Source organism: Streptomyces sp. NBC_01454 (genome assembly GCF_036227565.1).
Classification (GTDB): domain Bacteria; phylum Actinomycetota; class Actinomycetes; order Streptomycetales; family Streptomycetaceae; genus Streptomyces.
This window is the reverse complement of record NZ_CP109460.1, coordinates 570412-625250: the sequence shown is the minus strand read 5'-3', so window position 1 is coordinate 625250 and position 54839 is coordinate 570412. Positions and strand designations below refer to the sequence as shown.

Genomic DNA, 54839 nt, shown 5'->3' with positions numbered 1-54839 from the left:
TGGCTGCGGGACCGGGACGCCATCAGCGAGGTGCAAAGGACGACCGATACCGTCCCGCGCCACGAGGTCGCCCGGTCGATCTCGGACCATCTGTCGCTGCCGGTGATCCCCAAGGGACCACGATCGGTCGACTGCGCGAGCGATCTGCGCGCCGTCAAGGGGGCGCGGACCCGGTGCACGGCCCACTACCTGCGCGGGACCGACCGCGATATGACCGTGCGCGTCGTCCGGGTCCGCGGTGGCGAGATCACGTACGTGCACGACGCCCCGCATCGCTGAGCCCGGCCGGCCCGTCCACCGTTGCGTTCGCCAAGCCGCGTCGCAGCACGTCAACGGATCGTCAGGATGCGGACGACGGGCTGCCGCCGATCCCGGCGCAAGAGTCCAATGGCCCCAAAGAGGGCCTTTGTTGAATCTCCTTCAGATGAGGAACTGTTCAGATCGCAGTTGGACGATCGCCGTTGTTGTGATGCTAAGATCATCGCACTTGCCAACGGGCTAGTCACCTGCTAAGGCAAGAAAGTAATTCCGCGCATTGGCCTTTGAAAACTGCCACCCCGGGAGCACTATGCCATTAGCCGGCCCTTTGATGGCTTTCTGGCAGGCGACTGCGCGCGGCCGTTCACGTATATCGGGAACCGCGAATGAGCAGATACGTCGCAGCCAGGCAAACGACACCTGGTGGCTCCGTCGTCCGAAGAGAGTCTTATGACGCAATACTTCCAGGATCCAGCGCTCTGGGGATTGATCGCTGGCACACCTGTAGCCGCGACCGCGATTATTCGCGGTCGAAAGAAAATATCGGAGCTTCGAGCAGAAAAGGCTGAACTCAAGCAGCACTACGCCAATCTGGAAGACCGCTACACGGAGGCGGTGGAGGAGGCCAAGGACCGGGCGGAAGAGGCCACCAAGACCACTTTGAAGTCCGCCATGCGGACCCTCCAGGGTCTGGCGAGCGAGCAGCAGCTGGCGATTTCCAAGCTGCAGGAGACCTATGGCGAGCACAAGATCCTTCAGGATCTGCTCGACATCGACCACATGAACTCGCAGTTCGCGCGGCGGGCCCAGTCCATCGCCGTCCTCTGCGACGGCTGGCTCGGCCGGCGACGGCACAACGCCTCGCTCTACGATGTGGTCCGCAGTGCGAAGGGGCGTATTCGCCACTTCACGCGCGTCGAAATCCGGTCGCAGAGCAACTTCGCCATCGTGAGCCGTGCGGTGGAACCGGTCGCGCTGGTTCTTGCCGAACTGCTGGACAACGCCACCAGTTACTCGGCGCCGGAAACGATGATCGAGATCAATATCCGTCCGGTACCCAAGGGCGTCTGCATCGTCGTCGATGATGCCGGTGTCGGTATGAACGAGGAGGAGAAGGCGCGCGCCGCTCAGCTGCTGTCGAGCGAGAATTCCGCCAGCGTCTCCAGTCTCGGTAACCCGCCGCAGTTCGGCTTCACGGTCATGGGTGTGCTCGCCGCCCGCTACGGATTCAGCGTCTCGGTGGATTCCACCTCTCCCTACGGTGGCGTGCGCGCGGTCGTCCTGCTCCCCGACGATCTACTGACGTCCCTGCACGAGCCCGAGGAGAGCCCTGCCGTGGCCGCGTCCGCTCCGTTGCCGCCCGAGAACCCTCCTGGTCATCCGGCTTCCGGCGGTGCCGCCGCGGCTCCCCGGCCCCCCTCCTACCAGCCTCCGGGACCCGTGCCCATGGGGCAGCCGCCGGCTCCCGCAGCGCCGGTCAACGAGACGACCGCCGGCGGGCTGCCGAAGCGTCGCCGTCGTGGTGCGATTTCCATCGTGCCGACCGAGAACGAGACTACGGAAACCCCGGCCCGCGACAGCGCAAAGGCCGCGTCCGTCATGGGCGCATTCCAGCGCGGCACCCAGTCCGGCCGTCGTTCCACCAATGCAAGCGATGAAGGGCATGAGGTTCAGTGAACTACGATCTGTCGTGGATGCTTGACAGTGCTCTGGAACTGCCCGAAGCGCAGCATGCCATTCTCGTTTCCGCCGACGGTCTGCTCATGGCCCGCTCGAAGGACGTCGGCCGGGATCACGCCGATACCGTCGCCGCGGCAATGAGCGGAATGCAGTCGCTGAGCCGTACGGTTGCCGACTTCTGCCATGGCGGGACGGCCGCCAACCGGCCGCAATGGCGGCAGACGCTGGTGGAATTCGACCATGGCTGGGTCTTTCTCATCTCGGCCGGTGAAGGTGCGTATCTCGCCGTTTCGGCGTCGCCCGATGTCGACATGGCGGAGATCACCTTCCGTATGCAACAGCTTGTCGGGCAGCTCGGTAAGGCTTTGACCAGCCCGCCTCGCGAGAGGGCAGATATTCAGTCATGACACATGACGACGAGCCGGAGCTGGAACACGAAGCAGCGGAATTAGTGCGGCCGTACGTCATCACCAACGGCCGCGATCTTCTTGACGGCAGTGAGTTCTCGCTGATCACCCTGGTCACCGTGCATGCGGACCCCCCTCGGACGAAACCGCTCGATCCGGAGAAGCTCCGCCTGCTGGAGCTGTGTTCGGGAGGCTTTCTCTCGATCGCCGAGATCGCCGGGCATACCCGGCTCCCGGTGGGCGTCGTCAAGATTCTGGTGTCCGATCTCGCGCGGGAGGGTCATCTCTACTCCCGCGCGCCTATACCTAGCGCTCAGCTTGTCGACCGGAAAATCCTTGAGGAGGTGCTGAATGGACTCCAGGCTCGCTTTGGATGACGGCGTGTACCTGCGCAATTCAGTGCAGACCGCGGCGAAGATCCTGGTGGTCGGTCATTTCGCAGTGGGAAAGACGACATTCATCGGCACCATGTCCGAGATTCCTCCGCTGCGGACCGAAGAGGTAATGACCCAGGCGGGCGCCGGAATTGACGATCCGAAGGGTGCGCCGGACAAGACCACGACCACGGTCGCCATGGATTTCGGCCGGCTCACCCTCAGCGAGAGGCTGGTCCTCTATCTGTTCGGAACGCCCGGGCAGCAGCGGTTCGTTCAGGTGTGGGAAGACATGACGCGGGGGGCGCTGGGTGCGCTGGTCCTGGTCGACCCACAGCGACTCGACGAGTCTTTCCCTGTCATGGACCTGGTGGAACACTACGGAATCCCGTACGCCATCGCCGTGAACCGGTTCGACGGGACCCCCTCCCATTCGCTCGACGAGATCCGGGAGGCACTGGACCTTCTCCCGGAGACGCCCGTCGTCCACTGTGACGCACGGGACCAGCGTTCCTCGGCCGATTCCCTGATCGCACTCGTGCGATATCTACAGTCCCGCGTCAACTAGGAGCTCAGCCATGCAATCTCACTCGGAATTCCAGACTCCGCCGCCAGGCTGCCCCGCGCACGCCGGCGGCGAAAGGGTGCCCCTGCACGGGCCGGAATTCGCCGCCGCAGCGGACGCGTTCTACGAGACGATGCGGCAGTACGGCCCCAGCGCGCCCGTCGAGCTGGCTCCCGGTGTGGAGGCCGAACTCGTCACGGACTACGCCACAGCGCTCCACGTCCTGCAGAACCCGGACACCTTCGCCCGGGACTCCCGCCGGTGGCGCGCACTGAACGAGGGGCGTGTGCCGCTGGACAGCCCCGTGCTGCCCATGATGATGTACCGGCCGAATTGCATGTTCTCCGACGGCGCCGAGCACCTGCGGCTGCGCCAGGCGGTGACGGAGAGCCTCGCGCGCCTGGACATGCACCGGGTGAGCCGGCATGTCGACCGCGTCGCGGCGTACCTCATCGACCAGTTCGGCCTCCGGGGCAAGGCCGACCTGATCAGTGACTATGCCCAGCTGCTACCGCTGCTGGTCTTCAACGACCTGTTCGGCTGCCCGGCGGAAATCGGCGACCGGCTGATCAGTGCCATCTCCAACCTCTTCGACGGCGTCGATGTGGAGCGGGCCAACGAGGTCATGGCGGGCGCCCTGTTCGAGCTGGTCACGCTGAAGCGCAACGCGCCGGGCGAGGACGTCACCTCCTGGCTGATGCAGCATCAGTCGCGGCTGACCGACGAGGAGATGGTCCACCAGCTCGCCCTGCTCATCGGCGCGGGCACCGAACCGGTGCAGAACATCATCGCCAACGCGCTGCGGCTGCTGCTGTCCGACGAGGAGTTCGCCGGCGGCCCGCAGGGGGGCGGCGACGTCCTGGTCGAGGACGCGCTCAACGAGGTGCTGTGGAACAGCCCGCCGATCGCCAACTACGCCACGCACTACCCGGTGCACGAGGTGAAACTCTCCGGGACCAAGCTGGCGGCCGGCACACCGGTGCTCATCAGCTTCGCGGCGGCCAACGCCGACCCGAGCCTGTCCGCGAGCCGGCAGACGTTCAGCAAGCGGGCCCATCTGGCCTGGGGCGCGGGTCCGCACGCCTGCCCGGCGAAGGACCCCGCGCTGCTGATCTCCATACGGGCGATCGAGAAGCTGCTGAACACGCTGCCCGACATCGAACTGGGCGTCCCCGCACAGACGCTGACCTGGCGGCCCGGCCCGTTCCACCGGGCGCTCAACGCGCTGCCCGCGCGCTTCACCCCGGTACGCAGCGAGCGGCGGGGTCCGCTGCCCGCCGCGGCCGGCGGTGCCGGCGGGGGAGACGCCCGGGGCCGGGAGCAGCAGGGCAAGCCCCAGAAGGGCAGCTGGTGGAGCGGATTCCTCAGCTGGTGGCGGGTGTGAGTTTTACTACAGCTTGAAAGTTCGTTTGTCGCATGAACGTTCGGCGGCAGGGGTATGCAGGGTTGGCGATTAGTGAGTGATCTTCTGAAAGAAGGTGCCGCCTTGCCTCCCGCTCTGGCCACTGCCGCCGTTGACCGGCGCAGTGTGGTTTCGCTTTTTTCCCGCCTGCGCACGGTCGACGGCCAGTCGAATCCGCTGCCGCTGTACGCGAAACTCAGGAAAATGGGAGAGGCCGTTCCGGCGCCCTGGGGCGGCTACTTGACGACGTCATACGGGCTGTGCCACCAGCTTTTGCGAAGTAGATCCTGGCGGGTCCCGGACAGTGCCTGGCGGGCCCGCCAGGGCGACGCGGCCCGCTGGAGTGCGGACGCGTCCCGACAGATGGGCGGCACCCTGCCGATGCTCAACCCGCCGCACCACACCCGGGTGCGGCGGTCGGTGGGCAACGTTTTCGATCGCAACTCCCTGGCCGGAATGAGACCCTCGGTCGAGCAGACGACCCAAAGGCTGCTCGACCGGTTCGAAGCGGAACTCGTGGACGGCCCGGCCGATTTCTGCGCACTGGTCAGCGAAGAACTTCCGGTGATCACCATCGGTGAATGGCTGCAGATTCCGTCGTCCGACTTCGGGCTCCTGCGTTCCCTTACCCACGACCAGGTGTACACCCAGGAATTGTTTCCGACGCCGAGCCAGCTCACGCTCTCCGATGCGTCAACCCACCAATTGCGCCAGTATTTCAGCGCTTTGGTGAACGAGCGGCGAAGGAATCCGGGCAATGACCCGGTCTCGTCCTGGCTCCGTGCCTGGGACGCACAGGAACCCGACCGCGAAGCCGTCGACGAGGCCGTTTTCTCCCTCGCGCTCTTCATGGTGCTGGCAGCGCTGGAGACGACCTCGCACGTCCTGTCCAGCATGGTCCGGCTGCTCCTGGAACACCCCCGGCAGCTGAACTGGCTGCGGCTGCATCCCGAGCAGATACCGGACGCGATCGACGAGGTACTGCGTTACGACGCCCCGATACACATGATCAGCCGGGTCGCGCCCGAGGACACCGAGCTGGCCGGCGTGACCGTCCGCAAGAACGAGATGGTGCAGCTGATGGTCGGCGCCGCCCATCACGACCCGGACCACTTCGCCTCACCCGGAGACTTCGACATCAGCCGGCGGGCCTCCCACCTCAGCTTCGGCGGGGGAATTCACTACTGCCTCGGCAACGCGCTGGCACGTATGGAGGCGGACTGCCTGCTCACCGCCATGCTCGACCGGCTGCCCGGGCTGCGGATCGGCGCACCGCCCGTCTGGGAGCCGCGGGTGGCCTTCCGCCGCCTGATCACTCTTCCGGTCGTCCGTGTCTGACCGCCCCGGCGCACGGGTCTCCCGCACAGCGGGACAACGAAACAAGGAACGCCCATGATGCACGACTTCAAGTCCCTCCTCGTGAGACGGGAAGGCCCCGTCCTCACGGTGCAGTTGAACCGCCCCGAGACGGGCAACGCCATCTCGGGGGAGACCCTCGACGAGCTGCTCGTCGTACTGGGAGCCCTGGACGACGAGTCCGGGATCAGGGTGCTGGTCCTCTCCGGCGCGGGCGAGGACTTCTGTCTGGGCGGTGACCGGGTGGAGTTCCCCGCCCTGCTCGCCGAGGAACCCGGCGGGGTGGGGCTGCGTGCCCTGGGCAACAAGGCGCGGCGGGTGTGCGAGGCCCTCGCGAGCACCGACGTGGTGACCATCGCGCGACTGCACGGCGGGGTGGTCGGTGCCGGCGTGGGGCTCGCGGTCTTCTGTGATCTGCGGGCCGGTGCGGACACCTGCCGCTTCCGGCTGCCGGAGCTGGGTCTGGGTGTGCCGCCGGCCTGGGGCGGGATCATGCCGCGGCTGCTGCACGAGGCGGGTGCGTCGCGGATCCGTGAGCTGATACTGACCGCCGACAACTTCGACGCCGCCACCGCGCAGGAGCTGTCCATCCTGCACAAGGCCGTCCCCGAGGAGCAGCTCGACAGCACCGTCGCACGGTGGATCAAGCCGCTGGTGCGCCGTTCCCCCTCGGCCCTGCGGACCGCCAAGCTGATGCTGAACGCCTACGCCAACGCCAACCGTCTCGCGGACGCCACCCTGTTCGACGCCGAGCTGCTGTCCTCCGCGCTGACCGTCGCCGCCTCCGCCGGGCGCTGAGCCGGCCCGCAGGAACGCTGAGCCGGCCCGCGGCGGCACGGGCCGGCCGCCGGTCTGTGCCGCCGCGGCCGGTCGGCGCCCGGCCGGTTCACTCCTCCTCGGCCGTGACCGTCTCCCGGTGCTGGGCCGCCAGCTCCCCGTACATCGTGGCGTTGACCGTGAGGAGTTCGCGCTCCTCGGTGGTCAGCTCGCGCTTGACCTTCGCCGGCACCCCGGCGACCAGGGAGCCGGGCGGGACTTGCATGCCCTGGGGGACCAGCGCCTGCGCGGCGACCAGCGAACCCGCCCCGATGTGCGCCCCGTTGAGGACGGTGGCACCCATGCCGATCAGGACGTCGTCCTCGGCGGTGCAGCCGTGCAGCACCGCGTTGTGGCCGACCGAGACCCGCGCCCCGACGGTCACCGGGAAGCCGGGATCGACATGGACCGTGCAGTTGTCCTGGATGTTGCTGTCGGCGCCGAGCACGATCGGGCCGCAGTCGGCCCGCAGCACCGCGTGGTACCAGACGCTGGAGCCGGCCGCCATGGAGACCTCACCGAGCACGACGGACGTCGGAGCGGTGAACGCCGAGGGATCGACGTTCGGCGCCTTGCCGTTCACCGCTGAAATCAAAGCCCGTGCCGTCATTCTTCGCTCTCCTTTGCCGTGCTGCGCCGCGACTCCAGCACCGTAGACGACCGCCGCGGTGCCCGGCGGGGGCGGCCGCGGGTGGGGCGAAGATCACAGCACGTCGCGCGGACGGTATCCCGGCGGGCCGATTACGGTGTGCGGGTGCCGATAAACAAGAACGTGTTCTCATCCGTCGCGGCCTGGCGGCGCCGGGCCGTGTCGCGTGCCGTGCACCGCGGCGCGCGCTGGGTGAGGGAGTCCGCGGCGGTGACGGCACAGCGCCCCGGCCCCTACCGCTTCCGCCGGATCGGCACCGGCACCCGGCTCGCCTTCCCGCAGGGCACGGTCTTCGGCGACCCCTGGATCGAGCTGGGTGACCACTGCATCATCGCCCAGGACGTGACGCTCACGGCGGGCATGATGCCGGACCTCGATCTCGGCCCGGACCCGATCCTCACACTGGGCAATGGCGTGGTGCTCGGGCGGGGAAGCCATGTGATCGCCGATGTCCGGCTGACGATCGGCGACGACTGCTTCTTCGGCCCCGGGGTGTACGTCACCACCACCAACCACAGCTACGACGACCCCGAGGTGCCGATCGGCAAGCAGTGGCCGCGCAGCGACCCGGTCACCATCGGCTCCGGCAGCTGGATCGGCACCGGCGCGGTGATCCTGCCCGGCGCGCGGCTGGGCCGGAACGTGGTGGTCGCGGCCGGTGCCGTGGTCCGTGGTGAGGTCCCCGACCACGCGGTGGTCGCCGGCGCGCCCGCCAAGGTCGTCCGCCGCTGGGACCCCCGGGAGGGCTGGCAGCCGCCGCTGCGCACGCCGGCGCCGGTGCCGATCCCGGAGGGCGTCACCCCCGAGCAGCTGCGCGCGCTGGGGGAGTGGCATGCGGCGGAGGCCGGGGAGGCGTACGAGGCGTCCTGACCGGCCGTCAGGCGCGCGTACCGCCGCCGTTCCGGCCCGCGGTCAGCTGCCCGAGGCGAGCAGCACCGTGCCGACCAGCGCGAGCGAGGCGCCGGCCGCCTGGACGGCCTGCAGCCGCTCCTTGAGGACGCCCAGCGCCGCGAGCGAGGTGACGACGGGGTAGAGGGAGGCGAGCACCGCCGCCATGGTCACCGGGCCGTGCTGGGCGGCGATCGCGTAGGTGCCGTTGGCGGCGACATCGGCGATCCCGACGAAGGCGAGTGCGGGCAGCGCACCGCGAAGGGCCGGGAGTCCGCCCTCGGGCAGCGCCGGGGTGCCGCGCCGCACCGAGACGTACAGGGCGGCGCCGCCGACGGCGACATTGCACACCCGTTGGACGAACAGCGCGAGGAAGAGCCCGGTCACGGTCGTGGACGCCTCGGAGATCAGCGCCATCACCGCGCCGAAGCCGAACGCCGAGACCAGCGTCAGCACGATCGTCTGGCGGGCCACCGACGCGCCGCTGATCCGCGGGCCGCCGGCCAGCAGCACCCCGACCACGGCCACCACCATGCCGGTGGCCTGCAGCAGGCCCGGCCGTTCGCCCGCCACGATCCCGACGCCGAGCGGTACCAGGACGGTGCCGATCGAGGCGAGCGGGGAGACCACGCCCATCGGGCCGAGCGCCAGGGCGCGGTAGAAGCAGAGCATGGCGGCGGGACCCACGACGCCCGCGCCGACCGCGCACCACAGCTGCGGTCCGGCCTCCCGCCAGCCGCCGGTGGCGAGCACGATGGCGCCCAGCACCACGGCGGCCAGGGTCTGCGAGACCACCACGACGGTCAGCGCCTGCAGCCGTCGGGTGAGCAGTCCGCCGCCGAAGTCGGCGAGCCCCCACAGAAGGCTGGTGGCCAGGGCGAAGACCGCTGTCATGGTGAAACCTCGCAGTACAGTGAACCGGACGCTGAAGTACACCACACCGTAGTGCAAGAAATTGAACTGCGGAATCGAATATATTCGCCCTCGACCTGGACGGACCCGTGACGGATCTCGATCAGCTCACGCAGTCGCTCGCCCGCAACCTCAAGCACTGGCGCGGTGAGCGCGGATTCACCCTCGATGCGCTGGCGGCCCGTGCCGGGGTCAGCCGCGGCATGATCATCCAGATCGAGCAGGCCCGTACGAACCCGAGCGTGGGCACCACCGTCAAGATCGCCGACGCGCTCGGCGTCAGCATCACCACCCTGCTCGACTACGAGCAGGGCCCGCAGGTGCGCATCGTGGCCGCGGACGAGGCGGTCCGGCTCTGGTCCACCGAGGCCGGCAGCTTCACCACGCTCCTCGTGGGTGCCGAGGCCCCCGGGCCGTTCGAACTGTGGGACTGGCGGCTGATGCCCGGCGACCGCAGCGCCTCCGATCCGCATCCGCCCGGCACCGTCGAACTGCTGCATGTCCGCACCGGCACCCTGACGCTGGTCGTGGACGGCGTGGAGCACCGGGTGCCCGCCGGCTCCTCCGCGACGTTCGAGGCCAAGGTCCCCCACGCGTACCGCAATGACGGCGGGGAGCCGGTCGGGATGACCATGTCGGTGATCATCCCGCTCGCCCGCTGAGACGGCCCGCGACCGGGCGGGCACGACTGTTAGCTTGGCGCGTATGCCCGTCCCGATGGATGCCTTTGACGATGTCCGGCCCGCCGTCGAGTGCCTGGACCTGCTGGCCGGGCCGGTGGCCGGCGCGCTGCGTGACTGGCAGGGGTCCGTGGCGGTGGAGGAGCTGCGCTACGTCGACACCGACCCGGCCATCGCGGACACCGCGCTGCTCGTCGAGCGCTACGGCCCCTGGCTGCTGGAGCAGTCGGCGAACTGTGTGGTGGTGGCCGGCAAGCGCGGCGGGGAGACCACCCTGGCCGCCTGTGTCGTCCTCTCGCACACCCGCGTCGACGTCAACGGGCTGGTACGCCGTCAACTGGGCGCCCGCAAGGCATCGTTCGCGCCGATGGACAAGGCGGTCGGCGACAGCGGGATGGAATTCGGCGGCATCACCCCGATCGGCCTGCCCGCCGACTGGCCGCTGCTGGTGGACACCGCCGTCGCCGAGGCCCCGTACGCCCTGATCGGCAGCGGCAGCCGCCGCGGCAAGCTCATCGTGCCCGGCAAGGCACTCGCCGAACTGCCCAGCGCCACACTCCTGGACGGCCTGGGCACCGCCTGACGGGCGCCCGCGCACCAACACGCGCGGCGCGCCGCCGGACCTGCCCGGCGACGCACTCGGGGGCGGGCGGACGCCATCCGTCGGCCGCTCAGCTCAAACGGGGCAGCTCGATCGCCGGACAGCGGTCCATCACCATGTCGAGCCCGGAGTCGTGCACCCGGTCCCAGGCCGCCTCGTCGACCACCCCGAGCTGGAACCAGACGGCCCTCGCGCCCAGCGCCACCGCCTCGTCGGCTATACCGCCCGCCAGCTCGCTGTTGACGAAGACATCGACCACATCGACCGGGAACGGGATCGCGGAGAGCGAGGGATATCCCTGCTCGCCATGGACCGTCTCGGCCTTCGGGTGCACCGGCACGATCCGCTTGCCGTAACGCTGCAGCACCTCCGCGACGCCGTGCGCCGCGCGCTGTTCGTTGTTCGACAACCCCACGACGGCCCAGGTGTCGCCGAGCTCGGTGAGGATTCTGCGGATCGTGGTGGGGTCGCCGTACACGCACTGCCTCCTGCGGATGGAAGGGTCCTGTGCGCTCAACGGACGGCGCTGCCGGGAGATTCCCGTCGCGGGACGACCGGGTCGCGGACCGTGCGGACCTCCTGGCCCATACGGCGGACGCCCCGTCCGCACGGCAGACGCCCCGCCCGAAGGGGAAGACGGGCGGGGCGGGTCCTGTGTGCCGGCGGATCAGTTCCGGCCGCGGGCCACTCCACTACTGGCCATCCCGGCGCCGACCACGGTGCTGCCGTTCGCGGCACGGGCCGGCTTGCCGATCGCCCGGCCGCCGCTCACCGGCTCGGCGCCGCCGGCCCCGGTCCCCGGGCGCGCCGCCACGGCCGGCTTGCCCGCTTCGTCCATCGTGCCGGACGCCGCGGCCAGCGCCGCGCGCAGTTCCTCGGTGTCCACCAGCATGCTCACCGGGCCGGTCGGGTTGAGGTACAGCGCATGCCCCGGCGGCAGCTGCTCGACGAGCGCGGACACCGGCCGGCGGTCGTAGAGCAGCCGGCCCACCGATTCGAGATAGCTCTGCGAGGTGTAGACCGGGATCACCGGGGTGCCCTCGGGCGAGGCGGCGGCCAGCGGTGAGCCGGTCGCGGTGACCAGCACGGACACCTCCGCGCGCGCCAGCGCCTCGGACACGTCCTGCCCCGGGCCGTAGCCGGTCGCGGCGAGCTGCACCGCGCAGTCGACCGCGTCGGCCGGATCCGGCCAGTCCAGCATCTGCGGCGACGGCCGGTACTCCGGGTTGTCCCGCCACTCCTCGATCTCGCCCGTCGGGCCCGAGCGCCACTGCCCGATCAGCGCCCACAGGGGCGGTGGCCCCTCTCCCTGCCAGGTCAGATCCACCATGGCCAACCAGTGATCGGGCGCATCGCGTGCCGCCTCGATGACCTCCGGCGGGGGTTCGGGCATCTCGTCACCCGTCACGGGTACGCCCGCCGTCATCGCCGCCTGTGTGCTCTCTTCCATGCCGCCCTCCGCAAACCCGCCGTTCCTACGTGTACGAGCGGGGCCCCGGAAACACGAGGCTCTCGCACTGGCCTCACAGTGCCCACGGGCGGCGCGGACGTCTCCCCGACGCACCGTGCGGACGGGGCGGGTACGCCGCCTGGCCGTGCGGACTGCGCCCGTCCGGCGGACACCCCCGCGCGGCGCGGGCGGCCCCGGCCGGCGGTCCGCGGGTCACAGGGGCCGCATAGGCTGGCCCGATGCAGGAGCAGTACCGCACGCTCGCGCGCGAGGGCGTCCACGAGATCGAGATCAACAAGTCCCGCTTCCTCTGCGCGCTCGCGCCCGTGGCGACCGAGGCCGAGGCCCAGGACTTCATCGCGCGCATCCGCAGGGAACACCCCACGGCCCGCCATCACTGCTTCGCCTACGTCCTCGGTGCCGACGGCGGCATCCAGAAGGCCGGCGACGACGGGGAGCCCGGCGGCACCGCGGGGGTACCGATGCTCCAGATGCTGGTGCGTCGCGAGGTCCGTTTCGTGGTCGCCGTGGTCACCCGCTACTTCGGCGGCGTCAAACTCGGCGCCGGCGGCCTGATCCGCGCCTACGGCGGTGTCGTCGGCGAGGCGCTGGACGCGCTGGGAACGGTCACCCGTCAGCGCTTCCGGCTGGTGACGGTCACCGTCGACCACCAGCGCGCGGGCCGGGTGGAGAACGATCTGCGCACGACGGGCCGGGCGGTGCGCGGGGTGACGTACGGGGCGGAGGTACGTATCGAGATCGGGCTGCCGGAGGCCGATCTGGAGGTCTTCCGCGGCTGGCTCGCGGACACCACCGCCGGGACGGCACGGCTGGAACTCGGCGGCGAGGCGTACGGGGACGTCTGACCCGCCGGCCCGGCGCCGTGCGCGGGCGGGCGCGGGCGGCACCGGAATGTCCGGTCCGCGCCGGTGCGCCGGTGCGCCGGTGCGGCGATCGTGTCAGCCTGTGGCGCGGCGAGAAGGGACCGGCGTCCGGCGTGCGCGCCGGCGAGAGAAGGGCCTGCCGGATGGCTGAACTCCTCGATGAGCGCGTCGGATTCGTCCGGCGTATCGGCCTGTTCCAGGCCACCGCCCTCAACATGAGCCAGATGTGCGGCATCGGCCCGTTCGTGACCATCCCGCTGATGGTCGCGGCCTTCGGCGGGCCCCAGGCCGTGACCGGGTTCCTCGCGGGCGCGGTGCTGGCGCTCGCCGACGGGCTGATCTGGGCCGAGCTCGGGGCGTCGCTGCCCGGCGCCGGCGGCAGTTACGTCTATCTGCGGCAGGCCTTCCAGTACCGCACCGGCAAGCTGATGCCGTTCCTGTTCGTCTGGACGGCCATGCTCTTCATCCCGCTCGGGATGTCCACGGGCGTGCTCGGCTTCGTCCAGTACCTGGGCTATCTGTGGCCGGACTTGAGCCCGGGACAGGGTGACCTCGCCGGTCTCGCCGTCACCGCCGGCATCGTCGTGCTGCTGTGGCGGCGGGTGGAGAACATCGCCCGGCTCACCGTCGTCCTGTGGACGGTGATGATCGCCTCGGTCGTCCTGGTCATCGTCGCCGCCTTCACCCACTTCAGCCCGGAGCGGGCCTTCACCTACCCCGCGCACGCCTTCGAGCTGACGGCCGGTCACTTCTGGACCGGCTTCGCGGCGGGCCTGACGATCGGCGTCTACGACTACCTCGGCTACAACACTGTCGCGTACATGGGTGCCGAGATCAGACAGCCCGGCCGCACCATTCCGCGCGCCGTCATCCGGTCGATCCTCGGCATCATGACGATCTATCTGCTGCTGCAGATCGGCACGCTCGGGGTCGTCGACTGGCAGGACATGCTCGACCCGCACAGCGCGGCGTCCTCATCCGTCGCCTCCGTGGTGCTGGAGAAGGCCTGGGGCAGGGGCGCCGCCGACGCCGTCACGGTGCTCATCCTGCTCACCGCTGTCGCCTCCGTCTTCACCGGGCTCCTCGGCGGCTCCCGGGTTCCCTACGACGCCGCCCGCGACCGGGTCTTCTTCCGCCCGTACGGCACGCTCCACCCCCGTCACCGCTTCCCCGTGCTGGGCCTGCTCACCATGGGCGGGGTGACGGCCGCGGGCTTCCTGCTCGGCCGGCACACCGATCTGGCCACCCTCATCCAGCTGCTGACCACCGTCATGGTGATCGTCCAGGCGCTGGCCCAGGTCGCCGCGGTGAGCGTGCTGCGCCGCCGCCAGCCGGGGCTGCGCCGGCCCTACCGGATGTGGCTCCATCCGCTGCCGAGCATCGTCGCCCTGCTCGGCTGGCTGGTCATCTACGGCTCCGCGGACCGCAACTCGCCCGGCAGATACCCCGTCGAATGGTCGCTGGCATGGGTCGGCGCGGGGGTGGTGGCGTTCCTGGTCTGGGCCAGGCACGAGAAGGAGTGGCCCTTCGGCCCGAAGCGGATCCGTGAGGAGTACCTGCACGGCACAAGCCCGGGGCCGGACCGTCTGCTCCGATGAAGGTGGAAGGGCTCTCGGTGCGAACGGCCCGGCCCCGGGCCGGGTGGTGCGGGCGTCAGCGGGTGTCCCGGGAGGTGCCGTGGTCACCGGCAGCGCCCGGGACGGGTCCCGTCTTAGGACATGCCGCCGCCGCCGGTGTGGATGCCGCCGATCGGGCGGTGGTGGCGCTTCTTGTGGTGGCGCTTCTTGTGGTGCTTGATGTGGTGCGGCTTGATGTGGTGGACGTGGTGGTGGTGGTGAACAATCACCCGGCGGCGCTCGATGGAGCCGTTGAGGCAGGTGTTGCCGAAGGCCGGGTTCAGCAGGCCCACGATGTTCACGGTGTTGCCGCACACGTTGACCGGAATGTGGATCGGGACCTGAACCGCATTGCCTGACAACACTCCCGGCGAATTGGCCGCGCCGCCGGACGCACCGCTGTCTGCGAACGCTGCCGACATGCCACCCAGGGCTGTACTTGCCGCAAGAGCGGCCATAGCAGTCACCCGTGTGATCCGTGACATAACAATCTCCCGATCGATCCAAAGCGGCTAGCTGCCGCTTCCTGTACTTCCTTTCGGCGCGCACGGCCGGACCCTGAGAGAGTTTGCGATCATTTCACTCTTTCAGGGAGTAAATGTGGTTTAGTGCAAATTACTTGCGTATAGCGGCTGTTGGGACATGTGTTCTGCGGCCCGGCGTGCGGCCGGCGGGCTCGGGACGCCGTGGTCCGGCGAGGTCTGATCTGAGCCCCGGCGCCCGGACGTCCGCGGTCACCCGGCCCCGGGTGCGGGTGCGAGAATGGGGCGCTGACGGACCGGGGCCCGCCGGCGGCCACCGGCGGCCGGCGCACGGAAGGACTTGCACGGGCCGGGTGCTGACCCGTCGCCTCGGAGGGGGAGAAACATGCAGGTCGGAGCTTTTTTGTGAGAGTGCTGCACACCTCTGACTGGCATTTGGGGCGGTCCTTTCACCGGGTGAATCTGCTCTCCGCGCAGCGGACCTTCCTCGATCATCTCGTCGAGACGGTGCGCGCCCGCGAGGTCGACGCGGTGCTGGTCGCCGGTGACATCTACGACCGAGCGGTGCCGCCGCTCGCCGCCGTCGAGCTGTTCGACGAGGCGCTGCACCGGCTCGCCGCGCTCGGGGTCCCGACCGTGATGATCTCCGGCAATCACGACTCCGCCCGCCGGCTGGGCGTGGGCTCCGGACTGATGGCGCGGGCCGGCATCCATCTGCGGACCGACCCGGCCGGCTGCGGCACGCCCGTGCTGCTCGACGACGCCCACGGCCCGGTGGCGCTGTACGGGCTGCCGTACCTCGAACCCGCCATGGTGCGGGACACCCTCGGTGCCCGGCGGGCCGACCATGCGGAGGTGCTGCGCGCGGCGATGGGCCGGGTGCGGGCCGACCTCGCCGGCCGGCCCGCGGGGACGCGTTCGGTGGTGCTGGCGCATGCCTTCGTCACCGGCGGCACGGTCAGCGACAGCGAGCGGGACATCACCGTCGGCGGGGTCGCGTCCGTCCCGGCGGCCGTGTTCGACGGGGTGGACTACGCCGCCCTCGGGCATCTGCACGGCTGTCAGACCCTCACCGAGCGGGTCCGCTACTCCGGATCGCCGCTCGCCTACTCCTTCTCCGAGGCCGGACATCGCAAGTCCTCCTGGCTCATCGACCTCGACCGGGACGGCGCCGTGCACGCCGAGCGGGTGGACTGCCCGGTGCCGCGGCCGCTGGCCCGCCTCCGGGGGACGCTGGAACAGCTGCTGGACGACCCGGCGCACGCCCCGCACGAGGACTCCTGGGTCGAGGCCACGCTGACCGACACCGCCCGCCCGCACGAGCCCATGGCCCGGCTCACCCAGCGCTTCCCGCACCTCGTCAGCCTCGTCTTCGATCCCGACGAGGTCCCCGCCGACGGGTCGGCCTCGTACGCACAGCGGCTGCGCGGCCGCAGCGACCAGGAGATTGCCGAGGACTTCGTGGCACACGTACGGGCCGGACGCGGCGCCGACGGGCAGGAGCGAGCCGCACTGCGGTCGGCGATCGACGAGGTACGCCTCGCCGAGATGGCGGCGGAGGGGGCGCGATGAGGCTGCACCGGCTCTCGCTCACCGCCTTCGGGCCGTTCGGCGCCTGCCAGACCGTCGATTTCGACCGGCTCACGCGCGAGGGCCTCTTCCTGCTGCACGGCCCCACCGGCGCGGGCAAGACCTCGGTCCTGGACGCGGTGTGCTTCGCGCTCTACGGGTCGGTGCCCGGGGCGCGGCAGAGCGGCCAGGCGCTGCGCAGCGATCTGGCGGACCCGCTGACGCCCACCGAGGTCGTCCTCGAACTGACCGTCGCCGGACGGCGGTTGGAGGTCACCCGGCTGCCCGAGCAGCCCCGCCCCAAGAGGCGGGGCAGCGGCACGACGAAGGAGAAGGCGCAGAGCAGACTGCGGGAGTTCGTGCCGGCCGGGCCCGGTGCCGCTCCCGCCCCCCAGGGGGCCGGCCCGGACGGCCACTGGAAGGCACTGAGCCGCTCCCACCAGGAGATCGGTGAGGAGATCGGCCAGCTGCTCGGGATGAGCAAGGAGCAGTTCTGCCAGGTGGTGCTGCTGCCGCAGGGTGATTTCGCGCGCTTTCTGCGGGCCGACGCGGAGGCCCGCTCGCGGCTGCTGGGGCGGCTCTTCGACACCCGGCGGTTCGCCGCGCTCGAAGAGCAGTTGAACGCGCGCCGCAAGACCGCCGGCGAGACGGTGCTGGCGGGCGACGAACGGCTGCTGGCGCTGGCACACCGGATGGCACAGGCGGCCGGTGAGAGCGCCGACCTCGCCGACCCGTCGGTCCCGGCGCCGGACCGCGAGGCGCAGCCGGCAGCCCGCGCACCGGCCCGTGGCCGCGCGGCGGCCGGCGGGCGCGGCCGGGCGACCGCGGCGGTCCTGACGCCGGCGGCGACGGTGCCGGGGCAGGGCGGAGCGGTGGAGCCCGGCGGGCGGGGAGCGTCCCGTGCCTCCGCCGGGGAGGACCCGGCCGTACCGGGCCCGGGCGAACCGGGATTCGCGGAGACGGTGCTGGTGCGGGCGGCCGTCGCGCGGGTGAGCGCACGGGAGCGGCTGGCCGTTGCCCACAGCGCGGTGGCGGCCGCCGAGGACACGGAGCGGACCGCGGCCGAGCAGTGGACGGCGGCCCGCGAACGGGACCGGCTCCAGCAGCGGTACGCCGACGCCCGGCGGCGGGCCGCCCGGCTCGAAGACCGTGCCGAGGAGCGGGAGCGCACCCGCGGCAGGCTGGAGCGGGCCCGCGCGGCGGCGGAGGTCGCCCCGGCGCTCGCCCTGCGCGACGCCGCCCGGCGTGAACTCGACACCGCCCGGCACACCGAGCGGCAGTGCCGGGGACCGCTGCCCGACCCACTCGCCGGCGCCACGGGCGAACAACTCGCGGCACAGGAGCGGGCGTTGCGGCAGGACCTGGGGTCGCTCGCCGCCGCCCGGCGGGCCGAGCGGCGGGCCGCGGACATCGCGGGGGAGCGGGCCGCACTGGACCGCGAGGCGCGCGCCGACGAGCAGACGCTGCTGGACGCCGCCGAGTGGCTCGGCGCATGGGACGAAGCCCGGGCGGCCCACGAGCAGCGCATCGAGGAGGCGCGGGAAGCCGCCACCCGGGCCGAACAGCTCGGCACCCGGATCGCACCGGCCCGCGAACGGGCCGAGGCGGCCCGTCGCCGCGACCGTCTCAGGGACGAGGTGCGCGCGGCCGAGGGCGAGTTGCTCGCCGCCCGGGAGTGCGCCACGGCGGCCCACGAGCGGTGGCTGACGCTCAAGGAACAGCGGCTGCGCGGGATCGCCGCCGAACTCGCGGACAAGCTGCGCGACGGTGAGGCCTGCGCGGTGTGCGGTGCGACCGCGCACCCCGACCCGGCGCGGGCCGGCGCCGGCCATGTCGACCGGGCGGCCGAGGAGGCCGCGCAGGAGGCCCACCGGCAGGCCGAGCACGCCCGTGGGCGGACGGAGACCGAGTGCCAGGCGGCCAAGGAGGCACTGGCCGCCGCGACCGCCGCGGCCGGGGACGCCGCCACCGCCGAACTCCTGGCACAGATCGCGGACTGGGAGGCCGAGCACGCCCGGGCCCATGCGCGCGGCGCCGGCCTCCACGCCGCCCGCGAGGCACTCGAGCACGCCGAGCGCGAGGCCGAGCGGCGGCGCACCGAGCAGCAGCAGGCCGAACGCCGGGCCGCCGCCCGCACCTCCCACCGCGAGGCGCTGGACCGCGAACGGGCCGCCCTGGAAGCGGAGTTGGCCCAGGCGCGGGGCGACAGTCCGAGCGTCGCCGACCGGGCCGCCCGGCTGGAGCGGCAGGTGACGCTGCTGGCCGCCGCGGCGGAGGCGTCCCGTACGGCGGAGTCCTGCGCCCGGCGGCTCGACGAGGCCGGGGCCGGACTGGCCGAGGCCGCCTCCCGCGCCGGATTCGACACCGCCGAGGCCGCCGCGCAGGCGCTGCTGCGGGAGGGCGAATGGCGGACGCTGCAGCAGCGGCTCGACGACTGGCAGGCCGAATCCGCCGCGGTGGCGGCGGAGTTGGCCGACCCGCAGGCCCGCGCCGCCGCGGCGCTGCCGCCCGCGGAACCGGCCGCCGCACAGGACGCGCACCAGGCCGCGGCGGCCCGGCTGCGTACCGCCTCGGCCACCCTCGCCGCGGCCCAGGAGCGCTGCGCCGCGCTCGACCGGCTCTCCGCCCGCGCCGAGGACGACGCCCGCGCACTGGCACCGCTGCGCGCCGACCACGACCGCATCGCCCGTCTCGCCGCGCTCGCCTCCGGCACCTCCGCCGAGAACGCCCGCCGGATGCGCCTGGAGTCGTATGTGCTCGCCGCCCGGCTCGAACAGGTCGCGGCCGCCGCCAGCGCCCGGCTCCAGCGGATGTCCGCCGGCCGCTACACCCTCGTCCACTCCGACGAGCGGGCCGGCGGCGCCCGGCGCTCCGGCCTGGGCCTGCACGTCATCGACTCCTGGACCGGCCACGAACGGGACACCTCCAGCCTCTCCGGCGGCGAGACCTTCTTCGCCTCGCTCGCGCTGGCGCTGGGCCTCGCGGACGTCGTCACGGACGAGGCGGGCGGCGTCCGGCTGGACACCCTCTTCATCGACGAGGGGTTCGGCAGCCTGGACGAACAGACCCTGGACGAGGTGCTGGATGTGCTGGACTCGCTGCGCGAACGCGACCGCAGCGTCGGCATCGTCAGCCATGTCGCCGATCTCAGGGCGCGCATCCCGGCCCAGCTGGAGGTCGTCAAGGCCCGGTCGGGCTCGACGGTCCGGCACCGGGTACGCGGCTGAGCGGACGGGGAGCCCGGACTCTGCCTCCTCGCCGTCCGGGCGGCCGTCGCACAAAAAGGGAGTGACGGCGGCGCGGGGCCGCCCCCAGGCTGGAGCCATGCCCTACGACAACGACCCGTCCACCGCCGCACCCCACCGTGACCCCCTGCCGCTCCTCGGCCGGACCGCGCTGGTCACCGGAGCCGGCCGGCGCGGCGGGATCGGCTACGCCGTCGCCCGGCGGCTGGCCGCCTACGGCGCCGGCGTCTACCTCCACCACCATGTGCCGCACGACGCGGCGCAGCCCTGGGGAGCGGACCCGGGCGGCCCGGAGGCCGTCGCGGGCGGCGTGCGCGAGGTGGCGGTGCCCGGCGCGGTGGTGGCCCACGGGCCGGCCGATCTGGCCCGCCCCGACGCCCCCGCCCGGCTCGTCGACCGCGCGGCCGAGGCGCTCGGCGGCCGGCTGGACATCCTCGTCGCCAACCACGCGCTCAGCGGCAGTGACGGCACCCTCGACGCCCTCGACGCGGCCATGCTCGATGCCCACTGGGCGGTCAACACCCGCTCGGTGATCCTTCTCGTCCAGGCCTATGCCCGCCGGCGCACCGCGGGGCTGCCGGGCGGGCGGATCGTGCTGATGACCTCGGGCCAGGACCTGGGGGACGGCATGCCGGAAGAGCTCGCCTACGGCCTCGCCAAAGGCGCATTGGCCTCGGCGACCCGTAGCCTCGCCACCACCTTCGCTGCCGTCGGGGTGACCGTGAACACCGTCAACCCGGGGCCCGTGGACACCGGTTACGCGGACGGCGCGCTGCGCGAGCGGGTCGCCCGGGGCTTCCCCGGCGGGCAGTGGGGCACACCTGACGACCCGGCCCGGCTGATCGCCTGGCTGGCGAGTGACGAGGCGGGCTGGATCACCGGGCAGGTCATCAACTCCGAGGGCGGCTTCCGGCGTTGAGCCGCTCCCCGTCCACGGCGCCGGCCGCGTCCGGAGCCGCGCGGGCCTCGTAGGCACGCAGCCCCTCGCGTTCCCCGACGAAGCGGAAGCCGGCCCGTTCCAGCACCCGCCGCGAGGGGACGTTCTCCGGCTCGGTCAGCGCGCACACCGTCCGCACCTCGGGGCGGGCCGCCGCCCACCCGGCCAGCAGCCGCACCGCCTCGGTCGCCCACCCGGCGCCGCGCGCGGACGGGGAGAGGTCATAGCCGATCTCCACGAAGCCCTCGTCGTCCGGCGGGCCGTGGAAGCCGATGCTGCCGAGCGCCGTCCCGGCGACCGCGTCGGTCAGCACGAAGACGCCCCAGCCGGGACGGCAGGGGCCCGCCGCGGCGGCCCGCACCGCCATGCCGGCGGCACCCGACGTGGTCTCGGCCGGTGTGCCGTCGATCCAGTCGAACCCGGCGGCCTCGCCGTCCGCGACCCGGGCGGCGGTGGCCGGCAGCAGGGCGCGCAGCGCCACCCGGCCGGCCGCGAGCATCAGCGGATGGCCGGCGCCCGCGGTGACCAGCGCCTCGAACAGCGGCCGGTGGTCCACCCCCGGGGGCAGGGCGCTGACCTGGCCGTCGCCGACCTCCACCACCCGCCAGACCCCGTCCGTGCGCCGCGCCAGATCCGTGGTGACGAAGCGCGGGCCGCACGCCCGTACCGCGGGCGCCACCGAGGTCAGATCGGGGACGGGGCGCAACTCCGGAGTGCCGGGATGCGGGCCGGTCAGCACCGGCTCACCGTCCACCCACCACACCCGTGCCCTACCCACCGGATCGAAGGGTTCGACGGCACGCAGCACCACACCCCCGGTCAGGCGCACCCCCCGCACGGCGAGGAAGCGGCCGACGACCGAGACCAGCCGGTCGGTGTCGGCCGCGTCGGGGAGGCGGAAGGACTCCTCCTCTTCGTGCCTGCCGGACGAGCCCCAGTCCTTGACGAGCAGCGGGCACGGCCGGCCCGGGACACCCAGCGGGGCGGCGAGCCGGGCCAGCGCGGCCGGCTCCGGGACCCGGCCGGGGGCACACGCCAGCCAGCCGCTGGGCTGCGTCAGGGCGCGGAACGCGGCATACCAGCCCGGGAGTTCATGGGCGGTGCGGTAGGCGGCGGGGGAGGTCAGCGGCCGGCCGCCGCGTGCGGTGAGCGCCGCGGCGAGCGCGGCATGGCGCGCGGCGGGCAGCGGCCGGCCGCGGTACCAGACCGGCCCGGCGCCCCGCGGCACCCGGGCCAGCGCCCCCTCGGCGTCCCCGGCGAGCAGCGCCTCGTGATCGAGGACCGCGCACGCGGCACCGGCCGACCGCGCCGTGGCGGCCTCGGCCGCGAAGTGCGGATCGGGGCGCCGCGGGCGGAGGGGGTCGCCGGGGAACAGAAGGAGCGGCGGGCCGCCCGTAGGGTCCACTGTCATGTCAGCGGACCCTACGGACGGGCGGTGGCCGGGGACCGCACCGGGCGTGCCGGCCGGCCGCCGTGTCCGGGGCCGGAGTCAGAGCGCCGACAGCTCGCCCAGCAGATCGTCCAGGCCGAGCGAGCCCTGGGACAGCGCGGCCATGTGCCAGGCTTTGAGGTCGAAGTCCGCGCCGTGCCGGGCGCGGGCCGCCTCCCGGCCCCGCAGCCACACCCGCTCGCCGAGCTTGTAGCCGATCGCCTGGCCGGCCATGCCCTGGTAGCGGATGATCTCGCTCTCGACGAAGTCGGCCGGCCGGCTGCAGTGGCTCGCCAGGAACTCGTGCGCCAACTGCGGGGTCCAGCGCTCGCCGGGGTGGAAGGGGGAGTCCGCCGGGATCTCCAGCTCCAGATGCATGCCGATGTCGATGATGACCCGGATGGCCCGCATCATCTGTGCGTCCAGATAGCCCAGGCGCCGTTCGGCACTGGTCAGGAAGCCCAGCTCGTCCATGAGCCGCTCGGCGTACAGCGCCCAGCCCTCGGCATTGGCGCTGACGATGCCCACGGTCGTCTGGTAGCGCGAGAGCCGGTCGGCGACATGGACCCACTGCGCCAGCTGGAGGTGATGGCCGGGCACCCCCTCGTGGTACCAGGTGGAGACCAGGTCGTACGCCGGGAAGCGGGTCTCGCCCATGGGCGGCAGCCAGGTCCGGCCGGGACGGGAGAAGTCCAGCGACGGCGGGGTGTAGTACGGGGCGGCGGCGCTGCCGGCCGGGGCGATCCGCGACTCCACCCGGCGTACCCGCTCGGCCAGTTCGAAGTGGGTGCCGTCGAGCGCCTCGATGGCCTCGTCCATCAGCGACTGGAGCCACTGCCGGGTCTCCTCGACGCCCTCGATCGCCTCGCCGTGCTCATCGCACCAGGCCAGCGCCTCCCACGGGGTCTTCGCGCCGGGCAGCACCTTCTCGGCCTCGGTCTCCATCTCGGCCAGCAGCCGGTGGAATTCGGACCAGCCGTACGCATACGCCTCGTCCGCGTCGATGTCGGCGCCGTTGTAGTGGCGGGCGAGGCGGGCGTAGCGCTCCCGGCCCACCACGTCCGGCGCGTCCGCGACGGCCGGAAGGTAGCTGTCGCGGAACCAGTCACGCAGCTCCACCAGGGCACCGGTCGCCAGCGCGGCGGCCTCGGTCAGCTCGCCGCGCAGCGCCTGGGGGCCCGGGTCGGTGAACTCGGCGAACCAGCTGCGGTCCGTGCCGATCCACTCGTCCAACTGGCCGATGACCGTGGTGACCTGGAGCGGGCCGGCGGGCAGGTCCCGCTTGCGGCCGGCGTCCAGCGCGGCACGGTAGCCCTCCAGCGCGGCCGGAACGGCCCGCAGCCGCTGGGCGATCGCCGCCCAGTCCTCGTCGGTCTCGGCGGGGGTGACCGTGAAGACCTCACGGACGCCGTGCAGGGGCGAGCTGAGGTTGCTGACGGTGCGCAGGCCCTCGCCGGCTTCGTGGACCGCCAGCTGGGCGGTCAGCCGCTCGCGCAGCAGCCGCGCGCAGACCTGCTCGGCGGGCAGCTCCGCGCCCGGCCGGCTCTCGGCCTCGGCGAGCTGCTCCAGCGTCGTACGGGCGAGTTGGGCCAGCGCTTCCTGGCCGGTCGGTGAGAAGTCGGGGAGCCGGCCGGAGCTCCCGGGGATCCCGAGGAAGGTTCCGGCGATCGGGTCCAGGTCCACGAAGGCGTCGACATAGGCGTCGGCGACCTGGCGGGGCAGCGGGCCGCCCTGGGGGGCAGTGGTGTGGGGCATACCGCCATCCTCGTACGGATGGCCCGCCGCGTCACCAACAATCGGCCAATGGCTCGTCGCGAGGGCGGCGCCGGTCGCGGTAGCCGGCCGGGCGTCGCCGCGTCCGGCCGGCTGATCCGTGCTGACGCCGGGACCGCGGAGTGGGTGCTCAGCGGCGCCCCGAGGCGTCCTGGATCCGTACGCTCTCGAGGGGCGCGCGGCGGGCGGGCAGGCCCGCCGGGCGCGCGGTGATCACCAGCGTGCCCTCCTCGATCTGGTAGTCGAGGGGCAGACCGAGGCCGCGCATCGCCGCCACCATGCCGGTGTTGGAGGCCTGGGTGATCGCGTACACGCTCGTGCAGCCGGTCTCGGACGCCATCGCCGCCAGCCGGCGCAGCAGTTCGGCGCCGATCCCGCGCTGCTGCCAGGCGTCCTCGACCAGCAGGGCGATCTCGGTCTCGTCGCCGTCCCACAGCAGATGGCCGAGCGCCACCAGCCGGCCGGACGCGGTCTCCACCGCCAGGGTGCGGCCGAACCGCGGGCTGAGCAGGTGGCCGAGATAGCGGTCCGCGTCGCCGACCGGGCCGTGGTAGCGCAGCGCGAGGGTCCGCGGGGAGCAGCGCTCGTGCATCTCGCGGGCCGCGGCCAGGTCGGAGGTGTCGGCGCGGCGGATCGTGATCTCGTTGCCCTCGGGCAGCGTCAGCACGTCACGCCGCGGTGGCACCCGCTGCCCGAGCCGGGCGTCCAGCTCGACCAGCGCGCGCACCCGGGCGAACTCGGTGGGGGTGAACGCCAACTGCGGCCTTTCGATGGTGAGCGAACCCCCGGAGGGGTCGCGGAACTTCATACGGTGCTCCTCCAGTACGCCCTCGGTGGGCACCTGCTCGGCGAGCGGCCGGCCGTGCAGCGAGCGCGCGGGCACCGAGTGGATCGTGCAGCGCCCCAGCAACTGGCGCAGCGCCAGGGGGAGTTCGGCGGAATCCAGGGCCGTACGGGTCGCCATGCCCAGCATCCGGGTCGGGGCGTCGACGAGGTCGTGGGTGTCGGCCCGCTCCAGCCAGCAGTGCGTGCCGCCCGCGCCGGCCACCGTCCGGGTCAGCTCCGCGGACTGCAGCGCGGCGGGGGCGCGCAGCAGGAACTCGTCGACCGTGCCGTCGGACAGCGGGTGGGTCTGCAGGCTGAGGATGTCCACCCGCTGCCCGGCCAGCGCCGTGCACAGTGCGGCCAGGCTGCCCGGCTCGTCCCGGACCGTGGTCCGCATCCGCCACAGCGTCGTCTCCTGGCCGGCGGCCCGGGGGGCCTGACCGGCGGGGGACGGCGCCGTGGCGCCGGTATCGGTCGGCGGCGGGGCGTTTTCGTGGCGTCGTGACCGCCATGCGTGGAAGCCCGCCGTGGCCAGCAGCGCCACCGCGGCGGAGCACAGCAGCACGGGGCCCGCCGGGCCGGGCACGACGGTGTGGGCGACGGCGCCGGCCATCGCCACGGCGGTGAACAGGGCCAGCGCGATGAGGTCCCGCCGCCGGTGGGGGCGGCGGGCGGAATGCGCAGAGGATGCTTCAGTCATGCACACCAGCCTGGCGGACGGGTATTGCCTGATCGCCAACACATTGTGTCCGACGGGTAAAAGACGCAATCGACGCATTGGCCTCTACTGTCCTGCCCGTCCCGGTTGAAGCACCTTGCTGAACAGTACCGTGCCGCCTTCCTGCCGCAGCCGGACCGTCAGCTCCCCGCTCGCGCCGTCGATATCGATCTCCCCGAAGTTCTGCGGGGTCTCCGCGGGAGAGGTGTTGGCGCGGTCCGGCGCCTTGACGAACGACTGCTCGGGCCCGAAGGTTCCGTCCAGCTTCACCGCCTGGAAACCACCCGCGTTCAGCGGCCCGGACACGAACTCCCAGAAGGGCTCGAAATCCTTGAACGCGGCCCGCTCCGGCGCGTAGTGCTGCGCCGAGGTGTAGTGGACGTCCGTGGTGAGCCAGACGGTGCCGGTGATCCGGTCGTGCTTGATATGCCGCAGCAGCTCGGCGAGCTGCAGCTCGCGTCCCAGCGGCGCGCCCGGGTCGCCCTGCGCCACCGCCTCGAAGTCGGTCTTGCCGTCCGGGACGACCAGGCCCAGCGGCATGTCGGAGGCGATCACCTTCCACACCGCCTGCGAGCGGGACAGCTCCCGCTTGAGCCAGCGCAGCTGCGCGGCCCCGAGGATGCCCTGGGGGTCGTCGGTCTGCCGGCCCGGCGAATTGGCATCGCGGTAACGGCGCATGTCCAGGACGAAGACATCGAGCAGCGGGCCGTGGCGCACCACCCGGTAGACCCGGCCGCGCCGGTCGGGGCGCAGCGTACGGATCGGGAAATACTCGCTGAAGGCGCGCAGCGACCGGGCCGAGAGCACATCGGCGTCCTTCTCGGTGTACCGGTCGTCGTCGAGCAGCTGCCCCGGGTACCAGTTGTTGTGCACCTCGTGGTCGTCCCACTGCGTGATCGTCGGCACCTGCGCGTTGAAGCGGCGCAGATTGTCGTCGAGCAGGTTGTAGCGGAAGGCGCCGCGGAACTCCGCGAGCGTCTCGGCGACCTTCGCCTTCTCCTCGGTCGTCACGTTCCGCCAGATCCGGCCGTCCGGCAGGGTCACCTTCTCGGTGATCGGGTTGTCCGCGTAGATGTTGTCGCCGCTGCACAGGAAGAAGTCCGGGTTCCGGCGCCGCATGTCCTCGTAGATGCGGTAGCCGCCGCGGTCCGGATTGATGCCCCAGCCCTGCCCGGCGAGGTCGCCCGACCAGTGGAAGCGGAGGTCCGCGCGACGGCCCGCGGGCGCCGTGCGGAAGGTGCCGGCGACCGGCTCGCCGGTGCGCCGCGGGTCGTCCGGGTCGGCGAGCAGCACCCGGTAGTGGATCTGCTCCCCCGCGGGCAGGCCGTGCAGCGAGGTGACGCCGGTGAAGTCCGTGCCCGGCCCGAGCAGCGGACCGGTCCAGGACCGGGCGTGGCGGAACGACTCGGTGGCCGCGGTCTGCACCACCATCCGGGCCGGCCGGTCCGACCGCACCCAGATGAGCCCCGAGGACGTGGTCACATCGCCGGCCTGCACGCCCCAGCCGGCGGCCGGCCGCCCGCTGCGGGCCTGCGCCGGTGCGGCGGAGGAGAGCGCGGGCAGTGCCAGCGCCGCCGAACCCACCGCGGCGCCCCGCAGCAGTGACCGCCGCCCGAAGCCGCCGCCGGATTCCTGCGCCATATCGAACCTCCATGCCTCGACCGGTTTCACTGCCGCCCCGTTCGTATCGCTGTCCGGTGCCCCGCAGCCGAACGGACGGTGAACAGCGGCCCGTTCGCGGTGCGGTGCCCGTTCGCCCGAACGGGTCCCGGGTCCTGCGACCCGTCGGGCCCGGGCCATGGTCGCAAGACCAACGGCCGATCGCCAGGATGCCGCGGCGGCCCTTACGTTTCTGCTACGCGCCGCCGCAGGGCGGCTTGGAGAAAGGTGACCCCGGTATGCCGGCCAATGGTTCCGCCCACGTCCGCCTCGCCCGCCCGTCCCGCGATCTGGCCGCGGCCGGCCGCTTCTGGAAGCAGGGCCTGGGCCTCACGGAGCTGTACCGGCACGACGCCGAGGCGGGCGAGCACGCCCTGCTGATGCTCGGCTGGCCGGATGCCCACTGGCACCTGGAGCTGACCCTCGACCCGTCCGGCACCCTCGAGCCGTCCCCCACGGCGGACGATCTGCTGGTGGTCTATCTGGGGGAACCGGTGCCGGCCGACCTCGTGGCCCGTCTGGAGCGCCATGGGGGCAAGCGGGTGGCCGCCCACAACCCTTACTGGGACGAGTGGGGCGTCACTCTGGAGGACCCGGACGGCTACCGGCTGGTGCTGTCGCCGCGCGACTGGTCCAACGGGTAGGCACCCTACGGAAGTTCGCGACGCCCAGGAGCCTCCGCGAGTTCGGCTGCGCCGGGCGGCCGCCGAACTGCCACCGGTGCACCTCGATGTCGGCGTACCGCTCCGGGGTCAGGGTGGCGCGTGCCCTCTCCGGGTCCGGTGCCCGGACCGGCGCCGCCGTGCCGAGCCAGCGGGCGCCGCTGTCGGACAGCGGCGGCCCGTAGGCGATCAGCTCGTCCCGGTCGGGCGGCAGGGCGAGGTCGGCGGCCGGGCCCGTGCCGAGACCGAGGACCAGGTATCGCTCACCGCCGGCCGGTCCGCCGGGGAAGAGTCCCCCATGGTGCGCCCCAGCGTGTTGCGCCACCGTCGCAGCAGCGCGTCCCGGTAGACGCCGGCCTGGTGGTTCGGCTCGTCGAAGGCGAACGCGCGGGGCGGGTTTCCCCGCGAGGGTTCCCGGAGGCCCGGCGGCGATCCCTCGTCCGTTCCGTGGCGACGCGGCCCCGCCGCCTCCTGCCGCCCGCGCAGGTCCGCTACCGCACGGTGTCGAGAACGACCCGCGCCACCAGCGCCGGATCGTCATTCATCGGCACATGTCCGCAGCCCGGCAGCCGTACCAGCCGTGCGCCCGGAATCGTGTGCTTGGCGCGCACGCCCTGGCGGGGGAGCAGCAGCCGGTCCCGGCTGCCCCATCCGATGGTCACCGGCACGTCCGGCACATCGTCGGTGAACCGCACCCCCCGTCCGGCCGCCAGGGTCGGGGCGAACCCGGTCGCGTCACGCAGCGCCCGGGTCTCCGCCACCACGGCATCGGCCGAACGGCGGCCCGGATGGGCGTAGATGGTGCCGGTCAGCGAGGCACGGCCGAGCGGCGACCGGGCCAGCGTCTCCAGCATCGGCTCCGGCAGCACCTGGGCGCCCGCGTGCATGCCGCGCAGCACACCGAAGGCGTACCGCCGCTCGGCCGGGGTCCAAAAGCCCGCGGGCGACAGCGCGGTGACCGACCGGACGGCCCGCCGCCGGCCCAGTTCCAGCGCCAGCAGCCCGCCCAGCGAGTTGCCGACCACATGCGGGCGGTCGGCGCCCAGCTCCGCGAACGCCGCGGTGAGCAGCGGGAGGACGGTGTCCAGGTCGTAGGAGGAGCCTCCGGGCAGCGCGGGGGAGGCGCCGAAGCCCGGCAGGTCCAGCGAGATGACCTCGTGGGACGCGGCCAGGATGTCGGACACCGGGTGCCAGGCCTGGAGGTGGTGACCGATGCCGTGCAGCAGCACGATCGGTTCGCCCGCGCCCTTGCGTTCGTACGCGACCGTGAACGGCGGCCGGTCCGCGGGCGTGACACGGGCGAAGGAGACCGGGGCGGCCATGGGAACTCCTCGGGGGTGCGGTACGTGCGGTGTCGCAGGGTGTGCACTGACACGATGCCAGCTGAGGCTACTGAGCGGTATGGGGCAGCCGGGGCCGGCAACGGGTGATCCCGCGGGGCGGCGGGCGGCGTACCGGAATCCGCCGGACCCCTCGGAACCGGGGCGGCAGGATCCGGAGGGTGGTGCGGGATTGGTCTTGACCAAGGGTGGGGGCGGCCATATCGTCGGGATACTGCAACAACCTTTCATAAAGAAGCGCTCCCCGACCGGGCGCGCGGAACGGGACCCGACGCAGGGCATGTGTACGGGCCCGTGGTCCATGGGGGCAACGCCCCGCGGGGTGACGGCCGGTGCGGAGGACAACGGTGGGGACCAGGCAACTCGAAACGGTGCCGGAGCCGAAGTACTGGCAGCTCAAGACCGTGCTGAGCGAGGCGCTGGACTCGGAGTTCACGGTCGGCGAAATCCTGCCCAACGAGCGGGATCTGGCCGCCCGGTTCGGCGTCGCACGCGCCACGCTGCGGCAGGCCCTCGAACAGCTGGAGCTGGAAGGCAGACTGCAGCGCCGCCGCGGGGTGGGGACCACGGTCGCACCGCCGCGGGTCGGCGTCACTGTCGAATCCGCCCGCCACACCTGGCCCGGCGTCGGCGAGGACGACTGGCTGCCGGTCGACGCCGTCGAAACGGACCAGGTGCCGGCCGCGGTGGCCGGTCTGCTGGAGACGGCCCCCGGCGACCGGGTGTTCCTCGTACGCCGCAGCCGGGTCACGCACGACCAGCCCGTCGCCGCCGAGCTGCTCTACGTCCCGGCATCCGTGGTTCCCGGTTGTGCCGCCGCCGTCTCGCCGGGTGCCCAGGCCCGCGCCCGTACGGTCCTGCGCGAGTTGCAGACGCGGGAGCTCACGGGCCGCGACCGCACCGTCGAGCTCGGTTCGGCCCGTGCGGAGGACGCCAAGCAGCTGGACCGGCTGCCGGGCGCGCCCGTCCTGGTCGTCACCACCCGCTATGTCTCCGCGGGGCGCACGACGGCCGTCGCGGTCGCCACCTACCGTGCGGACACCTGTCGGCTGACCTTCGGCGAGAGCGACCCGGTCGCCCTGCTCGCGGGCTGAGCCGCCCGGCCGGTCGCGGCGGTGGCGGCAGCGGACGCCGGCCCGGCCCCGTGACCGGGCAGGACAGACAACGTCGCGCGCCTCACTGGCGACTCGTCACCGTGCCCTGTACGGCGAAGAGTTCGCCCTCCACGTGGTCGAGCGCGAGCCGCAGCGCCCCGGTGGCGACCGCCGCCTCGCCCAGCTGCGACAGGACCACCTGCGGCGGGCGCAGGCAGTAGCGCGCCAGCTCCTCGCGCAGCGGCTCCAGTACACCGGCCAGCCCCGCAGCCCAGCCGCCGATCACCACCAGCTCCGGGTCGAGCGCCAGCACCAGGGCCGCGACATCGTGCACCAGCCGCTGGAGGAAGCGGTCCACCGCGTCCCGGGCCTGCGCCGCGCCCTCCCGCGCCGCCGCGAAGACCGCCGCGACCTGCGCCTCGTCGAGGGGGTGCAGCGGCGTTCCGGTCGTCGACAGCAGCTTCTCCGGCCGTGCTTCACGGCCGAGCAGATGCAGCGCGCCGATCTCTCCCGCGGCGCCGCCGAAGCCACGGTGCAGCCGCCCGCCGATGAGCGAACCGGCCCCCGGGCTGAGCCCCGCCAGCACGAAAACGATGTCATGGGAGCCGGTGGCCGCGCCCTGCCAGTGCTCGGCCACCGCGGCGGCGTTGGCATCGTTCTCGACCAGCACCGGGCAGCGGAAGGACCGCCGCAGCCGCTCGCCCAGCCGCAGGCCCGTCCAGCCCGGCAGGGCGGTGCTCAGCCGTACGGTGCCGTCCGCCTCCACGATGCCGGGGCCGGCCACGCCGACGGCGCGCAGCGCACTGCGCGGCACGCCCGTGCGGTGCAGCAGATCGGCGACCACGGCACGCACCCGCTCCAGTCGCTCGTCGGCCGGTGCGGCCGCCGCCACGGGCCGTTGTGCGCTCTCCAGCACCCGGCCGCCCAGATCGGAAAGCAGTGCCGTGACGCGGTGCGCGCCGATCTCGATGCCCAGCAGATGGCCGGCCTCCGTGCGGAACCGGAACCGGCGGGCGGGCCGTCCCTGGCGGCGCGCCGCACCCGTCCCGGCGGCTGCCTCGGCGACCAGACCGGCCGCGATGAGCCCTTCGACGACGCCCTCGACCGTGGGCCGGGACAGTCCGGTGGCCCGCACGAGATCGGTGAGCGTGGGGGAGTCCGCGGCGCGCAGCGCATGCAGCACCACCGTGGAGTTGATCCGTCGCAGCAGGGACGGGTCCCCGCCGGTGAGCCGCCCCAACGTCCGTCTCCCTCGCTTGCCGTGTGGGCGGATGGTAACCGGCCAGGGGGTGGGCGGCGAGTGCCGCGAGCGCGGTCCCGCCCGGGGCGGTCAATTGTCAGACCCGGCCGGTTTACTGGGGGCATGACGCTGGATGAGCAGCTGAGGGCCGTCGACCTGTTGTGCGTGCGGGAATTCCCGGCCGCGCGGGTCCGTTTCGCCCTGACCGAGAGCGGGCCGGGCTTCCACATAGCCGCGCTGCGGACCGGCCGGGATTTCTGGGACGCGGACCTCGCCGAGGTGGCGGAGGCCGAGGAGGAGTTCGCGGACGGGCTGACGGCGCTGGTGCAGGCGCTGTCCTTACGGTGGGGGCCGCCCGAAGTGGTCGATCTCAGCGCTCATTTGGACCGGCAGGCGCAGGGCCTGCCGGTCCGCCCGCCGCTCGACACGCTCTGCGGATACGTCCCGCGGGTGCACGGCTGGCGGGTGCGGGGCCGGTGGATAGGCGTGGGGGTGGGGCAGGGCGGTCCGGAACTGCCCTTCCAACTGGTGGTGGCGGTGGAGGAGGAGCGGGTGGCGTAGGCGGGGGGTGCGAGGGCATGGACGAGGGAAGCACGGCATCTGCCGTCCCCAGCGGCGGCTTGCTCTTTGCGCAGCGTCACGCTTCACGGTCCGGGGCATGACGCGGCGGGCGGACCGCATCCCCGGCGGACGCGGCCTGGCGAGGAAGAGCGGGAGCCGGGGCCGGGGTGGCGCGGTGCAGCAGGCGGGCGCTCAGGGCCGCGGCGAGGGCGAGGCCGAGGGCGGCGGCCAGGATGGCGGTGTGCTCGCCCCAGGCGGTCCAGGCGGCGCCGAAGGCGAGCGAGCAGACGAAGCGGGCGGCGGTCTGGCCGGTCTGCACCAGGGCCAGACCGCTGCCCCGGACCTCCTCGGGCACCGCGTCGGCGGTCGCGGCCGCCAGCACCCCGTCGGTCGCCGCGTAGAAGGCCCCGTGCAGCACGAGCACGGCACAGACCAGCAGCGGGCCGCCGGCGAGCGGCGCCGTCAGCAACCCGTAGGCGCACAGCAGCGCCAGATGCCCGGCCAGGAACAGCCGCCGGCGGCCGAGCCGGTCGGCGACCGCCCCCAACGGCACGGCCAGCAGCAGGAACGCCGCGGCCGTGCCCAGCGGGAGCAGCGGGAACCACCCGGCCGGCAGATCCAGCCGTCGCTGCAGAGCCAGATAGAGGAACGAATCGCTGACGGTGGTCAGCCCCAGCAGCACCGCACACCCCGTCAGCCGGCGTACCTCCGGCCGGCCCAGGAGGGCGCGCACCGGCATCCGCGGCCGGGCCGGGGCCCGTTCGCCGGTGCGGCGGGCGGTGTCCCGGGCGCGGCCCGGGACGAAGAGCACAAGAACGACCACGCCCAGTACGGCGATGCAGAAGCTGACCGTGAACACCGCGTCATAGCCGTCCGCGGCCGCCCTCAGCAGCAGGAACGCGACCAGCGGCCCGCCCAGTGCACCGGCCGTGTCCATCGCCCGGTGCACCCCGAAGGCCCGCCCGCGCACGGCCGGTTCGGCCGCCAGCGAGATCATCGCGTCCCGTGGGGCGGTCCGCAGCCCTTTGCCGGTGCGGTCCACCGCCAGCACCGCGCCGATCAGCGGCAGCGAGTGCACCATCAGCAGCAACGGCTTGCAGAGGGCGGACAGCCCGTACCCCACCGCGGCCACCGTCTTGTGACCGCCGCCCCCGCCCCGGTCCGCCACCCGCCCGCCCACCAGCCGCACCAGCGCGCTCACCCCGTTGTAGACCCCGTCCAGCACACCGAACCCCAAAGGGGACAGCCCGAGTTCGGCGACCAGATAGAGGGGAAGAACCGCCGTGATCATCTCCGAGGAGACATCGGTGATCAGGCTCACGGTGCCCAGGACGAGCACCGTGGAGGGCAGCGCGGCCACGGTGCGCCGCACCCGAGCGGGACGCCGGACCTCCGCCGGAGTGGCGGCGGCGGACGGGCGGTCGGCGAGATACACGTCAGCTTGCCCAGATGCCGCTGATGTCCTTGGCGTCGGCGGCCTTGCCCGCATGCGCGGTGCCGTACATGTCCTCCAGGGTGCGCAGCACGTCGTAATGGTTGTAGGTGGTGGCGGAGGTGGCGCCCGGCTTCACCGGCTGGCCGTACAGCACGGTGGGGATGCGGTTGCCGCTGAGCCGGTTGTCCTCGTCGAAGGTGAGCAGCAGCAGGCTGTTGTGGGTCCGGGCCCAGTCGGCGTAGCTCTTGAGGTGGTTCTTCAGCCAGGTGTCACCGCTGGACACCGAGCAGTCGTGCATGTCGCTGCACAGGTTCGGCACCACGAACGACACCGTGGGCAGCTTCGAGAAGTCGGAGGGGAACGCGTCGAAGGTGTGCGCCGAGCTCGTGGGGACATTGCTGAAGCCGAACCACGGGTTGTGCTTCTGCGCGTAGGTGCCGCTCTTGCAGGTGGTGGAGCCGTCGGACGGCAGCGACTCGTTGTAGCTCGCCCAGGACTTGCCGGCCGCCGTCACCTCGGAGGCGAGGTTGGGGGCGGTGCTGAACCCCGGGTCGACGCAGCTGTCATCGGTGACGCCCTGGGTGTCCCCGGAGAAGAGGGCGTAGTAGTTGGGCTGGCTGGGATGGGTCTCGGCGTAGGAGGCGGTGAGACTGGCGCCCCCGGAGGCCAGGGAGTTGATGTACGGGGCGCTGGAGCTGCCGATGACCTGGCCGTAGGCGTGGTTCTCGAAGACCACCACGACCACATGGTCGGGGGTGGGCACGGCGGCCGCGGCCGGTTCGGCGCCGAAGCCGTCGCCGGCCCAGATACCGAGGCCGGCGGCGGCGAGGCCGAACGCCGCGGCGAGCGCGCCGGCCCTGTGGCGGCGCGAGCGGCGGATGGGGGAGGAGGGGGAAGCCGAGGGGAAAGCCGAGGGGGACGGAGCAGGCACGGGAGCCTCCGTACGGGAGAGGTGGGGGGCGTGAGCGGCGACAGCGTAGAGCTGTCACCGTGGCATGTACACGCCTATCGGGTGACGCGGGGCGGAACAGCGGCCGAGCGGCCGGTGCCGCCGGTCACGGCCGCCCGGGTACGAGGCCCGCCGGACACCGCCATGCGGTCACCCAGCCCTCGGAGTACCCCGTCCCGACACGCGGCGCGCCCCGATCCCCGGCCTCGCACCCGCCCCCCCCGGGTGTCTCAGCCGTCGTCCTCCGTTGCGAACGCCGCGGCGCGCAGCCGCCCGTACTCCTCCGCCAGCGTCTGCGGCGTCCAATGGGCGTTCAGCCCGCTCGGGTTGGGCAGCGCCCAGATGCGGGTGTCGCCCAGGGTGCGCGGCTGCGGTCCGATCGCGGCGCGCTTGTCGTCGAAGGCGAGGCGATAGGCGGTGACACCGGCGACCGCGAGCCAGCGGGGCCGCAGCCGGGCCACCTTCTCGGCGAGCAGCCGGCCGCCCTCGCGGTACTCCTCCGCGCTCAGCTCGTCGGCCCTGGCGGTCGCCCGGGCCACGACATTGGTGATGCCCAGGCCGTGCGCGAGCAGCTCTTCCTGCTCGTCGGGCCGCAGCCGGCGCGGCGTGAATCCGGCGGCGTGCAGGGCCGGCCAGAAGCGGTTTCCGGGCCGCGCGAAGTGGTGGCCGGTGGCCGCCGTCATCAGCCCCGGGTTGATCCCGCAGAAGAGCACGCGCAAGCCGCTCGCGGCCACGTCCGGGACGAGGCGGTCGCGAGCGGCTGCCAGCTCTTCGGGAGAGAAACGCATGGCGGTCGCGTCAGAGGATGGCGCCCGGCGTGTACGCGGCGGCCTGCGGGTGCTGCTCGGTGATCTCCTCGATCCGGGCGACGACGGCCGCCACCTGGCCGGCCGCGGCGCCGGTGAAGGAGAGCTTGTCCGCCATCAGCGCGTCCAACTGGGCCTTGTCCAGCGGGATCCGCGCATCGGCGGCCAGCTTGTCCAGCAGCTGGTTGCGCTCCGCGCCCTGCTCGCGCATGGCCAGCGCCGACGCGACCGCGTTCTCCTTGATCGCCTCGTGCGCCTCCTCGCGGCCCACGCCGGCCCGCACGGACGCCATCAGCACCTTCGTCGTGGCGAGGAAGGGCAGATAGCGGTCCAGCTCACGGGCGATGACGGCGGGGAAGGCGCCGAACTCGTCGAGCACCGTCAGGAAGGTCTCCAGCAGGCCGTCGAGCGCGAAGAACGAATCCGGCAGCGCGACCCGGCGCACCACGGAGCAGGACACATCGCCCTCGTTCCACTGGTCACCGGAGAGCTCACCGGCCATCGAGGCGTAGCCGCGCAGGATCACCATCAGGCCGTTGACGCGCTCGCAGGAGCGGGTGTTCATCTTGTGCGGCATCGCCGAGGAGCCGACCTGGCCGGGCTTGAAGCCCTCGGTGACCAGCTCGTGCCCGGCCATCAGCCGGATGGTCTTGGCGATCGACGACGGGGCGGCGGCCAGCTGCACCAGCGAGGTCACCACGTCGTAGTCCAGCGACCGCGGGTAGACCTGTCCGACGGAGGTGAAGGCCTGGCCGAAGCCGAGGTGTCCGGCGATCCGCTGCTCCAGCTCGGCGAGCCTGGCCGCTCCGTCCGGGCCCCCGCCCAGCAGGTCGAGCATGTCCTGGGCGGTGCCGACCGGGCCCTTGATGCCGCGCAGCGGGTAGCGCGCGAGCAGGTCCTCCAGCCGGGCGTAGGCCACCAGCAGTTCGTCCGCCGCGGTCGCGAAGCGCTTGCCGAGCGTCGTGCTCTGGGCGGCGACGTTGTGCGAGCGGCCGGCCATCACCAGCTCGGCGTGCTGCGCGGCCAGCGAGCCCAGGCGGGCCAGCACGGCCACCGTACGGTCGCGCATCAGCTCCAGCGACAGCCGCACCTGGAGCTGCTCGACGTTCTCGGTCAGGTCGCGGGAGGTCATGCCCTTGTGGACCTGCTCATGGCCGGCGAGGGCGTTGAACTCCTCGATGCGCGCCTTGACGTCGTGCCGGGTGACCTTTTCGCGCTCGGCGATGGAGGCCAGGTCGACGTTCTCCAGGACCCGCTCGTAGTCGGCCGGCGCCTGCTCGGGGACCTCCACGCCCAGGTCCTGCTGCGCGCGCAGCACGGCGAGCCACAGCTTCCGCTCCAGCTTGACCTTGTACTCGGGGGACCACAGCACAGCCAGCTCCGCGGAGGCGTAGCGGCCGGCCAGGACATTGGGGATGCGAGGCTTCGCAGACACAGCAGTCACGTGGTCAGAGTCTACTGGCGGTTTACGCAGGTCGGCGCCCCGGTCCCGGCTGTGCTTTCCTCCAAGCCGAGAGCCGGGCGCCGGGGCCGGCCGTGGCGGCCTCCCGTCAGCCCTCGTACGGCAGCAGCTCCGGCCGCTTGGCCGGCCGGCCGTCGCCCGAGGACCGGCCGGTGAGCCGCCGCCCTATCCACGGCACGAGATGCTCGCGCGCGAACCGCAGATCCGCCGTGCGCCGGGCACCCCAGCCCGGCGGTGCGGCGCTGGGCAGCGGGGCGTCCCAGTCGGCCCCGGCCGGCAGCCCGAGCGCCTGCCACACGGCCTCCGCCACCCGGCGGTGCCCCTCGGCGTTCAGATGCAGCCGGTCGTCGGCCCACAGCCGCGGATCGGACAGCGCCCGCGACCCGTAGAGGTCCACGACCACCGCCCCGTGCCGCGCGGCCACTTCGTCGAGGTGCGCGAACAGCTCCTCCATCCGCGGCCGGAAGCGCTCCAGCACCGGACCCTGCCGGCCCGGACTGCGCATCAGCACCAGCTGGCCGCCGCCTCTGGCCAGCAGGGCCGCGCCCTCCTCGAACCGCGCGCAGACCTGCGCCACGTCGCACCGGGGCCGCAGGACGTCGTTGAGTCCGCCCACCAGCGTCACCAGATCGGCGCCCATCGAAGCGGCCGGGCCGCACTGCTCGTCGGCGATCTGGCCGATGAGTTTGCCGCGCACCGCGAGATTGGCGTAGCGGAAGCCGGGCGAGGAGGCCGCCAGCCGGGCGGCGAGCAGATCGGCCCAGCCGCGGTACGAGCCGTCCGGCAGGCCGTCCGACATGCCTTCGGTGAAGCTGTCGCCGACCGCGACGAAACTGGTGTAACGGGCATTCATCTCCATGGCGCGGTGATCCTACCGCCCGGCGTACCGCTCGGTATGTCGAGGTCCCCCAGGAGCCGCCCGGCGCCCGCGGCGTACGGTCTGGCTGTCGTTCGCACGGCGCGACCGACCGGGAACGATCGGGAACGAACGGCAGACCAGCAAACCGGCAAATGGGCAGGTGGCAGCGCGATGACTCCCCGCCGGGGCGAGGGCTCCGACGAGCCGACGTTCACCGAACGGGCCCGCCGCCGGCAGCTGATCGACGCCACCATCGACCTGATCTCCACCCGCGGCCATCCCGCGACCTCGCTCTCGGCGATCGCCGAGCGGGCCGGGCTGTCCAAGGCCGCGGTGCTCTACCACTTCTCCTCCAAGGACGCCCTGACCCGGGCCGCGCTGGAGCAGGTGCTGGCGGAGTTCGGCGCCCATGTCGCCGAGCGGCTGGCGCGGGCGACAGGTCCACGGGAGGCGATCGTCGCCTACGTACGGGCGATGATCGGCTACCAGCAGGCCCACCGCCGCCAGGTACGGATGATCACCGAGATGCTGCTCGACGACGCCGGCGGCACCCGGCTCAAGAACCCGGGCTCGCACGACACCCACGGCCGGCTGCAGGCCCTCGCCGAACTGCTGACGGAGGGTCAACGGGCGGGTGTCTTCCGGGAGTTCGACGCGCAGACGGTGGCCCTGGCGATCGGCGGCGCGATCGACGGGGTGATCGCGCACTGGCTGGTGCACCCGGACTACGACCTCGACGCCGCGACCGCCGAGGTGGAGAGGTTCACCCTCGACGCGATCGAGCGCCAGGACTGACCCGGGCGAAGCCGGGGGCGTGCTCGGGGCGGATGCCGAACCCGCCCAGATGGCGCAGGTCGCCCAGCACGACCGTGGTGGTGCCGATCTGTGCCCGCATCTCGCGGATCCTGGCGAACGGCAGCCGCGCGAACTCCTCGCCGAGACCGAGTTCGTCCAGCAGCCGCAGGGTCGAGGGATGGACGGTGTCCCCCCGGAAGTCGCGCAGGAAGTCACCGTGCTTCTCCAGCACGGTCATTTCGGCGCCTGCCCTGGCCAGCAGCAGTCCGAGCATCATTCCCGCGGGTCCGCCGCCCGCTGTGCAGCACGTGGTGCGCTCCCTACCCTGCCCCCTCGTCGCGTACGGGTGCGAGGACGGCCGGCGCCGGCGCGGGAGCGTCTGACCGATCGGTCAACAATCCAACCGATCGGTCAGGCATCGGATATGGCGCCCCCGCCCGTCAGGCCGGGGGCTGTTGCAGCACCAGCTCCCGGAGCACGTCCTCCATCGTCACCAGCCCGGCCAGCCGTCCGTCGTCGCCGATCACCGCGGCCAGATGGGTACGGGAGCCGCGCATCGCCGTCAGCACGTCGTCCAGCAGCGTCGCCGCCTTGACGCGGGCGATCGGGCGCAGCGCCGCCACCGGGAACGGCAGTCGGCGGGGGGCGGCGTCCAGGGCGTCCTTGACGTGCAGATAGCCGAGGATGCGCTCGGTGTCGTCGACGACGGGGAAGCGGGAAAAGCCGGAATCGGCGGCCAGTTGCTCCAGCTCCTCCGGGGTGATCCCCATCCGCGCGGAGACGACCCGCTCGACCGGCAGCACCACGTCCCTGACCGGGCGGCGGCCCAGCTCCAGGGCGTCCCGCAGCCGCTCCTGCGCCCGTTCGTCGAGCAGCCCGGCGGCCCGGGAGTCCTCGACCATCTTCGCGAGCTGGGCGTCCGAGAACGTCGCGGCCACCTCGTCCCTGGTCTCCACCCGCAGCAGCGTGAGGAGTCCGTTGGCGAGCGCGTTGATCGCGAAGATCACCGGGCGCAGCGCGCGGGTCAGCGCGACCAGCGGCGGCCCCAGCAGCAGCGCACTGCGCACCGGTTCGGCCAGGGCGACGTTCTTCGGCACCATCTCGCCGAAGAGCATGTGCAGGTAGGTGGCCAGCGACAGCGCGATCACGAACGAGATCGGCTGGTTCAGCGCGGACGGGATCCCCACCGCGTGGAACACCGGCTCCAGGAGATGGGCGATGGCCGGCTCGGCGACCACACCCAGCACCAGCGTGCACAGGGTGATGCCCAGCTGGGCGGCCGCCAGCAGGGCCGAGACGTGCTGCAGCCCCCACAGCACACTGGCCGCCCGCCGGTCGCCACGCTCGGCGAACGGCTGGATCTGACTGCGGCGCACCGAGATCAGCGCGAACTCGGCGCCCACGAAGAAGGCGTTGACGACCAGCGTCAGCAGGCCCACGAACAGCTGTAGCGCGGTCATCGGCCGGCCTCCGTGTCCCGCTCGTCGGTACTGCCGGGCAGCGGCGCGTGCAGCAGCACCCGCGCGGCGCGGTGACCGGTGGCGTCGAGCACGTCCATGGACCAGCCGGCCACCTCCAGGCTGTCGCCGGATACGGGTATCCGGCCCAGCGCACTGGCGACCAGGCCGGCGAGGGTCTCGTACGGGCCCTCCGGCAGCCGCAGGCCGATCCGTTCCAGCTGGTCGGTGCGGGCGGCGCCGTCGGCCTGGTAGAGGGCGCGGCCCTCGGCGTCGGCGCCGGCCGGCGCCAGGTCGGGGGTCTCCATCGGATCGTGCTCGTCGCGGACCTCGCCGACGACCTCCTCGACGATGTCCTCCAGGGTCACCACTCCGGCCGTGCCGCCGTATTCGTCGATGACCACGGCCATCGTGCGCTTGCCGGAGAGCCGGTCCAGCAGCCGGTCCACGGTCAGCGTCGTGGGGACGAGCAGCGGCTCGCGCACCAGCTCGGAGACCGGATGGCGGGGGCGGCGTTCGGCCGGGATGGTCAGCACGTCCTTGATGTGTGCCACCCCGACGACGCTGTCCAGGCTGCTGCGGTAGACCGGGAAGCGGGACAGCCCGGTCGCCCGGGTTGCGTTGGCCACGTCCTCCGCGGTGGAGTGCACCTCCAGCGCCATCACCTGCACCCGCGGGGTCATCACGTTCTCCGCGGTCAGATCGGCGAGGTTGAGGGTACGGACGAACAGCTCGGCGGTGTCGGCCTCCAGCGCGCCCTCCTCGGCGGAGTGCCGGGCCAGCGCCACCAGCTCCTGCGGGCCGCGCGCCGAGGCCAGCTCCTCGGCGGGCTCCAGGCCCATCCGGCGGACCATGCGGTTCGCGGCGTTGTTGAGGTGGCGGATCAGCGGCCGGAAGAAGGCGCTGAAGCCGCGCTGCGCGGTGGCGACCCGCTTGGCGATGGCCAGCGGGCTGGAGATGGCCCAGTTCTTCGGCACCAGTTCGCCGATGACCATCAGGACGACCGTGGAGATCGCCGTACCGAGCACCAGGGCCAGTGAGTCCGCCGCCGAGCGGGGCAGACCCATCGCGTCCAGCGGTCCTGCCAGCAGGGTGGCGATGGCCTTTTTGGACAGCATGCCGATGACCAGGCCGGTGACGGTGATACCGAGCTGGGCCCCGGAGAGCTGGAAGGTGAGACTGCGGACGGCCTTCAGGGCGCTGTCCGCGCCCCGCTCGCCGCGCTCGACGGCGCGTTCGAGGTCGCTGCGCTCGACGGTCGTCAGCGAGAACTCGGCCGCGACGAAGACTCCGCAGGCCAGGGTCAGGAGGAGCGCCACGCCCAGAAAGAGCAGGTCGGTCATCGAGTCACCTCCGTCCCATGATCGAGCAGGATCGGGAGGTTCGCGCTATGTCGCCAGGAAGCTCGACAACTGGGAGGTTCGCCCATGGCTGGACGCTCACACACCTTTCGCCGGGGTCGGTGGAGCCTCCATGGTAAAGGGTCAGCAAAGTCGCGAGCGGGGGTCCGTCCGCATCTTGGACGGGCTCCCGTGCACGCCGACGGATGCGCTCAGTCGTCGAGGTGCTTGACCCAGCGGCTCCACTGCAGCTCGGGGGCATACCCCGCCGCCCGCCAGGCGTGGTGCGCCGGCTCGTTGCGGTCCAGCACCATCGCATCACCGCGCCGCCCGCCCAGCGCGCGGAACCGCTCCTCGGCGGCCGCCAGCAGTGCGCCGCCGATGCCCTGCCGGCGGCACCGGGGGGCCACGGCCAGCCGGTAGAGATGGCAGCGCCAGCCGTCGAAGCCGGCGATCACCGTGCCCACCAGGGCGCCGTCACGTTCGGCCAGTAGCAGCGACTCGGGATCGCGGGCCACCAGCCGTGCCACGCCGTCGGTGTCATCGCTGATGCTGGTGCCCTCCGCGGCGTCCTTCCAGAAGGCGAGTACGGCATCGAGGTCGGCCGGCGTCCCGGTCCGGACGTGAAGATCAGTCATGATCGGATCCCATCACCGGAGGGTGCGCGGTGTCGAAGCCTTTCCGCGAGGTGGGCGCCGCGGGCCCGGTGCCGCGCCCCGGTCGGCGCCCCGATTTCCGTTCGGGCCCCGCCGGCCAGCCGCATATTTTCTGTGGCCGGCCCGAAAAACCCTTTCCGTGGCGCGGAACGGAAACGCAACGGGCGTCCCGCGTATTTCTCCGGAAAGGGGACATCGGCTCATGGATCTCCGGTTTCGGTGCGGCTGTGACGGCGATTTTCCGGTCCCCTTGTTGACGGGATTTCCAGCAAGTCGGGCGTCCGTCCATGCTCCCCGTCGAACCCACCTGAAATAAGGTGTAGTTGGGCTTCCGGTATCGCAGATTCGGGTCGGACAGGGGAAGGGCCACTCCTTCAAAGGTTGGTGAAAAGCGGGCATGTTGCTTATTACGGCACGCCGGGCAATTATCGGCGCCGCACCTACCGAGATCGAGTGGCCGAATGTTTTGTTACGGTAATCCTGTTCTCGGAAAGGGTGGTTCGGTTCGCCGGCCTGCCCGCGGGAGACGGGTGAGGTCTTTGTCCCCGCCCCTTTCCCTTCCGGTTATCCCCCCATGGAGACGATTTAGTTGAACGTGAAATTCTCTTCGTCGAAGCGCGAGGCGCGCGGCACGCACCGGCGCAGGGCCAGGATCGTCCCGATCGGCCTGGTGGCCTCGGTGGGCGTCATCGCCGGATCGCTGACGGTGTTCAACTCCCAGGACAACGCGAAGGCCGGCGAGGCCTTCCCGCCGGCTGCTCACACCACGGCGCCCCCGGCCGGGTCGAGCGCCCGGCCGTCCGCTCCGGCCACCCCGTCCGCCGCGCCGACCGCTTCCGCGCAGGCCGGCGGCAAGGTCGCGCGCTACGAGGCGGAGATCAACCGGCTGGTCAACAAGGCACGGACCGAGCATGGTTGCGCGCCCCTGCGCCGCGACCCCCGCCTGGACAGGGCGGCCCGCCTGCACAGCCAGGACATGGCCGCCCACGGCTTCTACGCGCACACCGCCTCCCACGGCAAGGACCCCAAGGAGCGCATGGAGGCGCAGGGCTACCACGACGCCTCGGGCGAGAACATCGACGCCTGGCCGACCACGCCCAAGGGCGCGTTCGACGCCTGGATGCACAGCCCCGGCCACCGGGCCAACCTCCTCGGCTGCCACTCCAAGGCCACCGGCATAGGTGTCGCCCTGGGCGGCAAGCTCCGGGCGTACTGGACCCAGGACTTCGGCTACAAGTAAAGGCCGGCCGCGGGGTGCCGCGCCGCCCGGATGGTGCCTCGCGCGGCACCGGGGGGCGGCACCCCGCGCCGGGTCCGCCGCCCCTTCTGCTGCTTGCCGCTGCTAGCACCCGCGCGCTAGCTTGGAGGGGTGGCGAAGACGCAGCTGAACGTCCGGGTGGACGAGGCCACTGCCGAAGCGGCGCGGGAGCGCGCTCAGCAGCGGGGGGTGAGCATGAACCGCTACATCGAGGAACTCGTCCTGAAGGACGCCGGTGAGATCGGCCAGACCTTCGTCGAGGCCGCCTCCGACTTCATGAAGCAGTACGAGCGGGTCTTCGCCGAGGAATTCGGCCGGGAACGACGCGAGGCGCCGGACGCGGCGCCCACCCCGCACGAAGGACTGCCGGGCACGACGTGACACTGCGTATCGATCTCGCCTGGCTCCTTCTGATCGCCGAACAGCACACCCCCGGAGACCCCCAGGTCACCGACTGGGGCGCCCTGGTGGCCGCCGTCAGCCGCCACGAGGCCGAGATATTCGGCGTGCCCGTCTACGCCGACCCCCAGGAACGTGCCGCATCCCTGCTCCAACTCCTGCTTCGGGTGCCGGCGTTGGAGGGCTCGAACGCGATGTTCGCGACCGCGGTCGCCTACGGCTATCTCGTGGCGAGCGGGCTGAAGATCGCCACCTCCCCGGAGCAGGTCCGCGACCTCGCCCGTCTCGTCAAGGACGGCACGGCCGACGTCTGCGCCATCGCGGACGCGCTGCGCACCTGGACCGTCTGAGAGCCCCGGCCGTTCAGGCCCCAGCCGGTCAGCCGGTCAGCCGGTCAGCCGGCCGGCCGCCGCGCCAGGCCCAGCACCGCCGGCGAGGTCGGCAGCGTGGGCCCGCGCTCCGGCACCTTCAGCCGGCGCACCCGCACCACCTCGAACCCGGCCGCCCGCACTTCGCCCAGCGGATCGCGGCCGGTGTGACAGCCGCCCATCAGCAGCGGCCAGACCGTCCGGTCCAGCGCCCGCTGCACCATCGCCAGCCCCCGCCCCGTGGCCCGCCCGTGTTCGAAGAACCGCAGCTCACCGCCCGGACGCAGCACCCGCAGCAGCTCCGCCAGCGCCCGCGGCACCTCGTGCACCGAACACAGCACCAGCGACGCCACCGCCGTATCGAAGCCCTCGCTCTTGACCGGCAGCGCCTCCGCCACCCCCGGCACCAGATCCACCGGTACCTCCGCACGGGCCGCCGCCGACCGGGCCACCTCCCGCAGCGTGGACTCCGGCTCGATCGCCACCACCTCCGAGACCGTCCCCGGATAGTGCGCGAAGTTCAGCCCCGTGCCGGCGCCGACCTCGATGACCCGGCCCGTGGCGCCCGCCAGCAACTCCCTGCGGAGCGCGGCCACCCCCGCTCGCGCGTCCGCCGCCGGACCGCAGCAGCTCGCGTAGTAACGGGCGAACACCGGGTGGTGGACGGTGCCCTGCGGCACTCTTCTGCGCTGCAACATGACGGACCCCTTCGCCGGCGATGCCCGCTCCTGCCGTCAGTCTCCCCACTGGGCGGACAAGGAGTCCCCGCGAGTCACCCGGTCCGTGGTGCGCACATCCGTACGGGCCGGGGGCACTGTGCCCCGCCGGGCGGCCCGCCCTGCCCACCCGCCACCGTCATGAGCGGCTCATACAGGGATCCGGAACGTGTCCGATCCGCCGAGCGCCGGTGTCAGCCAGCCGGGTGCCGCGGCGCGGAAGGCGTTCGGGGCGAGGGCGCCGGAGTTCTCCGGGACCAGGCCGAGGAGCGGGGCGCCGGCCGCTTCCGGGAGGTCGGCCAGATTGCAGCGCGCGGCCAGATCGGGCGCGGCCGGCCAGCTGCCGATGACGACGCCCGGGGAGTCGAGTCCGTACGCGCGCAGCGCCAGCGCGGTCAGCGCGGTGGCGTTCAGGGTGCCCAGGCCCGCCTGGGCGACCACCAGCACGGGGGCCTTCGCCAGCCGCGCGGCGTCGGCGAGGGTGTGGCCGTCCGCGTCGAAGCGGACGAGCAGCCCGCCCGCGCCCTCGACCAGCACCAGGTCGTGCGAGGCGTCCAGTTTCGCGGCGGCCTCGGCGATGTCCTGGGGGAGCACCGGCGGCAGACCGGCCCGCAGCGCGGCCGTCGCGGGCGCCAACGGGTCGGGAAAGCGGGCGAGTTCCAGGGTGGTGACCGGACCGGCCAGCCGCTCGACCTCCGCCGCGTCGCCCGTCTCGTGTGCCGTGACACCGGTCTGGGCCGGTTTGAGCACGGCCACCGAGCGACCCCGGGCGAGCGCCGCCGCGGCGATCGCGGCGGTGGTCACGGTCTTGCCGATCTCCGTGCCCGTACCCGTCACGAACAGCACTGACATGGTGTGCCTCCGACTCTGCGCGGGCCGTCCCCCGGGGGACGGCCGGATGGTTCCTGGTGAAGAGTGCCGGTGCGCGCCGCGCCGGCGGGGGCGCGGCCGGGGCCGGGGCCGGCCGGCTGCCCGGCCCGCTCCCGCCCGCCGCGAGGTCAGCCCTCGCGGGCCGCCGCGCACACCGCGGCGCAGATGCGCGCCAGATCGTCGTCGCCGGTGATGTACGGCGGCATGGTGTAGATAAGGTCCCTGAACGGGCGCAGCCACACCCCCTCCCGGACCGCCGCCCGGGTCGCGGCCGCCATGTCCACCTCGTGGTCGAGCTGCACGACACCGATCGCGCCGAGCACCCGCACCTCGCGGACCCCGGCGTGGCTCGCGGCCGGCGCCAGCCCCGCCCGCAGTCCGGTCTCGATCCGCTTGACCTCCTGCGCCCAGTCCTGGGACAGCAGCAGATCGATCGAGGCATCGGCGACCGCCGCGGCGAGCGGATTACCCATGAACGTCGGGCCGTGCGCCAGCACCGGCAGGGCACCGCGGGAGATGCCGTCCGCGACGGCCGCCGTGCACAGCGTCGCCGCCAGGGTCAGATAGCCGCCGGTCAGTGCCTTGCCGAGACACATCACATCGGGGGAGACCCCGGCGTGTCCGGCGGCGAAGAGCGAGCCCGTACGGCCGAAGCCGGTCGCGATCTCATCGAAGATGAGCAGCACGCCATGCGCGTCGCAGGCCTCCCGCAGCACCCGCAGATATCCGGGGGAGTGGAACGACATCCCGCCCGCACCCTGGACCACCGGCTCCACGATCACCGCCGCCAGCTCCTCGGCGTGCCGGCCGATCAGCTCGCGCAGCTGCGCCGCGTACGCCTCGTCCGGTGCGGCATCGAAGCCGGCCGGCGGCGCGTCCGCGAAGATCTGCCGCGGCAGCACCCCCTGCCACAGCTCGTGCATTCCGCCGTCCGGATCGCACACCGACATCGGCTGCCAGGTGTCGCCGTGATAGCCGCCCCGCCAGGTCAACAGCCGCTGTTTGCGCGGCTTGCCGAGCGAGCGCCAGTACTGCAGGCACATCTTCACGGCGACCTCGACCGACACCGAACCGGAGTCGGCGAGGAAGACGTGCTCCAGCGGCTCCGGGGTGATGTCCACCAGCCGCTTCGCCAGCCGCACCGCGGGCTCATGGGTGAGCCCGCCGAACATCACATGGCTCATCCGCCCCAGCTGGCCGTGCGCCGCCTCGTTGAGCACCGGGTGGTTGTAGCCGTGCACCGCCGACCACCACGACGACATGCCGTCCACCAACTCGTCCCGGCCCTCGACCGGTTCGGCCAGCCGGAGCCGGACCCCGGAGGCCGACTCCACCAGCAGCGGTGCGGTCCGGCCGGGCATCGGCCCGTACGGATGCCACACGTGCTGCCGGTCGAGGGCCAGCAGCTCGCGGGGGGAGAGCGGCTCAGGCATTGGGCGGCAGCTCGGTACCGGCACCCCGGCGGCGCACCGAGACCAGGTCGCGGCGGCTCTCCTCGGGCGGCGCGGGGATCGTGGCGGCGGGCGCCGCGTCGCCGCCCGCGCAGGTGGACTCCGCGTGCTCCGCCCCGCCGCAGCTCGCGCGGCGGTGCTCGGGCAGCGTGCTGGTGTCGGTGCCCTCGACCTCGAAACCGGCGTCCGCGATCATCGCCAGATCGTCCTTGCCGGCCTGGCCCTCGCTGGTCAGATAGTCGCCGAGGAAGATGGAGTTGACCAGGTGCAGCGCCAGCGGCTGCATGCTGCGCAGATGCACCTCGCGGCCGCCGGCCAGCCGCACCTCGATGTCCGGGCAGACGAACCGCACCATCGCCAGAATGCGCAGCGCACGCTGCGGGGTGAGGTGCCACTCCTTGGCGAGCGGGGTGCCCTCGAAGGGGATCAGGAAGTTCACCGGGACGGAGTCGGGGTCCAGCTCGCGCAGCGCGTAGACCACATCGACGAGATCGGCGTCGCTCTCCCCCATACCGGCGATCAGCCCGGAACAGGCCGACATTCCGGCCGCCTGGGCCTGCTGGACGGTGGAGACACGGTCCGAGAAGTCGTGCGTGGTGCAGATGTCGCCGTATGTGGCTTCCGAGGTGTTGAGGTTGTGGTTGTACGCATCGGCGCCCGCCTCGTGCAGCCGCCCGGCCTGACCCTCGGAGAGCAGACCCAGGCAGGCGCACACCTCGATGCCCTCGTTCTGCTCCTTGATGGTGGAGATCGTCTTCGAGACGCGGTCCACGTCCCTGTCCGTGGGACCACGGCCACTGGCCACCAGACAGACGCGCTTGGCCCCGCCGGCGACCCCCGCGGCCGCCGCCTTGGAGGCGTCGTCCGGCTTGAGCCAGGTGTACTTGAGGATCTCCGCCTTCGACCCCAGCCGCTGCGAACAGTACGAGCAGTCCTCGGGGCACAGACCCGACTTGAGGTTGACGAGATAGTTGAGTTTGACCCGCCGCCCGAACCACTGACGGCGCACCTTTCCGGCCGCGGCCACGACATCGAGCAGTTCGTCATCGGAGGTCGCCAGCACGGCCAGCGCCTCTTCGCGGGTCGGCAACTCGCGCCGCAATCCCTTGTCCACCAGTGCGTTCAGCAGGTCCATGGCGTTGATCCTGGCCTACGTCACCGTCCCCGGCCAAGGAGGATTCCCACAACGACCCTGGATGGAGGTGTGTGTATCGCCACACTGTGGGCCTGCGGAACGACCGCTAACGTCTATCAACAGCCCACAATCGAGGCCCACGGACGAAGGACGCCGATGCCGCAGGACTCCGCCCCCACGCTGCCCCGCGACAGCTCACCGGCGGCCCCCGCCGAGGCCCGCCGTCCGGCACCCGGCACCGCCTTCGACTGGATCGATGAAGCCCGCGACGCACGCCGGCGCGCCGGACTGGTCCGCACCCTTCGTCCCCGCCCGGCCGACCACCCGCTGCTCGACCTGGCCGGCAACGACTACCTCGGACTCGCCCGGCACCCCGAGGTCACCCGTGGCGCGGCCGCCGCCGCACACCGCTGGGGCGCGGGCGCGACCGGCTCCCGGCTGGTGACCGGCAGCACCGAACTCCACGCCCGGCTGGAGTCGGAACTCGCCGCCTTCTGCGGCTTCGAGGCCGCGTTGGTGCTCTCGTCCGGTTACACCGCCAATCTCGCCGCGGTCACCGCGCTCACCGCCGCCGGCACCCTGGTCGTGTCCGACGCGGGCAACCATGCCTCCCTCATCGACGGCTGCCGGCTGTCCCGGGCCCGCACCGAAGTGGTCCCGCACGCCGACCCGGAGGCCGTACGCGCCGCGCTCGGCGGCCACGACGGCCGGGCGCTCGCCGTCACCGACTCGGTGTTCTCGGTCGACGGCGACGCCGCCCCGCTCCCCGCACTCGCCGAGGTCTGCCGGACGCGGGGCGCCGCGCTGCTCGTCGATGACGCCCACGGACTGGGCGTCCTCGGCGAGGGCGGCCGCGGCGCACTGTGGGCGGCCGGGCTCGCCGGCGACGGCGATGTGGTGACCACCGTGACGCTCTCCAAGTCGCTGGGCGCGCAGGGCGGTGCGGTGCTCGGCCCGGCCCGGGTCATCGAGCACCTGGTCAACACCGCCCGGTCGTTCATCTTCGACACCGGTCTCGCCCCGGCGGCGGCCGGCGGCGCACTCGCCGCGCTGCGGGTGCTGGGCCGTGAACCGCAGCGCGCCACCCGGGCCGGGCAGGTCGCACGCACGCTGCACGACCGGCTCACCGCGGCAGGTCTGACGGCGGTGCGGCCGGACGCCGCGGTGGTCTCGGTCCGCGCGCCCTCGCCGGAGGCGGCGGTCGGCTGGGCCGCCGACTGCCGCGCGGCCGGACTCGTCGTCGGCTGCTTCCGGCCGCCGTCGGTGCCCGACGGGATCTCCCGGCTCCGGCTGACCGCCCGGGCGGACCTGACGGACGATCAGATTGACACGGCGGTCGGCACGATCCTGGCCACGGCGCCGGTCGGCTGACCCGTCGTCAGGAGCGGGCGTCGCCCGTCGTCGTTCCCGTGGTCACGGTGCGGGGGAGTGGCGGGCGAACGCGCCGCGCAGCAGGGCCCGCAGGGTGTCCGCGGCCGGGCTGCCGGCGTCGGGCCGGTGGGCGACCGCGATCCGGCGGCGCAGCTCGGGCGGGTCCAGCCGGCGGACCCCCAGCGGTGTCACCGAGCCCTCCGCCACCATCTCCGGAACCACCGCCACCCCCAGCCCCGCGCTCACCAGCGCGCACGCCACCGCATAGCTCGGCGACTCACAGCGCACCGCGACGCTCGCCCCGGCCGCCGCCAGCACCGCCTCCACCTCCCGCCGGTTGGGATTGGCCGGCGCCATGCTGACCAGCGGCTGTCCGGCGAGTTCGGCGAGCGGCAGCCGTCCGGGGCCCGCCGACAGGGCATGGCCGGGCGCCGTGACCAGCACCAGCTCCTCCGTCAGCAGCGGTTCGAGGCGCACCCCGTCCGGCGGCGGCATCGCCTCGCCCGGCACATAGGCATGCGTCAGCGCCAGATCGACGTCGCCCACCGCCACCGCCTCGGCGGCCTGTGGCGGCACGTACTCCGTCACGCTCAGCTCCACATCGGGGTGCGCCCGGCGGAAGGCGCTGAGCGCGGGCGGCAGCAGATGCGTACCGGCGGTCATGAACGTGCCGACCCGCAGCCGGCCCCCGGACAGCCCCGCCAGCCGGGCCAGCTCGTGCCGCGCCTGCGCCAGCTCGTCGAGCACCCGCCGGGCCCGCACGAGCAGCAGCTCCCCGGCCGCCGTCAGCCGCGTCCCCCGGTGGTGGCGCACCAGCAGCGCCGTCCCCGCCTCCCGCTCCAGCTTGGCCAGCTGCTGGGAGAGTGCGGGCGCGGTGTAGCCCAGTCGGGCGGCGGCCCGGGTGATCGAGCCGGCCTCGGCCACCGCCACCAGTGCGGCCAGTCGTGTGGGGTCGTACATAAGAACCTCTTTAGGCCCTCCCAGAACATTGCCACTACCCATTAAAGGCTCTGACCAGCGAAGCTGCTGGCATGGACGGACAGCTGATGGCCTTCACCGGAGTCGCCGCGGGCATGGTCACCATGCCGGGCGCGGACTTCGCGGTCGTGGTGCGCAACGCGCTCGACTCGCGGCGCGCGGGGGTGGCGACCGCGGTCGGGGTCGCCGGCGGGCTGCTGGTGCACACCGCAGTGGCGGTGGCCGGGCTCGCGGCCGTGCTGGTCGCCGTGCCCGCGCTGTTCGGGGCCGTCCAACTGCTCGGCGGGGGCTATCTGTTGTATCTGGGGGCCCGCGCGCTGACCGCGGCATTGCGGCGCCCGGCGGCCACCACGGACCCGACGGCCGCACCCGCTGAAGGGGCGCCGGGCGACGACAGCCACCCGGCCGCGCCGCTGGGCACCGCGCGCAGCCTGCGCCAGGGCTTCCTGGCGAACGCGCTCAATCCCAAGGCCCCGGTCCTCTTTCTCAGTCTGCTGCCGCAGTTCGTCCCGGCGGGACAGCCCGCACTGCCCCGTACGCTGCTGCTGGCCACCCTGGTCGTCGCGATGGCGCTGGTGTGGTTCCCCGCCGTCGCGCTGCTCGTCGACCGTCTGGGCACCTGGTTGCGCCGCCCGCGGGTGGCCCGTGCCCTGGAGGCCACCACCGGAGCGCTGCTGACGGCGCTGGGGGGCGTCCTGCTGGTCGAGGTGGTGCTCGCCTGAATCGCGGCACGCCCCGTGCCTCCGGCCGTTCGGCCGGAGGTAATTGACGGGTAGTCAGAAGAGTGCGCGGCTCAGCGCACCCGCCCGTACCAGACCCCGTGGCTCCAGATCCGTTCCAGCCGCACCGTGCTCCCGGCCTTGGGCGCATGCCACATCCGGCCGTTCCCGGCGTAGATCCCCACGTGGTAAATGCCGCTGCCCGAATGGAAGAAGACCAGGTCGCCACCGCGGCGGGCCGCGGCCGGGACGTGCCGGGTGCGGCTGTACTGCGCGGCGGCGGTACGGGGCAGGACCCGGCCGGCGCGCAGGAACGAGTACAGCGTCAGCCCGGAACAGTCGAAGGCGTTGGGCCCCTGGGCGCCGTACCGGTAGGGGGAGCCCCGTTTGGAGGCGGCGACCCGCAGCGCGTGTGCGGACACGGACGCGGCCTCCACGTCCCCGGTCGCTCCCGGGGCGATCATCGTTCCGCCGAGCGTGACCAGCGTCAGCGCGGCGACGGTGCCGGTGCGCGCCAGCACACTCGGCGTATGCATGCGCACAGTCATGCGCAAACCCTTCGTCAGCCGCCTGCGAAGGAAGACCTGTCGGGTTCGGGCAGGCGAAGAATGCCCGGCCGTGCGTACGGCTTCACCCCAAGGAGTCCGCCGGCCCGTGAAGGCCGTGGACCCCGTCCTGCTCGGGTCCTCCGCTCCCGCCGGTCCAGAACGTCGACCGGACATCCGGTACGGCGGCGGGATTAGGCGCCCGTCCGGACCGCCCCGTCGCTGTGGCGGGGTCTTGTCGTCGAAGGGATCCTCACGCACCCGCCGCCCAAACTCCGAGTTGAAATTGCCGTGTGTGAGATGGGTCACATTTGGCCTGAATGGTGGGTTTTGTTCCCTCAGGCGTCAGGATCCCGGGTGTCGCACGCCCCGGACCTGGAACGAAACATCCGGGACCGGAGAAATTGCCGGTGAAGGGGCAATTCGTGGCCACTGCGCAACGGCCGTGAGGGCTACGCCGTATGGGCAGCCCCACCGCGTGTCGCGTCAGATCTCCTCGGGCGGCGGCAGCGCCACGAGCCCGGCCCGCCGTTCGCCGTCCAGCACCCGCAGCGCGCGGGTCAGGGTGTCGCGGTGCAGCTCGCTCTCGCCGCGCTGGTGCATCAGTGTCAGCGCGTCCCGCAGTCCGGTGGCCTTGCCGACGAGTGCCTGGGCGGCGCGCAGCCCGCTGTAGGTGCCACCGCCGCGGGCCGGGTTGATGCGGCCCAGCAGATCGAGCACCTCCAGATAGCGGTCGATCAGCTCACCCTCGGCGCGGGTGAGGGCGGGCAGCGGCGGGAGTTCGGGTGGCAGCATGCGCGCTCACCGCCCGGTGGGCGGGTGCGCCGACTGCTTGCGGTCGCGGGTGAGGCCGTCGATCAGGCCGTACTCCTGGGCGGCGCGGGCGTCGAAGATCTTGTCGCGTTCGATGTCGGCGGCGATCCGCGCACGGGGCTGACCGGTGTGCCGCGCGAGCATCTCCTCCAACATGTCGCGGGTGCGCAGCAGTTCCTCCGCCTGGATCTGCAGATCGGTGGCCTGGCCCTGGACGGGCTCGTGGAGTGCCGGCTGATGGATCAGGATCCGGGCGCCGGGCAGTGCCAGCCGCTTTCCGGGGGCGCCGGCGGCCAGCAGCACCGCGGCGGCGGAGGCGGCCTGCCCCAGGCAGACGGTCTGCACGTCGCACGACACGAAGTTCATCGTGTCGTATATGGCGGTCATCGCGGTGAACGAGCCGCCGGGGGAGTTGATGTAGAGCGAGATGTCCTGCTCGGGCGCGGCGTGTTCGAGGTGGATGAGCTGCGCCATCACATCGTTGGCGGAGGCGTCGTCGACCGGGGTGCCCAGGAAGATGATGCGCTCGCTGAGCAGCTTGGAGTAGGGGTCCATCGTGCGCGTGCCCTGCGAGGTGCGCTCGGTGAACTCCGGAAGGACATAACGGGCCGTCGGTGGCAGCATGCCTGCTCCTCTCTCTGTAAAAAATGTACAGGACGTACATCCCGTGAGAATGGGAGCATGGCCTACGAAATTCCGGTGACGCAAGCCCGGGCGGAGCTGGCGGAGCTGATCAACCGAGTCGTCTACGGCGGCGAGCGGGTGGTCGTCACCCGCCACGGCAAGCCGCTGGCGGCGCTGGTTTCCGCCGCTGACCTGGAGCTTCTCGAAGAGCTCGGGCGGCGCGAGCCGGACGCGGAGGAGGAGCAGGTGATCAGCACGGTCTCGGCCGTGCGGCAGCTTCCGTCCGCTCCGGGCGAACGGCGGCGGTTCGGGATCGCCGCGGAACACCGCGACCCGGCCGCCGGGGATCGGCGGCCGGGTCGCGGGCACTGACGGGTCAGCGTGAGCTGACCACGGGGTGCTGCGGGTGACTCAGGAGCTGAGCTCCCAGATCGCGTGGGCGATGGCGTCGGTGTTGGTGTCCAGCGCCTTGTCGTCCAGGTTCTTCGAGGTGTCGCACGACTGGTGGTAGCAGGCGTCGAACGCCTTGCCCGCCGTGCCGCCCCAGGCCTTCGCCTGCTTCTCGGTCTTGATGTAGTCGGCGCCGGAGAACAGGCCGCCGACCGGGATGCCGGCGTCCTTGAAGGGGGCGTGGTCGGAGCGCCCGTCGCCCTCGGTCTCCTTCTCGGTGGCGATGTTCTTCGTGGCGAACCAGTCCTTGAAGACCTTCTCCAGACGGGTGTCGTCGTCGTAGACGAAGTAGCCCGGGTTGGGGGAGCCGATCATGTCGAAGTTCAGATACGAGTCGATCTTCGACTTGTCGGCACCGAGCTTGTCCACATAGGCCTTCGAGCCGACCATGCCGTCCTCCTCGTCGCCGAACCAGGCGAAGCGGAGGTGCTTGGTGGGCTTGAGGTTCGACTTGGCGACGGCGAGGGCGACCTCGAGGATGCCGGCCGAGCCGGAGCCGTTGTCGTTGATGCCGGGGCCGGCGGGGACCGAGTCCAGGTGGGCGCCGGCCATCACGGTCTTGCCTTCGTCGCCACCCTTCCAGTCGGCGACGAGGTTGTAGCCCTTGGCGCCGCCGTTGTCGAACTCCTCGACCTTGGTGGTGAATCCGGCCTTGTCCAGCTTTTCCTTGACGTAATCGATGGACGCCTTGTAGCCGGCCTTGCCGTGGGCGCGGTTGCCGCCGTTGGCGTCGGCGATCGACTGCAGCTGGTCCAGATCGGCCTTCACGGCCTTGACGTCGATGTCCGGGGCCTTTGCCGGCGCGGGGTCGGCGTAGGCGCCGGCCGCGGTGAAGAGGGTGGCGGCCAGCGCGGTCACGGCGCCCGTGGCCAGCGCGGCCCGGCGTATGCGTGCCGAATTTGTCACGGTATGGGCTCCTGGTGTGGGGGGTTGGTACGGAGCGTTTTGATGCGCACATGAGAATTGCGATCACTTTGCCAACCGTCAAGAGCTCATATCGGACAGGGGAGTTCGCTGAGCGGGACATTTCTGTCATGTGCCGTTGATGCGGAGGGGTGGGGTGTGGGGGCTTACGTTCCGTGGCCGTGCGCGGTCCGGGAGGGGTCTGGGGTGGGGTGGATCGCGGCACCGGAGTGGGGATGAGAGGCGTGCCGATGCCTGGGGGCGCGGGCGGCGATGCGCCCCCAGGCGGGCGCGGCCGGCGATGCGCCGCGTCGTGAGGCCGCGGTGTTACGTCGGCCGTATGAAAGGACGCCGACGCGTCCCCGGCTGTAACGCCGACGAAATCCCGCCGAACTAGTCTCCAGGCGT

Annotated in this window: 53 protein-coding genes, 3 pseudogenes and 1 riboswitch (1 of these 57 running past the window's edge); of the genes and pseudogenes, 26 read left to right on the top strand and 30 right to left on the bottom strand. The window is 72.4% G+C overall.

Going from position 1 to position 54839, the window contains the following annotated elements; genetic code table 11:
- From OIU81_RS02340 to OIU81_RS02305, 8 genes are all read left to right on the top strand, one after another.
- Window positions 1-279, top strand: partial view of a DUF4333 domain-containing protein gene (locus tag OIU81_RS02340; RefSeq protein ID WP_329143266.1) — the 3' portion only. 78 nt of this gene lie to the left of the window's left edge; only the last 279 of its 357 coding nucleotides appear in the window; its start codon lies off the left edge, out of view; its stop codon occupies window positions 277-279.
- A 429-nt stretch (window positions 280-708) separates the two neighbouring features.
- Window positions 709-1935 (top strand): ATP-binding protein, encoded by a 1227-nt coding sequence (locus tag OIU81_RS02335; RefSeq protein ID WP_329143264.1) that lies wholly within the window; start codon window positions 709-711, stop codon window positions 1933-1935.
- On the top strand, window positions 1932-2345 hold the full coding sequence (locus tag OIU81_RS02330; RefSeq protein ID WP_329143262.1) for a roadblock/LC7 domain-containing protein: 414 nt from the start codon (window positions 1932-1934) through the stop codon (window positions 2343-2345). Before OIU81_RS02335 ends, OIU81_RS02330 begins: the two co-directional genes overlap by 4 nt.
- Window positions 2342-2722, top strand: coding sequence for a DUF742 domain-containing protein (locus OIU81_RS02325; protein WP_329143260.1), 381 nt, complete (start codon window positions 2342-2344; stop codon window positions 2720-2722). Before OIU81_RS02330 ends, OIU81_RS02325 begins: the two co-directional genes overlap by 4 nt.
- Window positions 2697-3287, top strand: a complete 591-nt coding sequence (locus tag OIU81_RS02320) for a GTP-binding protein (protein WP_329143258.1) — start codon at window positions 2697-2699, stop codon at window positions 3285-3287. The genes OIU81_RS02325 and OIU81_RS02320 overlap by 26 nt, the downstream gene beginning before the upstream one ends.
- A 10-nt stretch (window positions 3288-3297) precedes the next feature.
- Window positions 3298-4668 (top strand): cytochrome P450, encoded by a 1371-nt coding sequence (locus OIU81_RS02315; RefSeq protein WP_329143256.1) that lies wholly within the window; start codon window positions 3298-3300, stop codon window positions 4666-4668.
- Window positions 4669-4890: 222 nt separating this feature from the next.
- Window positions 4891-6024: a cytochrome P450 gene (locus OIU81_RS02310; protein ID WP_329143254.1), complete on the top strand. Its 1134-nt coding sequence runs from the start codon at window positions 4891-4893 to the stop codon at window positions 6022-6024.
- 54 nt (window positions 6025-6078) lie between these two features.
- A complete protein-coding gene (locus OIU81_RS02305; protein WP_329143252.1) occupies window positions 6079-6840 on the top strand; it encodes an enoyl-CoA hydratase/isomerase family protein in 762 nt (253 codons plus the stop codon).
- An 88-nt stretch (window positions 6841-6928) separates the two neighbouring features.
- Here the strand turns inward: OIU81_RS02305 and OIU81_RS02300 are convergent, their stop codons facing one another.
- Window positions 6929-7468 (bottom strand): gamma carbonic anhydrase family protein, encoded by a 540-nt coding sequence (locus OIU81_RS02300; protein ID WP_329143249.1) that lies wholly within the window; start codon window positions 7466-7468, stop codon window positions 6929-6931.
- Between the two features lie 138 nt (window positions 7469-7606).
- On the opposite strand from OIU81_RS02300, the gene OIU81_RS02295 reads away from it, so the two are divergent.
- Complete coding sequence (locus OIU81_RS02295; protein WP_329143247.1) at window positions 7607-8377, top strand: acyltransferase; 771 nt, start codon at window positions 7607-7609, stop codon at window positions 8375-8377.
- 42 nt (window positions 8378-8419) lie between these two features.
- On the opposite strand, the gene OIU81_RS02290 is transcribed toward OIU81_RS02295, so the two are convergent.
- The gene (locus OIU81_RS02290; protein ID WP_329143245.1) at window positions 8420-9289 is read right to left on the bottom strand and encodes a DMT family transporter; all 870 of its coding nucleotides are present in this window, start codon (window positions 9287-9289) and stop codon (window positions 8420-8422) included.
- 107 nt (window positions 9290-9396) lie between these two features.
- Here OIU81_RS02290 and OIU81_RS02285 point away from each other — a divergent pair, with 107 nt between their 5' ends.
- Together OIU81_RS02285 and OIU81_RS02280 are read left to right on the top strand one after the other, a co-directional pair.
- On the top strand, window positions 9397-9969 hold the full coding sequence (locus tag OIU81_RS02285) for a helix-turn-helix domain-containing protein (RefSeq protein ID WP_329143243.1): 573 nt from the start codon (window positions 9397-9399) through the stop codon (window positions 9967-9969).
- Window positions 9970-10012: 43 nt separating this feature from the next.
- Entirely contained in the window at window positions 10013-10570 is a 558-nt protein-coding gene (locus tag OIU81_RS02280) for a YbaK/EbsC family protein (RefSeq protein ID WP_329143241.1), read from the top strand.
- An 88-nt stretch (window positions 10571-10658) separates the two neighbouring features.
- On the opposite strand, the gene OIU81_RS02275 is transcribed toward OIU81_RS02280, so the two are convergent.
- Window positions 10659-11066: a CoA-binding protein gene (locus tag OIU81_RS02275; RefSeq protein WP_329143239.1), complete on the bottom strand. Its 408-nt coding sequence runs from the start codon at window positions 11064-11066 to the stop codon at window positions 10659-10661.
- A gap of 189 nt (window positions 11067-11255) precedes the next feature.
- Complete coding sequence (locus OIU81_RS02270) at window positions 11256-12038, bottom strand: type VII secretion system-associated protein (protein ID WP_329143237.1); 783 nt, start codon at window positions 12036-12038, stop codon at window positions 11256-11258.
- Window positions 12039-12277: 239 nt separating this feature from the next.
- Between OIU81_RS02270 and OIU81_RS02265 the strand changes: the two genes are divergently transcribed.
- The gene (locus tag OIU81_RS02265; RefSeq protein ID WP_329143235.1) at window positions 12278-12904 is read left to right on the top strand and encodes a YigZ family protein; all 627 of its coding nucleotides are present in this window, start codon (window positions 12278-12280) and stop codon (window positions 12902-12904) included.
- A gap of 161 nt (window positions 12905-13065) precedes the next feature.
- Window positions 13066-14520 (top strand): APC family permease, encoded by a 1455-nt coding sequence (locus OIU81_RS02260; protein WP_329143233.1) that lies wholly within the window; start codon window positions 13066-13068, stop codon window positions 14518-14520.
- A gap of 269 nt (window positions 14521-14789) precedes the next feature.
- Here OIU81_RS02260 and OIU81_RS02255 read toward each other — a convergent pair.
- A pseudogene (locus tag OIU81_RS02255) lies at window positions 14790-14996 on the bottom strand (chaplin); the annotation flags it as partial.
- 429 nt (window positions 14997-15425) lie between these two features.
- Between OIU81_RS02255 and OIU81_RS02250 the strand changes: the two are divergent.
- From OIU81_RS02250 to OIU81_RS02240, 3 genes are all read left to right on the top strand, one after another.
- Window positions 15426-16592 (top strand): exonuclease SbcCD subunit D, encoded by a 1167-nt coding sequence (locus OIU81_RS02250; RefSeq protein ID WP_329143231.1) that lies wholly within the window; start codon window positions 15426-15428, stop codon window positions 16590-16592.
- Window positions 16589-19816, top strand: a complete 3228-nt coding sequence (locus tag OIU81_RS02245) for an SMC family ATPase (protein ID WP_329143229.1) — start codon at window positions 16589-16591, stop codon at window positions 19814-19816. The genes OIU81_RS02250 and OIU81_RS02245 overlap by 4 nt, the downstream gene beginning before the upstream one ends.
- Window positions 19817-19913: 97 nt before the next feature.
- Window positions 19914-20753 carry an SDR family oxidoreductase gene (locus OIU81_RS02240; protein WP_329143227.1) on the top strand — a complete coding sequence of 280 codons (840 nt, stop codon included), beginning with the start codon at window positions 19914-19916 and terminating at the stop codon, window positions 20751-20753.
- Here OIU81_RS02240 and OIU81_RS02235 read toward each other — a convergent pair.
- The 4 genes from OIU81_RS02235 to OIU81_RS02220 form a co-directional block, all read right to left on the bottom strand.
- Complete coding sequence (locus OIU81_RS02235) at window positions 20725-22182, bottom strand: GNAT family N-acetyltransferase (protein WP_329143225.1); 1458 nt, start codon at window positions 22180-22182, stop codon at window positions 20725-20727. The two genes, OIU81_RS02240 and OIU81_RS02235, sit on opposite strands and share 29 nt — an antisense overlap.
- A 78-nt stretch (window positions 22183-22260) precedes the next feature.
- A complete protein-coding gene (locus OIU81_RS02230) occupies window positions 22261-23955 on the bottom strand; it encodes a DUF885 domain-containing protein (RefSeq protein WP_329143223.1) in 1695 nt (564 codons plus the stop codon).
- Between the two features lie 148 nt (window positions 23956-24103).
- A complete protein-coding gene (locus tag OIU81_RS02225) occupies window positions 24104-25498 on the bottom strand; it encodes a GNAT family N-acetyltransferase (RefSeq protein WP_329143221.1) in 1395 nt (464 codons plus the stop codon).
- 84 nt (window positions 25499-25582) lie between these two features.
- Window positions 25583-27157 (bottom strand): alkaline phosphatase D family protein, encoded by a 1575-nt coding sequence (locus OIU81_RS02220; protein ID WP_329143219.1) that lies wholly within the window; start codon window positions 27155-27157, stop codon window positions 25583-25585.
- Window positions 27158-27414: 257 nt separating this feature from the next.
- On the opposite strand from OIU81_RS02220, the gene OIU81_RS02215 reads away from it, so the two are divergent.
- The gene (locus OIU81_RS02215) at window positions 27415-27819 is read left to right on the top strand and encodes a VOC family protein (RefSeq protein ID WP_329143216.1); all 405 of its coding nucleotides are present in this window, start codon (window positions 27415-27417) and stop codon (window positions 27817-27819) included.
- Window positions 27820-27871: 52 nt separating this feature from the next.
- On the opposite strand, the pseudogene OIU81_RS02210 reads toward OIU81_RS02215, so the two are convergent.
- A pseudogene (locus OIU81_RS02210) lies at window positions 27872-28227 on the bottom strand (YciI family protein); the annotation flags it as partial.
- Window positions 28228-28328: 101 nt separating this feature from the next.
- Window positions 28329-29159, bottom strand: a complete 831-nt coding sequence (locus OIU81_RS02205) for an alpha/beta fold hydrolase (RefSeq protein WP_329143214.1) — start codon at window positions 29157-29159, stop codon at window positions 28329-28331.
- 365 nt (window positions 29160-29524) lie between these two features.
- On the opposite strand from OIU81_RS02205, the gene OIU81_RS02200 reads away from it, so the two are divergent.
- A complete protein-coding gene (locus OIU81_RS02200; protein ID WP_329143212.1) occupies window positions 29525-30271 on the top strand; it encodes a GntR family transcriptional regulator in 747 nt (248 codons plus the stop codon).
- An 82-nt stretch (window positions 30272-30353) separates the two neighbouring features.
- Here the strand turns inward: OIU81_RS02200 and OIU81_RS02195 are convergent, their stop codons facing one another.
- Window positions 30354-31511, bottom strand: a complete 1158-nt coding sequence (locus OIU81_RS02195; RefSeq protein ID WP_329143210.1) for an ROK family protein — start codon at window positions 31509-31511, stop codon at window positions 30354-30356.
- A 123-nt stretch (window positions 31512-31634) separates the two neighbouring features.
- Between OIU81_RS02195 and OIU81_RS02190 the strand changes: the two genes are divergently transcribed.
- Window positions 31635-32072, top strand: a complete 438-nt coding sequence (locus OIU81_RS02190; protein ID WP_329143208.1) for a hypothetical protein — start codon at window positions 31635-31637, stop codon at window positions 32070-32072.
- A 76-nt stretch (window positions 32073-32148) separates the two neighbouring features.
- On the opposite strand, the gene OIU81_RS02185 is transcribed toward OIU81_RS02190, so the two are convergent.
- From OIU81_RS02185 to OIU81_RS02165, 5 genes are all read right to left on the bottom strand, one after another.
- Window positions 32149-33507 (bottom strand): MFS transporter, encoded by a 1359-nt coding sequence (locus OIU81_RS02185; protein ID WP_329143206.1) that lies wholly within the window; start codon window positions 33505-33507, stop codon window positions 32149-32151.
- A 1-nt stretch (window position 33508) separates the two neighbouring features.
- The gene (locus OIU81_RS02180) at window positions 33509-34387 is read right to left on the bottom strand and encodes an alkaline phosphatase family protein (RefSeq protein ID WP_329154852.1); all 879 of its coding nucleotides are present in this window, start codon (window positions 34385-34387) and stop codon (window positions 33509-33511) included.
- A 299-nt stretch (window positions 34388-34686) separates the two neighbouring features.
- The gene (mug, locus tag OIU81_RS02175) at window positions 34687-35244 is read right to left on the bottom strand and encodes a G/U mismatch-specific DNA glycosylase (RefSeq protein WP_329143204.1); all 558 of its coding nucleotides are present in this window, start codon (window positions 35242-35244) and stop codon (window positions 34687-34689) included.
- Window positions 35245-35254: 10 nt separating this feature from the next.
- A complete protein-coding gene (gene purB / locus OIU81_RS02170; RefSeq protein WP_329154850.1) occupies window positions 35255-36697 on the bottom strand; it encodes an adenylosuccinate lyase in 1443 nt (480 codons plus the stop codon).
- A 115-nt stretch (window positions 36698-36812) separates the two neighbouring features.
- Window positions 36813-37583 carry an SGNH/GDSL hydrolase family protein gene (locus OIU81_RS02165; RefSeq protein WP_329143202.1) on the bottom strand — a complete coding sequence of 257 codons (771 nt, stop codon included), beginning with the start codon at window positions 37581-37583 and terminating at the stop codon, window positions 36813-36815.
- Window positions 37584-37754: 171 nt separating this feature from the next.
- Here OIU81_RS02165 and OIU81_RS02160 point away from each other — a divergent pair, with 171 nt between their 5' ends.
- Window positions 37755-38378 carry a TetR/AcrR family transcriptional regulator gene (locus tag OIU81_RS02160; RefSeq protein ID WP_329143200.1) on the top strand — a complete coding sequence of 208 codons (624 nt, stop codon included), beginning with the start codon at window positions 37755-37757 and terminating at the stop codon, window positions 38376-38378.
- A 108-nt stretch (window positions 38379-38486) separates the two neighbouring features.
- Here OIU81_RS02160 and OIU81_RS02155 read toward each other — a convergent pair.
- From OIU81_RS02155 to OIU81_RS02140, 4 genes and pseudogenes are all read right to left on the bottom strand, one after another.
- Window positions 38487-38655, bottom strand: a pseudogene (locus tag OIU81_RS02155) (FAD-dependent monooxygenase); the annotation flags it as partial.
- A 163-nt stretch (window positions 38656-38818) separates the two neighbouring features.
- Complete coding sequence (locus OIU81_RS02150) at window positions 38819-39838, bottom strand: hemolysin family protein (RefSeq protein ID WP_329143198.1); 1020 nt, start codon at window positions 39836-39838, stop codon at window positions 38819-38821.
- Window positions 39835-41178 carry a hemolysin family protein gene (locus OIU81_RS02145; protein ID WP_329143196.1) on the bottom strand — a complete coding sequence of 448 codons (1344 nt, stop codon included), beginning with the start codon at window positions 41176-41178 and terminating at the stop codon, window positions 39835-39837. Before OIU81_RS02145 ends, OIU81_RS02150 begins: the two co-directional genes overlap by 4 nt.
- A gap of 209 nt (window positions 41179-41387) precedes the next feature.
- A complete protein-coding gene (locus tag OIU81_RS02140; protein ID WP_329143194.1) occupies window positions 41388-41813 on the bottom strand; it encodes a GNAT family N-acetyltransferase in 426 nt (141 codons plus the stop codon).
- A gap of 613 nt (window positions 41814-42426) precedes the next feature.
- Between OIU81_RS02140 and OIU81_RS02135 the strand changes: the two genes are divergently transcribed.
- The 3 genes from OIU81_RS02135 (at window position 42427) to OIU81_RS02125 (ending at window position 43838) form a co-directional block, all read left to right on the top strand.
- Window positions 42427-43071 (top strand): CAP domain-containing protein, encoded by a 645-nt coding sequence (locus OIU81_RS02135; protein ID WP_329154848.1) that lies wholly within the window; start codon window positions 42427-42429, stop codon window positions 43069-43071.
- 129 nt (window positions 43072-43200) lie between these two features.
- A complete protein-coding gene (locus OIU81_RS02130; protein WP_329143192.1) occupies window positions 43201-43470 on the top strand; it encodes a toxin-antitoxin system HicB family antitoxin in 270 nt (89 codons plus the stop codon).
- Window positions 43467-43838, top strand: coding sequence for a fic family toxin-antitoxin system, toxin component (locus tag OIU81_RS02125; RefSeq protein WP_329143190.1), 372 nt, complete (start codon window positions 43467-43469; stop codon window positions 43836-43838). The genes OIU81_RS02130 and OIU81_RS02125 overlap by 4 nt, the downstream gene beginning before the upstream one ends.
- A 44-nt stretch (window positions 43839-43882) precedes the next feature.
- Here OIU81_RS02125 and OIU81_RS02120 read toward each other — a convergent pair whose 3' ends face one another.
- From OIU81_RS02120 to bioB, 4 genes are all read right to left on the bottom strand, one after another.
- Window positions 43883-44554, bottom strand: a complete 672-nt coding sequence (locus OIU81_RS02120) for a class I SAM-dependent methyltransferase (RefSeq protein ID WP_329143188.1) — start codon at window positions 44552-44554, stop codon at window positions 43883-43885.
- A 168-nt stretch (window positions 44555-44722) separates the two neighbouring features.
- Complete coding sequence (gene bioD / locus OIU81_RS02115; protein ID WP_443074119.1) at window positions 44723-45472, bottom strand: dethiobiotin synthase; 750 nt, start codon at window positions 45470-45472, stop codon at window positions 44723-44725.
- A gap of 98 nt (window positions 45473-45570) precedes the next feature.
- The gene (locus tag OIU81_RS02110) at window positions 45571-46875 is read right to left on the bottom strand and encodes an adenosylmethionine--8-amino-7-oxononanoate transaminase (protein ID WP_329143183.1); all 1305 of its coding nucleotides are present in this window, start codon (window positions 46873-46875) and stop codon (window positions 45571-45573) included.
- On the bottom strand, window positions 46868-48028 hold the full coding sequence (gene bioB, locus OIU81_RS02105; protein WP_329143182.1) for a biotin synthase BioB: 1161 nt from the start codon (window positions 48026-48028) through the stop codon (window positions 46868-46870). The genes OIU81_RS02110 and bioB overlap by 8 nt, the downstream gene beginning before the upstream one ends.
- A 156-nt stretch (window positions 48029-48184) precedes the next feature.
- On the opposite strand from bioB, the gene OIU81_RS02100 reads away from it, so the two are divergent.
- The gene (locus tag OIU81_RS02100) at window positions 48185-49399 is read left to right on the top strand and encodes an 8-amino-7-oxononanoate synthase (RefSeq protein ID WP_329143180.1); all 1215 of its coding nucleotides are present in this window, start codon (window positions 48185-48187) and stop codon (window positions 49397-49399) included.
- Window positions 49400-49441: 42 nt separating this feature from the next.
- Here OIU81_RS02100 and OIU81_RS02095 read toward each other — a convergent pair whose 3' ends face one another.
- On the bottom strand, window positions 49442-50359 hold the full coding sequence (locus OIU81_RS02095; RefSeq protein WP_329143178.1) for a LysR family transcriptional regulator: 918 nt from the start codon (window positions 50357-50359) through the stop codon (window positions 49442-49444).
- 71 nt (window positions 50360-50430) lie between these two features.
- Here OIU81_RS02095 and OIU81_RS02090 point away from each other — a divergent pair, with 71 nt between their 5' ends.
- Complete coding sequence (locus tag OIU81_RS02090) at window positions 50431-51099, top strand: LysE family translocator (RefSeq protein WP_329143176.1); 669 nt, start codon at window positions 50431-50433, stop codon at window positions 51097-51099.
- 71 nt (window positions 51100-51170) lie between these two features.
- On the opposite strand, the gene OIU81_RS02085 is transcribed toward OIU81_RS02090, so the two are convergent.
- The 3 genes from OIU81_RS02085 to OIU81_RS02075 form a co-directional block, all read right to left on the bottom strand.
- The gene (locus OIU81_RS02085) at window positions 51171-51644 is read right to left on the bottom strand and encodes a C40 family peptidase (RefSeq protein WP_329143174.1); all 474 of its coding nucleotides are present in this window, start codon (window positions 51642-51644) and stop codon (window positions 51171-51173) included.
- 4 nt (window positions 51645-51648) lie between these two features.
- Window positions 51649-51839: riboswitch (cyclic di-AMP (ydaO/yuaA leader) on the bottom strand.
- Window positions 51840-52127: 288 nt separating this feature from the next.
- Complete coding sequence (locus OIU81_RS02080; protein ID WP_329143172.1) at window positions 52128-52436, bottom strand: hypothetical protein; 309 nt, start codon at window positions 52434-52436, stop codon at window positions 52128-52130.
- Between the two features lie 6 nt (window positions 52437-52442).
- Window positions 52443-53078: an ATP-dependent Clp protease proteolytic subunit gene (locus OIU81_RS02075; protein WP_329143170.1), complete on the bottom strand. Its 636-nt coding sequence runs from the start codon at window positions 53076-53078 to the stop codon at window positions 52443-52445.
- A gap of 57 nt (window positions 53079-53135) precedes the next feature.
- On the opposite strand from OIU81_RS02075, the gene OIU81_RS02070 reads away from it, so the two are divergent.
- A complete protein-coding gene (locus OIU81_RS02070; RefSeq protein ID WP_329142440.1) occupies window positions 53136-53450 on the top strand; it encodes a type II toxin-antitoxin system Phd/YefM family antitoxin in 315 nt (104 codons plus the stop codon).
- A gap of 39 nt (window positions 53451-53489) precedes the next feature.
- Here the strand turns inward: OIU81_RS02070 and OIU81_RS02065 are convergent, their stop codons facing one another.
- A complete protein-coding gene (locus OIU81_RS02065; RefSeq protein WP_329142439.1) occupies window positions 53490-54434 on the bottom strand; it encodes a M28 family metallopeptidase in 945 nt (314 codons plus the stop codon).
- Window positions 54435-54839: the final 405 nt, after the last annotated feature.

Excerpts from the sequence above, each read along its gene's own strand:
- OIU81_RS02100 (WP_329143180.1), top strand. The coding sequence starts at position 48,185 with ATGCCGCAGGACTCCGCCCCCACGCTGCCCCGCGACAGCTCACCGGCG.
- OIU81_RS02260 (WP_329143233.1), top strand. The coding sequence starts at position 13,066 with ATGGCTGAACTCCTCGATGAGCGCGTCGGATTCGTCCGGCGTATCGGC.
- OIU81_RS02145 (WP_329143196.1), bottom strand. The coding sequence starts at position 41,178 with ATGACCGACCTGCTCTTTCTGGGCGTGGCGCTCCTCCTGACCCTGGCC.
- bioB (WP_329143182.1), bottom strand. The coding sequence starts at position 48,028 with ATGGACCTGCTGAACGCACTGGTGGACAAGGGATTGCGGCGCGAGTTG.
- OIU81_RS02240 (WP_329143227.1), top strand. The coding sequence starts at position 19,914 with ATGCCCTACGACAACGACCCGTCCACCGCCGCACCCCACCGTGACCCC.
- OIU81_RS02325 (WP_329143260.1), top strand. The coding sequence starts at position 2,342 with ATGACACATGACGACGAGCCGGAGCTGGAACACGAAGCAGCGGAATTA.
- OIU81_RS02150 (WP_329143198.1), bottom strand. The coding sequence starts at position 39,838 with ATGACCGCGCTACAGCTGTTCGTGGGCCTGCTGACGCTGGTCGTCAAC.
- OIU81_RS02245 (WP_329143229.1), top strand. The coding sequence starts at position 16,589 with ATGAGGCTGCACCGGCTCTCGCTCACCGCCTTCGGGCCGTTCGGCGCC.
- OIU81_RS02190 (WP_329143208.1), top strand. The coding sequence starts at position 31,635 with ATGACGCTGGATGAGCAGCTGAGGGCCGTCGACCTGTTGTGCGTGCGG.
- OIU81_RS02280 (WP_329143241.1), top strand. The coding sequence starts at position 10,013 with ATGCCCGTCCCGATGGATGCCTTTGACGATGTCCGGCCCGCCGTCGAG.
- OIU81_RS02140 (WP_329143194.1), bottom strand. The coding sequence starts at position 41,813 with ATGACTGATCTTCACGTCCGGACCGGGACGCCGGCCGACCTCGATGCC.
- OIU81_RS02220 (WP_329143219.1), bottom strand. The coding sequence starts at position 27,157 with ATGGCGCAGGAATCCGGCGGCGGCTTCGGGCGGCGGTCACTGCTGCGG.
- OIU81_RS02310 (WP_329143254.1), top strand. The coding sequence starts at position 4,891 with ATGGGAGAGGCCGTTCCGGCGCCCTGGGGCGGCTACTTGACGACGTCA.
- OIU81_RS02320 (WP_329143258.1), top strand. The coding sequence starts at position 2,697 with ATGGACTCCAGGCTCGCTTTGGATGACGGCGTGTACCTGCGCAATTCA.
- OIU81_RS02160 (WP_329143200.1), top strand. The coding sequence starts at position 37,755 with ATGACTCCCCGCCGGGGCGAGGGCTCCGACGAGCCGACGTTCACCGAA.
- OIU81_RS02315 (WP_329143256.1), top strand. The coding sequence starts at position 3,298 with ATGCAATCTCACTCGGAATTCCAGACTCCGCCGCCAGGCTGCCCCGCG.
- OIU81_RS02290 (WP_329143245.1), bottom strand. The coding sequence starts at position 9,289 with ATGACAGCGGTCTTCGCCCTGGCCACCAGCCTTCTGTGGGGGCTCGCC.
- OIU81_RS02270 (WP_329143237.1), bottom strand. The coding sequence starts at position 12,038 with ATGGAAGAGAGCACACAGGCGGCGATGACGGCGGGCGTACCCGTGACG.
- OIU81_RS02080 (WP_329143172.1), bottom strand. The coding sequence starts at position 52,436 with ATGCTGCCACCCGAACTCCCGCCGCTGCCCGCCCTCACCCGCGCCGAG.
- OIU81_RS02265 (WP_329143235.1), top strand. The coding sequence starts at position 12,278 with ATGCAGGAGCAGTACCGCACGCTCGCGCGCGAGGGCGTCCACGAGATC.
- OIU81_RS02095 (WP_329143178.1), bottom strand. The coding sequence starts at position 50,359 with ATGTACGACCCCACACGACTGGCCGCACTGGTGGCGGTGGCCGAGGCC.
- OIU81_RS02165 (WP_329143202.1), bottom strand. The coding sequence starts at position 37,583 with ATGGAGATGAATGCCCGTTACACCAGTTTCGTCGCGGTCGGCGACAGC.
- OIU81_RS02335 (WP_329143264.1), top strand. The coding sequence starts at position 709 with ATGACGCAATACTTCCAGGATCCAGCGCTCTGGGGATTGATCGCTGGC.
- OIU81_RS02110 (WP_329143183.1), bottom strand. The coding sequence starts at position 46,875 with ATGCCTGAGCCGCTCTCCCCCCGCGAGCTGCTGGCCCTCGACCGGCAG.
- OIU81_RS02205 (WP_329143214.1), bottom strand. The coding sequence starts at position 29,159 with ATGGCCGCCCCGGTCTCCTTCGCCCGTGTCACGCCCGCGGACCGGCCG.
- OIU81_RS02090 (WP_329143176.1), top strand. The coding sequence starts at position 50,431 with ATGGACGGACAGCTGATGGCCTTCACCGGAGTCGCCGCGGGCATGGTC.
- OIU81_RS02085 (WP_329143174.1), bottom strand. The coding sequence starts at position 51,644 with ATGACTGTGCGCATGCATACGCCGAGTGTGCTGGCGCGCACCGGCACC.
- OIU81_RS02230 (WP_329143223.1), bottom strand. The coding sequence starts at position 23,955 with ATGCCCCACACCACTGCCCCCCAGGGCGGCCCGCTGCCCCGCCAGGTC.
- OIU81_RS02300 (WP_329143249.1), bottom strand. The coding sequence starts at position 7,468 with ATGACGGCACGGGCTTTGATTTCAGCGGTGAACGGCAAGGCGCCGAAC.
- OIU81_RS02215 (WP_329143216.1), top strand. The coding sequence starts at position 27,415 with ATGCCGGCCAATGGTTCCGCCCACGTCCGCCTCGCCCGCCCGTCCCGC.
- OIU81_RS02070 (WP_329142440.1), top strand. The coding sequence starts at position 53,136 with ATGGCCTACGAAATTCCGGTGACGCAAGCCCGGGCGGAGCTGGCGGAG.
- mug (WP_329143204.1), bottom strand. The coding sequence starts at position 35,244 with ATGCGTTTCTCTCCCGAAGAGCTGGCAGCCGCTCGCGACCGCCTCGTC.
- OIU81_RS02225 (WP_329143221.1), bottom strand. The coding sequence starts at position 25,498 with ATGACTGAAGCATCCTCTGCGCATTCCGCCCGCCGCCCCCACCGGCGG.
- OIU81_RS02235 (WP_329143225.1), bottom strand. The coding sequence starts at position 22,182 with ATGACAGTGGACCCTACGGGCGGCCCGCCGCTCCTTCTGTTCCCCGGC.
- OIU81_RS02305 (WP_329143252.1), top strand. The coding sequence starts at position 6,079 with ATGATGCACGACTTCAAGTCCCTCCTCGTGAGACGGGAAGGCCCCGTC.
- OIU81_RS02120 (WP_329143188.1), bottom strand. The coding sequence starts at position 44,554 with ATGTTGCAGCGCAGAAGAGTGCCGCAGGGCACCGTCCACCACCCGGTG.
- OIU81_RS02075 (WP_329143170.1), bottom strand. The coding sequence starts at position 53,078 with ATGCTGCCACCGACGGCCCGTTATGTCCTTCCGGAGTTCACCGAGCGC.